The sequence below is a fragment of the Nocardioides sp. NPDC000445 genome (genome assembly GCF_040300245.1).
Classification (GTDB): domain Bacteria; phylum Actinomycetota; class Actinomycetes; order Propionibacteriales; family Nocardioidaceae; genus Nocardioides.
In genome coordinates, this window is the sequence record NZ_JBEPDH010000021.1 from 55,384 (window position 1) to 111,810 (window position 56,427).

54 protein-coding genes (2 of these 54 cut by a window edge) are annotated in these 56,427 nt (G+C 69.5%); 27 read left to right on the forward strand and 27 right to left on the reverse strand.

Annotated elements, in window-relative coordinates:
- From ABT304_RS24545 to ABT304_RS24570, 6 genes are all read right to left on the reverse strand, one after another.
- Positions 1-119: the 5' portion of a hypothetical protein gene (locus ABT304_RS24545; RefSeq protein ID WP_350719214.1), read on the reverse strand. 1,072 nt of this gene lie to the left of the window's left edge; 119 of the gene's 1,191 nt are visible here — the first part of the coding sequence; the start codon lies at positions 117-119; its stop codon lies beyond the left edge, outside the window.
- Between the two features lie 26 nt (positions 120-145).
- On the reverse strand, positions 146-478 hold the full coding sequence (locus ABT304_RS24550) for a flagellar protein FlgN (RefSeq protein ID WP_350719216.1): 333 nt from the start codon (positions 476-478) through the stop codon (positions 146-148).
- Between the two features lie 110 nt (positions 479-588).
- A complete protein-coding gene (locus tag ABT304_RS24555; RefSeq protein WP_008356172.1) occupies positions 589-876 on the reverse strand; it encodes a WXG100 family type VII secretion target in 288 nt (95 codons plus the stop codon).
- Positions 877-1,213: 337 nt separating this feature from the next.
- A complete protein-coding gene (locus ABT304_RS24560; RefSeq protein WP_008356172.1) occupies positions 1,214-1,501 on the reverse strand; it encodes a WXG100 family type VII secretion target in 288 nt (95 codons plus the stop codon).
- 125 nt (positions 1,502-1,626) lie between these two features.
- Positions 1,627-6,132 carry a type VII secretion EssC family protein gene (locus ABT304_RS24565; RefSeq protein WP_350719218.1) on the reverse strand — a complete coding sequence of 1,502 codons (4,506 nt, stop codon included), beginning with the start codon at positions 6,130-6,132 and terminating at the stop codon, positions 1,627-1,629.
- A gap of 64 nt (positions 6,133-6,196) precedes the next feature.
- Positions 6,197-7,582 carry an RDD family protein gene (locus ABT304_RS24570; RefSeq protein WP_350719219.1) on the reverse strand — a complete coding sequence of 462 codons (1,386 nt, stop codon included), beginning with the start codon at positions 7,580-7,582 and terminating at the stop codon, positions 6,197-6,199.
- A 114-nt stretch (positions 7,583-7,696) separates the two neighbouring features.
- Here ABT304_RS24570 and ABT304_RS24575 point away from each other — a divergent pair, with 114 nt between their 5' ends.
- Complete coding sequence (locus ABT304_RS24575) at positions 7,697-8,584, forward strand: spermidine synthase (protein WP_350719221.1); 888 nt, start codon at positions 7,697-7,699, stop codon at positions 8,582-8,584.
- 193 nt (positions 8,585-8,777) lie between these two features.
- On the forward strand, positions 8,778-8,948 hold the full coding sequence (locus ABT304_RS24580; RefSeq protein ID WP_201451161.1) for a hypothetical protein: 171 nt from the start codon (positions 8,778-8,780) through the stop codon (positions 8,946-8,948).
- An 86-nt stretch (positions 8,949-9,034) separates the two neighbouring features.
- On the opposite strand, the gene ABT304_RS24585 is transcribed toward ABT304_RS24580, so the two are convergent.
- The gene (locus ABT304_RS24585) at positions 9,035-10,528 is read right to left on the reverse strand and encodes an amidohydrolase (protein WP_350719223.1); all 1,494 of its coding nucleotides are present in this window, start codon (positions 10,526-10,528) and stop codon (positions 9,035-9,037) included.
- A 54-nt stretch (positions 10,529-10,582) separates the two neighbouring features.
- Positions 10,583-12,145 (reverse strand): helicase HerA-like domain-containing protein, encoded by a 1,563-nt coding sequence (locus ABT304_RS24590; RefSeq protein WP_350719225.1) that lies wholly within the window; start codon positions 12,143-12,145, stop codon positions 10,583-10,585.
- A 50-nt stretch (positions 12,146-12,195) separates the two neighbouring features.
- Here ABT304_RS24590 and ABT304_RS24595 point away from each other — a divergent pair, with 50 nt between their 5' ends.
- Complete coding sequence (locus ABT304_RS24595; RefSeq protein ID WP_045551249.1) at positions 12,196-12,489, forward strand: type II toxin-antitoxin system VapB family antitoxin; 294 nt, start codon at positions 12,196-12,198, stop codon at positions 12,487-12,489.
- A gap of 28 nt (positions 12,490-12,517) precedes the next feature.
- On the forward strand, positions 12,518-13,033 hold the full coding sequence (locus tag ABT304_RS24600; protein ID WP_350719227.1) for a LytR C-terminal domain-containing protein: 516 nt from the start codon (positions 12,518-12,520) through the stop codon (positions 13,031-13,033).
- 15 nt (positions 13,034-13,048) lie between these two features.
- Here ABT304_RS24600 and ABT304_RS24605 read toward each other — a convergent pair whose 3' ends face one another.
- A complete protein-coding gene (locus ABT304_RS24605; protein WP_350719229.1) occupies positions 13,049-14,539 on the reverse strand; it encodes a potassium/proton antiporter in 1,491 nt (496 codons plus the stop codon).
- 52 nt (positions 14,540-14,591) lie between these two features.
- On the opposite strand from ABT304_RS24605, the gene ABT304_RS24610 reads away from it, so the two are divergent.
- The 5 genes from ABT304_RS24610 to ABT304_RS24630 all read left to right on the forward strand — a co-directional run bounded on the left by ABT304_RS24610 (position 14,592) and on the right by ABT304_RS24630 (position 19,663).
- Positions 14,592-15,767, forward strand: a complete 1,176-nt coding sequence (locus ABT304_RS24610; RefSeq protein WP_350719230.1) for a pyridoxal phosphate-dependent aminotransferase — start codon at positions 14,592-14,594, stop codon at positions 15,765-15,767.
- A 94-nt stretch (positions 15,768-15,861) separates the two neighbouring features.
- Complete coding sequence (locus ABT304_RS24615; RefSeq protein ID WP_350719232.1) at positions 15,862-16,224, forward strand: hypothetical protein; 363 nt, start codon at positions 15,862-15,864, stop codon at positions 16,222-16,224.
- Positions 16,221-17,102 carry a hypothetical protein gene (locus ABT304_RS24620; RefSeq protein WP_350719234.1) on the forward strand — a complete coding sequence of 294 codons (882 nt, stop codon included), beginning with the start codon at positions 16,221-16,223 and terminating at the stop codon, positions 17,100-17,102. Before ABT304_RS24615 ends, ABT304_RS24620 begins: the two co-directional genes overlap by 4 nt.
- Positions 17,099-18,427 (forward strand): hypothetical protein, encoded by a 1,329-nt coding sequence (locus ABT304_RS24625; protein ID WP_350719236.1) that lies wholly within the window; start codon positions 17,099-17,101, stop codon positions 18,425-18,427. Before ABT304_RS24620 ends, ABT304_RS24625 begins: the two co-directional genes overlap by 4 nt.
- Before the next feature lie 132 nt (positions 18,428-18,559).
- Positions 18,560-19,663: a hypothetical protein gene (locus tag ABT304_RS24630; protein WP_350719238.1), complete on the forward strand. Its 1,104-nt coding sequence runs from the start codon at positions 18,560-18,562 to the stop codon at positions 19,661-19,663.
- Positions 19,664-19,758: 95 nt separating this feature from the next.
- On the opposite strand, the gene ABT304_RS24635 is transcribed toward ABT304_RS24630, so the two are convergent.
- Both ABT304_RS24635 and ABT304_RS24640 read right to left on the reverse strand, forming a co-directional pair.
- The gene (locus ABT304_RS24635; RefSeq protein ID WP_350719240.1) at positions 19,759-20,754 is read right to left on the reverse strand and encodes a MerR family transcriptional regulator; all 996 of its coding nucleotides are present in this window, start codon (positions 20,752-20,754) and stop codon (positions 19,759-19,761) included.
- A gap of 65 nt (positions 20,755-20,819) precedes the next feature.
- Positions 20,820-21,308 (reverse strand): MarR family winged helix-turn-helix transcriptional regulator, encoded by a 489-nt coding sequence (locus ABT304_RS24640; protein WP_160025830.1) that lies wholly within the window; start codon positions 21,306-21,308, stop codon positions 20,820-20,822.
- Between the two features lie 41 nt (positions 21,309-21,349).
- Here ABT304_RS24640 and ABT304_RS24645 point away from each other — a divergent pair, with 41 nt between their 5' ends.
- The 3 genes from ABT304_RS24645 (at position 21,350) to ABT304_RS24655 (ending at position 25,019) form a co-directional block, all read left to right on the forward strand.
- Positions 21,350-22,261 (forward strand): DMT family transporter, encoded by a 912-nt coding sequence (locus ABT304_RS24645; RefSeq protein WP_350719242.1) that lies wholly within the window; start codon positions 21,350-21,352, stop codon positions 22,259-22,261.
- A 10-nt stretch (positions 22,262-22,271) separates the two neighbouring features.
- Complete coding sequence (locus ABT304_RS24650; protein ID WP_350719243.1) at positions 22,272-23,780, forward strand: spermidine synthase; 1,509 nt, start codon at positions 22,272-22,274, stop codon at positions 23,778-23,780.
- 459 nt (positions 23,781-24,239) lie between these two features.
- Positions 24,240-25,019 carry a GntR family transcriptional regulator gene (locus ABT304_RS24655; protein ID WP_350719245.1) on the forward strand — a complete coding sequence of 260 codons (780 nt, stop codon included), beginning with the start codon at positions 24,240-24,242 and terminating at the stop codon, positions 25,017-25,019.
- Positions 25,020-25,031: 12 nt separating this feature from the next.
- On the opposite strand, the gene ABT304_RS24660 is transcribed toward ABT304_RS24655, so the two are convergent.
- Both ABT304_RS24660 and ABT304_RS24665 read right to left on the reverse strand, forming a co-directional pair.
- Positions 25,032-26,393, reverse strand: a complete 1,362-nt coding sequence (locus tag ABT304_RS24660) for a vWA domain-containing protein (protein WP_350719246.1) — start codon at positions 26,391-26,393, stop codon at positions 25,032-25,034.
- Complete coding sequence (locus ABT304_RS24665) at positions 26,390-27,268, reverse strand: AAA family ATPase (RefSeq protein WP_160025834.1); 879 nt, start codon at positions 27,266-27,268, stop codon at positions 26,390-26,392. Before ABT304_RS24665 ends, ABT304_RS24660 begins: the two co-directional genes overlap by 4 nt.
- Positions 27,269-27,380: 112 nt before the next feature.
- Here ABT304_RS24665 and ABT304_RS24670 point away from each other — a divergent pair, with 112 nt between their 5' ends.
- Complete coding sequence (locus tag ABT304_RS24670; protein WP_350719248.1) at positions 27,381-27,713, forward strand: hypothetical protein; 333 nt, start codon at positions 27,381-27,383, stop codon at positions 27,711-27,713.
- Positions 27,714-27,738: 25 nt separating this feature from the next.
- Here ABT304_RS24670 and ABT304_RS24675 read toward each other — a convergent pair whose 3' ends face one another.
- A complete protein-coding gene (locus ABT304_RS24675) occupies positions 27,739-28,440 on the reverse strand; it encodes a winged helix-turn-helix transcriptional regulator (protein WP_350719249.1) in 702 nt (233 codons plus the stop codon).
- 111 nt (positions 28,441-28,551) lie between these two features.
- Positions 28,552-29,229 carry a winged helix-turn-helix transcriptional regulator gene (locus tag ABT304_RS24680; protein ID WP_350719251.1) on the reverse strand — a complete coding sequence of 226 codons (678 nt, stop codon included), beginning with the start codon at positions 29,227-29,229 and terminating at the stop codon, positions 28,552-28,554.
- Positions 29,230-29,282: 53 nt separating this feature from the next.
- Between ABT304_RS24680 and ABT304_RS24685 the strand changes: the two genes are divergently transcribed.
- The 8 genes from ABT304_RS24685 to ABT304_RS24720 all read left to right on the forward strand — a co-directional run bounded on the left by ABT304_RS24685 (position 29,283) and on the right by ABT304_RS24720 (position 35,894).
- Positions 29,283-30,074, forward strand: a complete 792-nt coding sequence (locus ABT304_RS24685) for a DUF899 family protein (RefSeq protein WP_350719253.1) — start codon at positions 29,283-29,285, stop codon at positions 30,072-30,074.
- A gap of 10 nt (positions 30,075-30,084) precedes the next feature.
- A complete protein-coding gene (locus tag ABT304_RS24690; protein ID WP_350719255.1) occupies positions 30,085-30,495 on the forward strand; it encodes a VOC family protein in 411 nt (136 codons plus the stop codon).
- A 31-nt stretch (positions 30,496-30,526) separates the two neighbouring features.
- Positions 30,527-31,168, forward strand: coding sequence for a PadR family transcriptional regulator (locus tag ABT304_RS24695; protein WP_350719256.1), 642 nt, complete (start codon positions 30,527-30,529; stop codon positions 31,166-31,168).
- Positions 31,169-31,318: 150 nt separating this feature from the next.
- Positions 31,319-32,320, forward strand: coding sequence for an ATP-binding cassette domain-containing protein (locus ABT304_RS24700; RefSeq protein WP_160025840.1), 1,002 nt, complete (start codon positions 31,319-31,321; stop codon positions 32,318-32,320).
- The gene (locus tag ABT304_RS24705) at positions 32,320-33,102 is read left to right on the forward strand and encodes an ABC transporter permease (protein ID WP_350719258.1); all 783 of its coding nucleotides are present in this window, start codon (positions 32,320-32,322) and stop codon (positions 33,100-33,102) included. Before ABT304_RS24700 ends, ABT304_RS24705 begins: the two co-directional genes overlap by 1 nt.
- A gap of 91 nt (positions 33,103-33,193) precedes the next feature.
- Positions 33,194-33,916, forward strand: coding sequence for a response regulator transcription factor (locus tag ABT304_RS24710; protein ID WP_502890425.1), 723 nt, complete (start codon positions 33,194-33,196; stop codon positions 33,914-33,916).
- A complete protein-coding gene (locus ABT304_RS24715) occupies positions 33,913-35,346 on the forward strand; it encodes a sensor histidine kinase (protein ID WP_350719260.1) in 1,434 nt (477 codons plus the stop codon). The genes ABT304_RS24710 and ABT304_RS24715 overlap by 4 nt, the downstream gene beginning before the upstream one ends.
- An 11-nt stretch (positions 35,347-35,357) precedes the next feature.
- A complete protein-coding gene (locus tag ABT304_RS24720) occupies positions 35,358-35,894 on the forward strand; it encodes a hypothetical protein (RefSeq protein ID WP_350719262.1) in 537 nt (178 codons plus the stop codon).
- 91 nt (positions 35,895-35,985) lie between these two features.
- On the opposite strand, the gene zwf is transcribed toward ABT304_RS24720, so the two are convergent.
- The 4 genes from zwf to ABT304_RS24740 all read right to left on the reverse strand — a co-directional run bounded on the left by zwf (position 35,986) and on the right by ABT304_RS24740 (position 41,303).
- Positions 35,986-37,443 (reverse strand): glucose-6-phosphate dehydrogenase, encoded by a 1,458-nt coding sequence (zwf, locus tag ABT304_RS24725; RefSeq protein WP_350719264.1) that lies wholly within the window; start codon positions 37,441-37,443, stop codon positions 35,986-35,988.
- A gap of 88 nt (positions 37,444-37,531) precedes the next feature.
- Complete coding sequence (locus tag ABT304_RS24730) at positions 37,532-38,782, reverse strand: anthranilate synthase component I family protein (protein ID WP_350719266.1); 1,251 nt, start codon at positions 38,780-38,782, stop codon at positions 37,532-37,534.
- On the reverse strand, positions 38,779-39,366 hold the full coding sequence (locus tag ABT304_RS24735; protein ID WP_350719268.1) for an anthranilate synthase component II: 588 nt from the start codon (positions 39,364-39,366) through the stop codon (positions 38,779-38,781). Before ABT304_RS24735 ends, ABT304_RS24730 begins: the two co-directional genes overlap by 4 nt.
- On the reverse strand, positions 39,363-41,303 hold the full coding sequence (locus ABT304_RS24740) for an anthranilate synthase family protein (protein ID WP_350719270.1): 1,941 nt from the start codon (positions 41,301-41,303) through the stop codon (positions 39,363-39,365). The genes ABT304_RS24735 and ABT304_RS24740 overlap by 4 nt, the downstream gene beginning before the upstream one ends.
- Positions 41,304-41,396: 93 nt before the next feature.
- On the opposite strand from ABT304_RS24740, the gene ABT304_RS24745 reads away from it, so the two are divergent.
- Genes ABT304_RS24745 through ABT304_RS24755 form a run of 3 tightly spaced genes read left to right on the forward strand, consistent with a single transcriptional unit; the run spans position 41,397 to position 43,166 of the window.
- Positions 41,397-41,864 carry a sigma factor-like helix-turn-helix DNA-binding protein gene (locus ABT304_RS24745; RefSeq protein WP_350719272.1) on the forward strand — a complete coding sequence of 156 codons (468 nt, stop codon included), beginning with the start codon at positions 41,397-41,399 and terminating at the stop codon, positions 41,862-41,864.
- Positions 41,861-42,481 (forward strand): hypothetical protein, encoded by a 621-nt coding sequence (locus tag ABT304_RS24750; protein ID WP_350719274.1) that lies wholly within the window; start codon positions 41,861-41,863, stop codon positions 42,479-42,481. Before ABT304_RS24745 ends, ABT304_RS24750 begins: the two co-directional genes overlap by 4 nt.
- 40 nt (positions 42,482-42,521) lie before the next feature.
- A complete protein-coding gene (locus tag ABT304_RS24755; protein WP_350719276.1) occupies positions 42,522-43,166 on the forward strand; it encodes a hypothetical protein in 645 nt (214 codons plus the stop codon).
- Here ABT304_RS24755 and ABT304_RS24760 read toward each other — a convergent pair.
- Both ABT304_RS24760 and ABT304_RS24765 read right to left on the reverse strand, forming a co-directional pair.
- On the reverse strand, positions 43,163-45,352 hold the full coding sequence (locus tag ABT304_RS24760; RefSeq protein ID WP_350719278.1) for a HelD family protein: 2,190 nt from the start codon (positions 45,350-45,352) through the stop codon (positions 43,163-43,165). The genes ABT304_RS24755 and ABT304_RS24760 overlap by 4 nt on opposite strands.
- Positions 45,353-45,468: 116 nt before the next feature.
- Positions 45,469-46,236 carry an enoyl-CoA hydratase family protein gene (locus ABT304_RS24765; RefSeq protein WP_350719280.1) on the reverse strand — a complete coding sequence of 256 codons (768 nt, stop codon included), beginning with the start codon at positions 46,234-46,236 and terminating at the stop codon, positions 45,469-45,471.
- Positions 46,237-46,267: 31 nt separating this feature from the next.
- Here ABT304_RS24765 and ABT304_RS24770 point away from each other — a divergent pair, with 31 nt between their 5' ends.
- Positions 46,268-46,837 (forward strand): protein-L-isoaspartate O-methyltransferase family protein, encoded by a 570-nt coding sequence (locus ABT304_RS24770; protein ID WP_350719282.1) that lies wholly within the window; start codon positions 46,268-46,270, stop codon positions 46,835-46,837.
- On the opposite strand, the gene ABT304_RS24775 is transcribed toward ABT304_RS24770, so the two are convergent.
- A complete protein-coding gene (locus ABT304_RS24775; RefSeq protein ID WP_350719284.1) occupies positions 46,834-47,970 on the reverse strand; it encodes a YihY/virulence factor BrkB family protein in 1,137 nt (378 codons plus the stop codon). The genes ABT304_RS24770 and ABT304_RS24775 overlap by 4 nt on opposite strands.
- Positions 47,971-48,066: 96 nt before the next feature.
- Between ABT304_RS24775 and ABT304_RS24780 the strand changes: the two genes are divergently transcribed.
- Positions 48,067-48,630 (forward strand): RDD family protein, encoded by a 564-nt coding sequence (locus ABT304_RS24780; protein ID WP_350719286.1) that lies wholly within the window; start codon positions 48,067-48,069, stop codon positions 48,628-48,630.
- A gap of 33 nt (positions 48,631-48,663) precedes the next feature.
- A complete protein-coding gene (locus tag ABT304_RS24785) occupies positions 48,664-49,356 on the forward strand; it encodes an RDD family protein (protein WP_350719287.1) in 693 nt (230 codons plus the stop codon).
- Between the two features lie 64 nt (positions 49,357-49,420).
- Here the strand turns inward: ABT304_RS24785 and ABT304_RS24790 are convergent, their stop codons facing one another.
- The 5 genes in view from ABT304_RS24790 to ABT304_RS24810 are tightly spaced (at most 5 nt apart) and all read right to left on the reverse strand, a layout consistent with a single transcriptional unit that may run on beyond the window.
- Positions 49,421-50,605 (reverse strand): acyl-CoA dehydrogenase family protein, encoded by a 1,185-nt coding sequence (locus tag ABT304_RS24790; RefSeq protein WP_350719289.1) that lies wholly within the window; start codon positions 50,603-50,605, stop codon positions 49,421-49,423.
- Complete coding sequence (locus ABT304_RS24795; protein WP_350719290.1) at positions 50,602-52,491, reverse strand: acetyl/propionyl/methylcrotonyl-CoA carboxylase subunit alpha; 1,890 nt, start codon at positions 52,489-52,491, stop codon at positions 50,602-50,604. Before ABT304_RS24795 ends, ABT304_RS24790 begins: the two co-directional genes overlap by 4 nt.
- Before the next feature lie 5 nt (positions 52,492-52,496).
- Positions 52,497-54,065, reverse strand: a complete 1,569-nt coding sequence (locus ABT304_RS24800) for an acyl-CoA carboxylase subunit beta (RefSeq protein ID WP_350719292.1) — start codon at positions 54,063-54,065, stop codon at positions 52,497-52,499.
- Positions 54,062-55,195 carry an acyl-CoA dehydrogenase family protein gene (locus tag ABT304_RS24805; protein ID WP_350719293.1) on the reverse strand — a complete coding sequence of 378 codons (1,134 nt, stop codon included), beginning with the start codon at positions 55,193-55,195 and terminating at the stop codon, positions 54,062-54,064. Before ABT304_RS24805 ends, ABT304_RS24800 begins: the two co-directional genes overlap by 4 nt.
- Positions 55,192-56,427, reverse strand: partial view of an acyclic terpene utilization AtuA family protein gene (locus ABT304_RS24810; RefSeq protein WP_350719294.1) — the 3' portion only. It continues 498 nt past the right edge of the window; the window shows 1,236 of its 1,734 coding nt (coding positions 499-1,734); the start codon falls outside the window, past its right edge — the gene reads right to left on this strand; its stop codon occupies positions 55,192-55,194. The genes ABT304_RS24805 and ABT304_RS24810 overlap by 4 nt, the downstream gene beginning before the upstream one ends.

Genomic DNA, 56,427 nt, shown 5'->3' on the forward strand with positions numbered 1-56,427 from the left:
CTGCTGAGCATCATCTCGCCAAGTTCCTCGATCTTCTTCCCACGCTTGCTGATTGCACCGGGCTCACCATCGACCTTCTCGATGAAGCGTCCCTTGGGCGAACTTTCCATATAAGCCATTGAAGTCTCCTAGCCAGTCGTCCCGGTTAGCGCCCGGCCGGGGCCTTGGCGGCCTTCACCTCTGGCGCGGACAACTGGATCGCGGTGTCGCTGTCCCACTTTTCAACGTTCTCGATGACACCCTTGACGTGTTCCAAAACTTCGTCGAGGCTCTCTTTCAGCTCATCGCGCTTGTGGTTCCAGCGGTCCTCAAAGTCCTCCGCAGCCTCGCGCAACTCCGATCGCCCGTATGGATCACCAATGGCGTCCTCGAGGTCATCCGCGTTGTCCTCCGCATCCTCGAACTCCGAGGTGATCTCCTTGAGCGCGTCCTTAACCGCGTTGAGCTGAGCGAGGTCGATGTAGAAGTCGTCTGCCATACCGATATCCCTGCTTCTCCCTAGACGAAACAGTTGCTGCTGCTAGCACTGAATGACGCCTCCACGGTGGGTCCAGGCGACGCCGCGACCCACCGTGGAGATCTGCCAGATCAGCCGCCGGCGAGCTGCGAGTCCAGGTCCTGGATCGCCGTGGCCATGTCACGCAGAGCCTGCGCCATGTCCTCGACACCAGCAATGGCGTCCTTCAGACCGGTCGTCATCTCCGTGTAGCCGTCCTGGAACTTGCCCGACGCCTTCTCCGTCTTGAACCCGTCCTGAACGAGCTCGTCGACGTAGCCCTGGCACTCATCCAGAGCGGACTCGATCGTGTCCTTGCCCTGGTCGAGCTTGTCGGCGGTGCCGGTCATCTCGTCGTATGTTGCCCCGAAGTCACTCATCGATCATTGCCTTTCCCGCAATTTTCATTACACGACACCCGATTGCGGCGCCGTTCGTCACCTTCACTCACGCATCACATGGTCGTGAGCGTGAACCGACGAGCCGACACCGTCATCCCGAGCGTGGTGGTCCGAGATCCAGGCAATCAACGTCGTCGCGGTAGTCCTACCCGCTACGGCCGGTTCTAAACATCTCCGAAAGTAAAGTTTCAGCTCATCCCGGTTTAGGCGGTGGCAGCAGCACACCCGGCGGGAGTCGACACCGCAGCCCCTGACCGAGACGGGTAATGGTGGGCCGACAGAGATGCCGGCCCACCATATTGACCAACGCTGCGGCTCAGCCGCCGGCGAGCTGCGAGTCCAGGTCCTGGATGGCGGTCGCCATGTCACGCAGGGCCTGGGCCATGTCCTCGACACCAGCGATGGCGTCCTTGAGGCCGGTGGTCATCTCGGTGTAGCCGTCCTGGAACTTGCCCGACGCCTTCTCGGTCTTGAAGCCGTCCTGAACCAGCTCGTCCACGTAGCCCTGGCACTCGTCCAGCGCCGACTCGATCGTGTCCTTGCCCTGGTCGAGCTTGTCGGCGGTGCCGGTCATCTCGTCGTAGGTTGCGCCGAAGTCACTCATCGCTCATTACCTTTCCCGGGATTTCATGAGGTGACGCACGAGAGCACGCCGCCCGACACCGTAGGGCACCCTTCATGAGGTTGTGAAGGGTAAAAGCCGCTTCGTTGTCCGATTTATGCAGACGTTCATGCAGAACCCTCGGCGTCGCTCGCGAGAGGCATCTGCATGGTCACCGTGCGACCTGCCTGGACGAAGATTCCGCGGCCTGCGGGGAAGTCGGTGCGCTTGAGCTTGCCGAACGGAACCTTGAACAGCGTGTCGCCGTCGTAGGTGTCCGGCTTGAGCACGATTCCCTGGCGAGCGGCCTTCCACTCACCCATGACGCCCGAGCCGCCGCCGGCTCGAGTGACGTCGGCGTCGCCGACGAAGAGGTGGTCGGAGTTGTTGATCGCCTGCAGCAGGGCGCGCATCGGACGGTCGGCGGGACCGTCGGCCAGGTGGGTGATGTCCTCGGCGACGATCATGATGCGGCCGGGGAAGGACTCGTCGGCGACGATCTCGGCGAGCTCGGTGACGAGCGCCTTCTCGTCGTCGGGGCGGGTGGCGCTGCGTACCCAGGGACGGAAGTCGCCGAGCATGGCACGACGGCTGCCGAGGTGGAACAGCTTCACCTCGGGGTCGAAGCGTTCCATGGACTCGACGAGCGCCTTGAGTACGTTGGTCTTGCCCGACTGCGGCGGGCCGGTGACGATGAACGAGCCGATCGGGTCGAAGCCGCGCGGCGCCAGGGTGTCGTCGGCGATACCGAAGACGGGCTGACCGTTGACCTGCGCGGGAAGCGACCGGCTGGAGATCTTCGTCGGCAGGGCACCGATCTCGCCGACCTCGGGAACACCCAGGGCACGCAGCTGCGAGACCAGCTCGTCGAGAGCCTTGGTCTGCTCGGCGACGTTGGTCGTCCCACCGAGAACGGCGAGCTGCACCTCGGCCTTGTCGACGACGGCGCGGCCGGGCACCGACTGCTCGTTGAGTACGTCCTTGGGTGCTCCGACCAGGACGTACTGGCTCGGGTCGGAGAGCCGCATGACGACACGGCGCGGGATGTTCGCGAAGACGGCCGTCGGGACGGACCCGGACCGGTCGGCGGTGATCACCGCGTGGATGCCGAGCGGGCGGCCCTCGCCGAGGACCCGCATGAAGGACTGGTAGAACGGCGCCCGGCCGGCGGCGATCTCCCACTCCTTCTTGAACTCGGGGTAGTTGTCGATCAGGAGCAGGATGCGCGGCATCGACTGGTCGGCGATCTCACGGTATTCGGTGAGGTTGGCGGCCGCGGCCTTGGAGAACAGCTCCGAGCGGCGGTCCATCTCCCGCTCGAGCGTGCGCATCAGCCGCTGCAGACGCTCGGCGTCGTCGCCGTCGATGATCGAGCCGACGTGCGGGAGACGCTCGATCGCGCCCAGCGCGCCGGAGGCGAAGTCGAGGCCGTAGACCTGGACCCGGCCCAGCTCCGGACGGGCGCCGGCGGCGGTCGCGATCGTCTTCAGCAGGGTCGACTTACCCGACCCGGACGAGCCGAAGATGAGCAGCGAGCCGTCGCGGTCGGGAGCGAAGTAGATCGCGTTCTGCTGCTGGCGCTCCGGGAGGTCGGCAAGACCCAGCAGGATCTGTCCGTCACCCTCCAGCGGCAGGTCGCGCATGTCGACCACGGACGCCAGGTCATCGAGCCACGGCCGCCGCGGGGTCATCAGACCGGCGGTGGCAGAGGCCTTGATCAGGTTGGCCACGATCCGCTTCTGGTCGTTGGGGCCGAGGTCCTCGTCGTGCGAGTCGCTCTCCGGCGGGCGCTCCGGCTCCCACTCCGTGATCGAACCGAACTTGAGCTCGGCCACCTTCACGTCGGCGGTGACGACTTCGTCATTGCGCGTCCAGCCACCGGCGTACGCGGACTGGAACGGGGTCAGGCGACCCGGTCCGGTCTTCGCGATGCCACGGCCCGGAAGGGAAGGCGGGAAGGTCCCGGCGATCGGGTCGTCGACGACGTCCTTGGAGTCGGTCTCGTCGGCCATACGCAGCGCGACGCGGAGGTTGGTGTTGGCCCGCAGGTTGTCCTTGATGACACCCGCCGGGCGCTGGGTCGCCATGATCAGGTGGATACCCAGCGAACGACCTCGCTGGGCGATGTCGACGACGCCGTCGACGAACTCCGGCACCTCACCGGCCAGTGCCGCGAACTCGTCGATGACGAGCACCAGCGCGGGCGGGCACTCCGGGTCCTGTCGCTTCTCCAGCTCGAGGAGGTCCTTGGCCTTCTTCCGGTTGAACAGGTGCTCGCGGTAGTGCAGCTCGGCCTTGAGGCTGGTCAGCGCACGGCGTACGAGGTGCGGGCTCAGGTCGGTCACCAGACCGACGCAGTGCGGCAGCTCGATGCAGTCCGCGAAGGCCGAGCCGCCCTTGTAGTCGACGAAGAGGAACGTCACCCGGTCGGGCGAGTGGGCCGAGGCGATCCCGAGCACCCACGCCTGCAGGAACTCGGACTTACCGGCACCGGTGGTGCCGCCGACGAGGGCGTGCGGGCCCTGCGTACGCAGGTCCAGCGTCATCGCGTCCGAGGCTCCCTGGCCGATGATGGCGCGCAGGTTGCCCGCCTTCTTCAGCCGCGGCCGCGGCCGGTCGGAGCGGTCGATGATCGAGTTGTTCTGCCGCCAGCGCTCCACCACGGAGTGCGGGTCCTCGGCGACCTCGTTGCCGACCAGCGACAGGAAGCCGACCGAGTTGGGGAGGTCGGAGGAGTCGTGGACGACGGTGCTGGCGTCCACCACCGGCGCGAGCCGCTTGGCGAACATGTCCATGTAGGCGTTGGAGACACCCTCGACGGTGACGCCCTCGTAGAGGTCGCCGTTGCGGACGAGCCCTACGGTGGCGCGCTCCAAGCCGTTGCTCACGTCCAGGAAGCTGCGGCACACCGCCGGCAGGGCCTCGACGGTGGAGGACATGAAGACCGCGTGTACGCCGACATCGGCGCCGCGCTCGAGGACCTGGACCAGCCGGGCCCGGTCGACCGGAGCGTCGTTGGTGACGAAGACGATGATGGAGACCTGCACCCGCGCGTTGGTCTCCTCCCCGGCCCGGGCGACGTCGGTCCCGAACTGCATCGGGTTCCACTTCTCCGGGAACGGGCCGCGGTGCTCAGCGGTCCGGCCGGCGCGCATGATGTATTCCTCCAGCGCGCTGAGCAGGGCGTTGGCCGTCGGCGCGGAGTCGGCCAGCGGCATGTCCTTGAACCGGTTGGTCTCCGAGGTGGTGTGCGGCAGCCACTTGAGCCACTCGAACTCCTCGACCCAGTCCGGGTCGGCGAAGGCGACGGTGACGACCTCGTTGGGCGCGTGCAGACCGAAGAGCTGCACCGCGAGTCCGCGCATCGCGTCGGCGGCCGGGCCGGCCGGCCCGGCGACACCGACAGAGCCCACCGCGGGGAGCGACTCCAGCAGCGGTACGTCGTCGACGTACTTGTAGCGCTCCTTCAGACGGTCGATCCGCTCGATGAACTCGGGCAGACCATTCTGGGTGTCACGCTCCGCGATCGAGTTGCGCGACAGCGCGCGAGTGGTGCCGAGTCGTACGGCCAGGAAGTTCCAGTGCTCGGGACGCCGGGTCCACAGCCGCGGACCGAGCTGCATCGCCTGCTCGAAGACCTCGGCGACCGCCGGGACCTCCTCGTTGCGAGCGAGCTCCTCCTCCGGCTTGCTGCGATAGAAGACCTCTTCCAGCTTCTCGAACTGCCGCTCGAAGAGCTCGATCTCGTGGTCCTGCTTCGCGCCGGCCTGGCGGTGCTGGTTGATGTAGTTACCGACCGCCATCATCGGGGTCATCACGACCAGCAGCAGCGCGCGGGCACGGCCGGTCATCGCGTAGATCGAGAGCGCCATGATGATCGGTGCGATCAGCACGAACCACGGGAACAGCTTCTTCTGCATCTCCGTCGGCATCCACGGCGGCGGGTGCTCGGTGCCGGGATAGCGGACGTCGACCCGCGGGCTGCGGTTGAAGAGCAGGCCGCCACCGCGCTCGAGCACCGGGTCCTCGACGGCGGAGAGGAAGTCGGCCGAGAGCTGCATGACCAGCGTGGTGCCACCGATGACGACCGGCGTGTCCGGCGCCAGACGTACGCGGGAGACCTGGGTGCCGTCGACGACGACGCCGTTGGCCGAGTTGAGGTCGACGAGCTCGACCGAGCGGTCCACCTCGATGCGGGCGTGACGCTTGGAGACCATCGGGTCGGCGAGCACGATCTCGTTCTCGGGACCGCGGCCGATCGAGGCGTGGCCGGTGGTCAGCGGGAACGCCTGCCCCCGCACCGGACCGTCGATCGCCCGGAGCACACCGACGCTCTTGCGCCGGGAGCCGGTCTGCTCGTTGTCGGGGCCCAGGTTGACGACCGCGGCCGCGAACCCCGACCCGATCGGCGCATCGCCGATGGGTACGTCGGGCTCGAGCGGCTCCATCCGGTCGGCGGTCGGCGGGGCGACGGCCAGAGTCAAGATGTCCTGCTCACCGGCGATCACGGAGCGCGCCGGGTCCGCGTCGGCGATGTGCCGAGCGACGTCACCAGCGGTGGCCGTGGAGTCGGCGGTGACGATCACATCCGCAGGCGCGACACCCGGCCGGTGCAGAGTGAGCTTGACCTTCATCCTTCGATCCCCTCGTCAACGTGCCAAAAGTCAATGCAGCCAGATGCCGCAGGTGGGATGGCGGTCACCCGCGACGCACCAGGGCCGAGCGGTCGCCGAACCGGATCATCGCGCCGACCGGTGCCAGCACCGGCTCCCACGCGTTCAGTCGTCGGGTGGCACCCTCGTGGATCACCACGGTGCCGTTGGTCGAGCCGCGGTCGGTGACCTCGACGCCGTCCCCGCTGGGGCGCAGCGAGAGGTGGGTCTTCGAGACCGACACGTCGATGATCGAGACCGTACGCGCGCCCAGCGTGTTCTCCGTCAGAGCCGGGTCGCGGCCGACGAGCACCAGGCCGGTCACCGGGATCCGCTCGCCGGAGTCGACCTTGAGCATGATGCCCCGCTCTCGCGGCGGCTGACCGCCGGACGTCGGCGGAGGGGTCGGGTGCGGCGTCGGAGTCGGGGTCGCGTGCGGCGTCGGAGCCGGAGTCACGTGCGGCGTCGGAGCCGGAGTCGGGTGCGGCGTCGGAGTCGGAGCCGGAGCCGGAGTCGGGTACGGCGTGGGGGTCGGCGTCGGAGGCGGCGGGGGCACCGCCTGGCTCTGGTTGGGGGTCACCGCGCGCGAGGGCGGGATCGCCGGGGTGACCGGCTTCGGGGCCACGGGGCCCGACGGCGGGGTCGCGAGCGCGCCACCAGGAGAGGCGCCCGCCTCGTCGTGCCTCGGCTTCGGGCGGGAGACGCCGAGCACGCCGGCGCTGACCCGCCCCGAGGGCCGGTAGCTGCCGGAGTCGTCGTCGTTGGGTGTGGTGAGTGAAGGCAGCGACTTCCGCTGTGCGACGGGCGCGGCCGCGACCGTCTTGCGGGCGATGCGCATCCGCTTCTCGTCGTAGGGGTCGAGGCCCTCGCGTACGTCGACCATCCAGGTCTCGGCGACCTTGTCGTGCCAGCCGCGGCTCCGCTGCTCCTTGTCGAACAGCGGCGAGGCGAGGAAGACGATCGGCGCGATCGGGATGATCCCGGAGCCCCAGAGCACCAACGCGCGGAGGAAGGCGCGGCCGACGCCCGGCCGCTCGAGCGTCTTGACGTTGATCGAGCGGATTCCGGCGACGGACTTGCCCAGCGTGACCCCGCGACGGCCGTGGAAGACGATCTGGACGATGACGAAGATCAGGCTCAGCAGCACGGTGGCGCCGCCCGCGATCGCCGCCAGCATGAAGTCGGGGTGGCTCAGGAACCGGGCGAAGCCGAACTTGCCCTGGGCGAGCTTCAGCAGCAGCGGGAGCGTGAAGACTAGGTAGGGGACCTGCAGGAGCAGGTAGCAGACGATGTCGACGGCGGCCGCGACCGCACGACGGCCCAGCGGCGCGTCCTTCAGACCGAGCGAGGCGGCGTAGGCCGGATCCGGCTTTCCGTCGGCGGTGAGACCCTCGATCCGGTCGTCATTTTCGGCGACCTCCCATATCTCCACCGCAAGAACTCCCTCACGCCCGATGTCCGAGTATTTTTCGGCGCTGACCAACAACGCCAGAAGGCTACCGGAATGTCCCGGCTCGGGCGCGATGGTGTCTGGCAGGATCGACGTATGTCAACACCCTCCGGGCCATCCGGGAGCCTCGAGCGCATCGTCTTCTCGGACGGCAGCACCGCCGATCTCGTTCGCAAGGAGGACGGCTGGGCGATCCAGATCGACGGCGTCGCTCAGTCCCACCTCGGGGAGGACCCGGCGCAACCGCCGAAGCTCGCCTCGATCCGGTGGATGCTGGCTGCGCTCGGGGACCAGGCGCCCCGCAGCGTGGCCCACCTGGGTGGGGCGCTGCTCGCCCTCCCCCGTGCGGTCGCCCACCGATGGCCCGCGACCACGCAGACGGTCGTGGAGATCGAGCCCGCGCTGGTCGAGCTGACCAGGTCACGGTTCCCGCTTCCGCCGGGGATCACCATGGCGACCGCCGAGGCACGTTCATGGCTCGAGGCTCACCGGGGTTCGGAGCACGATGCCATCGTCATCGACATCTTCGTCGGCAACCGGATCCCGCCGGCGTTCACCTCGCTGGAGTGCATGACCGCGGCACGCGACGCGCTGCGCGAGGACGGTCGGCTCGTGCTGAACTCCGTCGCCGGCCCCGAGCTGCTCTTCACCCGTCGTGAGCTCGCGACATTGCGTACGGTCTTCGGGCATGTCGCGATGATCGTGCAGGGATCCGCGCTCGCGGGAGCGAGGTTCGGCAATGCCACCCTGATCGCCTCGGCGGCCCCGATCGACGGCGAGGCGATCCGCGCCGCGCTCGCCGGCGACCCGTCGAAGGGCGCGCTGGTGACCGACCTCGACCCGATCGTCGACGGCGCCGACCCGATCAGCGATGCCGACCAGCTCTGGTCCCCGGAGCCGAACCTTCCCGACGCGAGCGCCGCGCTGCGGCTCCTCGAGCAGGCCCGCCAGGCCGTCGACACGCTCAGATCCACCGCCGACTGAGGCTCCATCGCCTTTGTCTAGCGAGATTCGGCCCTATCGCTCGGCAGATACCGCGACAGGCATCGCCAGCCATTTCTTTTACCGAAACCGGCTTGTAACGTTCAAACAACCTGCTTGCGACGTGCGGGCGGGATGCTTGATGCGCAGGACAAACCACGATGCACACCATCTATCCGTTGTAGGGGGGACCTCGATGGAAACACTCACCGCCACCCAGCCTGAGGCCAACGGTGCTGCGAAGCAGCACAGCCTCAAGTTCCGTCACGCCAGTGCCCTGACGAAGCTCATGGACGAGCGCCAGGACCTGCGCGGTGTTCACGTGTTCGCCGACTTCGTCGACGACTCGGTGCGCTGGTCCGCGTGACCAGCAGCTGAACGGGGGATCCACGATCCCGTTGCGCAAGGCCCGGCCGACGACGGCCGGGCCTTCGCTCATTTCCGGGCGTTCGACTAGGAGCTGCGGTGGACGATCCGGCCGCCGACCGTGGTCAGCACGACCCCACCGTGAGCGATCGCGGCGAGATCTCCGACCGAGGCCCGGAGCGGGTCGATGTCGAGGACGGCCAGGTCGCCGCGTGATCCGGGAGCAACCGTGGGCTGACCGTCGACCGACGCCGCCAACGCCTCCTGGACGGTGAGCGCCTGCTCCGGGTGCCACGGCTCCTTGCCGTCCCGCGAGCGCCCGACGGCGGCCGCGATGGCCAGCCACGGATCGAGCGGCGCGACCGGAGCATCCGACCCGAGCGCGACCCGCACTCCTTCGTCGAGCATCCAGCGGGTCGCGAAGCAGCGGTCCTCCCGCCCCGGCCAGACGTCCTCGGTCATCTCGCGGTCGTCGAGGATGTGCGCCGGCTGCACCGATGCGGTGATCCCGAGCCGAGCCATCAGCGGCAGGTCATCGCGACGTACGAGCTGGGCGTGCTCGATGCTTCCGCGTGCCCCCGTCGTCGCGTACGCCGCCAGTGCCTCCGACACCGCCCGGTCACCGATCGCGTGCGTGGCCACCTCGAGACCGGCAGCGTGCGCCTTCCCCAGGAGTCCCTGCAGCTCGTCCAGTGACTGGTTCGGCGCTCCGCAGCTGTCCGGGTCGTCGGCGTACGGGTCGCAGCACCACGCGGTCCGCGTGCCCAGCGACCCGTCGCTGATGATCTTGAGCGGTCCCATCGTCAGCCGGTCCTCGCCGGGGAGCAGCCGGTCCCCCGTACGCAGCCCCTCGGCGATCGCCTCGTCGAGCTGGTCGGCGTACGTCGCGACCCGGATCCGCAGCAGGTCGCAGCCGGACGCCCACCGCGAGCGCCAGTCGTCGAGCCGGATGCCGACCTCGAAGTCGGTCATCCCGACCACCCCGAGCGCGGCGGTCCGGGCCAGCATCCGTCGGTAGGCGGCGGGCGTGCTCCCGTTGGACTCGAAGAGCTCCGCAACCCGCGGATAGGTCTCGAACCACTCCGTCTCCTCCACCATGTCCTCCCGGCGCGGCAGGTCCACGGCGTCGAGCGCAGCGGTGTTCAGCCAGGCGTGATGGAAGTCGTGGTTGACCAGGATCGCGGGGATGCCACCGGTGACCGAGTCGAGCTCGGAGACCGTGCCCCAGCGGTCCCAGGTGCCGGCCGAGTGGCCCATCCCGACGATCGCCTCACCCGGCCCGACCTCGCGCGCGGCAGCGGCGACCCGCGCCAGCGCCTCAGCGGGCGAACGGGTGCCGTGCAGGTCCAGCCTGCTGGCCTTCAGCGTCCACTGGCCGAGGTGGGTGTGGGCGTCCCACAGACCCGGCACGAGCCAGCGCCCACCGGCGTCGTACGCCTCGACACCCTCCGGTCGGGACAGGCCTTCTCCGACCGCCGACACGACACCGTCGGCGACGAGAACGTCAACCACCCCGGCAGGCACGGTCGCCTGGGGTGAGAGCGGAACGATACGTACGTTCCGAAGGAGAAGGTCGGGCATGAGCAGACGATAAGGAGTCTGCCCATGCTCGAGCCAATCAGATACCGAGGAGCCTCAGCGGCGCTTGAAGATTCCCCTGACGAGCTCCCTCGCGGCGGTGCGCGCGGCCTGCTTGAAGGCGGTCGACTTCACCACCGTCTCGATCATCGAGTCGTCGTCGTCACGCGACCGCGATCGGGACCCGGAGGACTTCTTCGAGGCGGTCTTCTGAGCCGTCTTCTGGGCGGCCTTCTCCTCCGCCTCGGCCGCGCGTGCGGCCGCTGCCGCGTCCGTCTTCGCCTTGACCTGGTCGACGGCCGACTCGACCTCGACGGACGCGGTGTACTTCGCCGCCAGGGGCGACGCCGCGACGGCGGCTTCCATCGCGGCGGCGTCCGCAGGAGCCATCAGCGACTCGGGGGCGCGCAGCCGCGTCCAGGCGACCGGCGTCGGTGCGCCGCGCTCGTTCATGACGGTCACGATCGCCTCGCCGATGCCGAGCGTCTGGATGACCGCGCCGAGGTCGTCGTAGGAGGAGGTCGGGTAGGTGTTGACGCTGGCCTTGAGGGCCTTGGCGTCGTTGGGCGTGGCGACCCGCAGCTGGTGCTGGATACGCGAGCCGAGCTGGCCGAGCACGTCGTCGGGGACGTCGGTCGGCTTCTGGGTTACGAAGAAGACCCCGACACCCTTGGAGCGGATCAGCCGGACGGTGTTGGTGATCTGGTCGAGGAACGCGTCGGAGGCGTCGTTGAAGAGCAGGTGCGCCTCGTCGAAGAAGAAGACCAGCTTCGGCTTGTCGACGTCACCGACCTCGGGCAGCGCCCGGAAGAGCTCGGCGAGCAGCCACATCAGGAAGGTCGAGAAGATCGCCGGCCGGTCCTGCAGGTTGGGCAGCTCCAACAGCGAGATGATCCCGGCGTCCCCGTCGTTGCGTACGAAATCCGTGACCGCGAAGGCCGGCTCACCGAAGAACTCGTCCGCGCCCTGGTCGGCGAAGGCGATGAGCGTACGCAGGATCACCCCTGTCGTCGCCGACGAGAGGCCGCCCAGGCCCTTGAGATCGGCCTTGCCCTCGTCGGAGACCAACCACTGCAGCACCGCCCGCAGGTCGTCGAGGCCGACCAGCTTCAGGCCGGCCTTCTCGGCGTAGTGGAAGACGAGACCGAGCGAGGACTCCTGGGTCTCGTTGAGATCGAGGACCTTGGAGAGGAGCGTCGGGCCGAAGGCGTCGACGGTGACCCGGACCGGGATGCCGGTGCCCTCACCGCCGAGCGCGAAGAACTCGACCGGGAACCCGCGCGCCTGCCACGCCTGCCCGACGGATGCCGCCCGTGCGGTCAGCTTCTCGCTGGACTCGCCCGGCACGGACAGACCGGAGAGGTCGCCCTTGATGTCGGCTGCGAACACCGGGACCCCGGCTGCGGAGAGCTGCTCGGCGAGCAGCTGCAGGGTCTTCGTCTTGCCCGTGCCGGTCGCCCCGGCGACCAGCCCATGCCGGTTCAGCATCCCCAGGGGAATGCGAATCGGCGTCTCCAACAACGTCTCAGCGTCCGCCATGAGGCCCCCGAGCTCGAGGGCGGAACCCTCGAATTGGTAGCCGGGCCCGACCGCTTCTGAGAGAGCAGCAGCATCCGTCATGACCAGGACTCTATGTTGGGATTTGGTCGGGGGGCGATACAGTCACGAGGGTGATCTTCAAGCGTGTCGGCGATTCTCGCCCCTACCCTGACCATGGTCTGACGACCAAGGGGTGGGCCGCGCTGCCTCCTCGGACGGTCCGCCTCGACGAGCTGGTGACCACGAAGGACACCCTCCAGCTGGTGGCTCTGCTCAACGAGGACTCGACGTTCTTCGGCGACCTCTTCGCCCATGTCGTGGAGTGGAACGGCGAGCTCTATCTCGAGGACGGGCTCCACCGGGCCCTCCGCGCGGCGCTCCAGCAGCGCAACGTCCTGCACGCCCGCGTGCACAGCCTCGGTTAGCGCGTTCCGAGCGGTTAGGCTCGGCGTCATGCTCGATTCGGCCCTCACGGGACTTCGTACGTTCATCATCCTCGCCGTCCTAGCGGCCGCGGTCGCTCTGGCCGGCGCCTGGGGATGGAAGGCGATGACCGCGCCCTTCCCGCAGAAGGTCGACGTCGGACCGTGCGTGGACGCGCCGGTCAAGAAGGGCTCCAAGGTCTACCCGTCGCAGGTGGTCGTGACCGTGCTCAACGCGAGCACGCGCGCCGGGCTCGCCACCCGGGCGATGACGGACCTCGTCGACGCGGGCTTCGTCAAGGGCTCCACCGGCAACGCGCCCAGCGGCACCAAGCTGAAGACCGTCGAGGTGTGGACGCCCGACAAGAACGCTCCTTCAGCCGCGCTCGTCGCGAGCTGGCTCGGTGACGCGAAGATCGTGGAGACCAAGTCGGACATCCCGGGCATCGTGGTCGTGACTGGCGAGAACTTCCCCAAGGTCACCGGCGGCGACAAGACCGTCACGGCCAAGGCGGACGCCACGATCTGCAGCCCTCCGGTCGAATAAGGCGTACGCCTCCGCTCAGCGCAGCCAGCCCGCGAGCCGGCCCTTCCGGCTGACCATCTCGAGGCGCCGCTCCGCGAGCTCACGCTGGTGGCGGGGTACGACGACCAGGACGACGTCACGGGCGCGGAGGACCGTGGTCTCCTCCGGAACCAGGGTCCGTCCGTCGCGGATCAGCAGCGACACCGACGACCCCGTGGGCAGCCGGAGCTCGCTGACCTCGACGCCGTGCAGGCGCGACTCGCGCGGGATCCGGAGTTGGATCAGGTCCGCCGCGATCTGCTCCAGCGGCGCGACATCGAGGTCGAGCGAGCGCGGGTCGTTGGGACGAGCGACCCCGAGCACGCGGGCGACCCACGGCAGTGTCGGACCGGTCAGCAGCGTGTAGACGACGACCATCACGAAGACCAGGTCGAAGAGGTCCTCGGCGCCGTCGACACCCGCGGCCAGGGGGATGGTGGTGAGCACGACCGGCACCGCGCCACGCAACCCCGCCCAGGAGACGAACACGGTCTCCCGCCACGTCATCCGGGAGACCACCGTGCTGACCAGCACGGATGTGGGCCGGGCGATGAAGGTCAGGATCAGGCCGGCGGCGAGCGCGAGGCCGATCGTCTGGAGGTCGATACGTCCCGGGGACAACAGCAGCCCGAGCATCACGAAGAGCCCGATCTGGGCCAGCCAGGCGACCCCCTCGGCGAAGGACCGGGTGGCGCCACGGTGGGGCAGGTCGGAGTTGCCGAGCAGGAGTGCGGCCACGTAGATCGCCGCGAAGCCGGACCCGTGCAGCCACGCCGCTCCGCCGTATGCCAGGAAGGCCAGCGTCATCACCGCCAGCGGATAGAGACCGGCGGAGGGCAGCGCGGCCCTCCGCATCAGCCACGCTCCACCGAAGCCGACGAGCAGGCCGACCACGATGCCCAGCAGCAGCTCGCCGACCACGATCCCGGCCACGACGACCGGATGGTGCTCAGCGATCGCCCCGCTGGCGATCAGCGTCACGATCACCACGGTGGGGGCGTCGTTCAGCCCCGACTCCGCCTCGAGGACACCGGTCAGCCTCTTGGGCAGCGGCACAACCCGCAGCACCGAGAACACCGCCGCCGCGTCGGTCGGCGAGGTCACCGCCCCCAGCAGGAACGCCAGCTGCCAGGAGAGCCCGAGCAGATAGTGCGCACCCACGGCGACGATCCCGATCGAGATCACCACCCCGACCGTGGCCAGCATCAGCCCGAGCCCGAAGGCGGGACGTACGTCCTTCCACGACGTCGTCAGACCACCTTCGGCCAGGATCAGCGCCAGCGCTCCGAAGCCGACGGCGTGCGCGAGCGCTGCGTCGTCGAACCGGATCCCGAGCACCGACTCACCGAGCAGGACGCCCATCAGCAGGTAGATCAGCAGCGACGGGAGCCCGGCCTTCGTCGACATCCGCACCGCGAGGATCGCCAGGAGCGTGACCAGCGAGCCGATCAGCACGAACAGGTCGAACTGGTGGACGTCGAAACTCATGTGTGCCGGGCCCCCCTCCGACCTCTGGATCTGCATCCTAGTGTTTGCTCCCATGGACCGTCTGACTGTCGCCCAACGCGCGAACGTGCCTCCTTTTCACGTGATGGACATGCTCGAGCGAGCGGCGCAGCGGCAGCGGACGTACGGCGATCTCATCTCGCTCACCTCGGGGCAGCCGTCCACAGGAGCGCCGCAGGCGGTCAGCGCCGAGGCGGTGCGGCTGCTGCAGAGCGGTGACCCGCTGGGCTATACGCCGGCGACGGGGATCCTCGAGCTGCGCCAGGCGATCGCGGGGCACCATCGGGCATGGCACGGGATCGACGTCTCCCCCGAGGACGTCGTCGTGACCACGGGCGCGAGCGGCGGCTTCCTGGCGTCGTTCCTGGCGGCGTTCGACACCGGGGACCGGGTGGCGATGGCCCGGCCGTCCTATCCCTGCTACCGCAATGTGCTCGCGGCACTCGGGTGCGAGGTCGTGGAGATCCCGACCGGTGCGGCCGAGCGCTTCCAGCCGACCGTCGAGCAGGTGCGGGAGCTGCACGAGCGCGTCGGCCTGAGGGGGCTCGTGGTGGCCAGTCCGGCCAACCCGACCGGCACGATGCTGCTGCCCGAGGAGCTGGCCGCGCTGGCTCGCTACTGCGAGGAGGCCGGGATCCAGCTGATCTCGGACGAGATCTACCACGGGCTGACCTACGGCGGTGACGGCAGCCGGGGCCGCAGCGCCTGGGAGACCTCGCGCGACGCGGTCGTGTTCGGCTCGTTCTCGAAGTACTTCTCGATGACCGGCTGGCGCATCGGCTGGCTGCTCGCGCCCGCCCACCTGCGGCGCGCGATCGACGTCCTGGTCGGCAACTTCACCATCTGCCCGCCGACCCTCGCCCAGCATGCCGCGGTGGCGGCGTTCACCCCGGACGCGTACGCCGAGCTCGACGGTCACGTCACCCGCTACGCGACCAACCGCGGGGTGCTCCTGGACGGCCTCCGTTCCCTCGGTGTCACCGAGATGGCCCCAGCCGACGGCGCCTTCTACGTCTACGCCGACGTCAGCCGCTGGACCGACGACACCATGGCCTGGTGCCACCAGATCCTCGACCGCACGGGCGTCGCGATGGCTCCCGGCGTCGACTTCGACCCGGTCGACGGACACCGCTTCGTACGTCTCTCCTTCGCCGGCTCCGCCGCCGAGATCGAGCAGGGCCTCGACCGCCTCTCCACCGTCCTGCGATAGGGCGTCGCGAGCGAATTTGAGAAAGTTCACGATTTTACGTTTAGAACCGCTCCAGCGGGGTAGGACCATCACAGAGACCTGTCCGAGGAGGGATATGTACGGCGACAGCGACGTGATCCGTCGTCGGGTGAGCAGTCTGCGAGAGCAGGCGGGCGACATCCGCGCGAGTGCCGACAAGCTGGTGGTGCAGGCTGAGGCGGTGCCTTGGCACGGTCGGGCTGCCGAGTCCCTTCGTGGGCGGATGAAGGAGCGTGCCACCGCGCTGCGGAGCTCGGCTGAGAAGCATGATCGGGCAGCCGACGCCCTGGCCAAGCACCTCCATCAGGTCGACCTGTTCAAGGAGCAGATCGCCGAGGCACAGGCACGCGCCGAGGCGCTGCTCGCCGAGGACAAGCTCGACGGATTCGAGGCCCCTGAGCCGGGCCACAAGGACTGGCTGGAGGTCACCTTCCGATGACCACGATCGACCTGGGCCCCGCTCCGGCGGCGCCGACAGAGCCGTGGGCGGGTGTGCCCCGCCGCGTCGGCCTGACCCTGCCCGAGCTGACCCATGCCTGCGAGACCATCGGGGCCCCGCTCCCGTTCGAGGTCGCGACGCACCGTGATGACGGTCTCGACGCCCGCTTGGGGCAGACCCGCTCGGCAGCCGAGGCCGAGGCCCTGGCCCGCGCCGTCGCCGGCTTCGGCGAGGGCAGCACCTCGCTACAGCGCCGCGATCTCCTCGACGCCGACGGGACCCTCGACGCCGGGATCGCCGGTGCGCTGGGGCTGCTGGCGACCCCGGAGGTGGTCATCGACCTCGATGTCGTCGTCGACGGCCTCCGTGGCCGTGCCTGGCACCGGCAGAAGGGTGAGGCAGCCGCCTCATTGGCCACCGTGGACGGGCTCGTCTTCGAGCTCTCCTGGTATCCCTCGGCGGCCTGGTCGACCGAGCTCGGCCGCACCGCGACGCTGCCGAGTGACACCGCCCTGCTGGCCTCGGCGGTGCCCGAGCAGCTGGAGGTCCCGTTCGCGACCGCAGACGCTGTCTTCGAGGCGCTGCGCACCGGGCGTGGCGACCTGGTGCCGGTGCTGACCGAGGGCGACGTCGTCGTCTCGCGGGCCCTCGAGGCGCTGTCCAACGAGGCCCACGGCCGGCTGCGCGCCATCGTCGCGACCACCGCCGACCCGGAGAACCCGCTGATCGGCACGGTCTCCTGGACGCTGGTCAACGACGGCTGGCGTTCGATGCGTACGGTGTCGCTCGATGGGGAGCTGACCCTGCTGATCACCAGTGTCGAGCCGTCCGAGCTCGCTGCAGACCTTGCCCCTGTTCTCGCGGAGGTGGCTCGATGAGTCCTTCGTCCAACGATCCGATCAACCGCCTGGGACCGCTCCCGGGTGGCGCCCCCGACTCGGTGCCGCCGCCCGCGGGCCCGGAGGACAAGTACGAGCAGATCCTCGGCCTGGCCGGCTCCATCGGCGATGCCGGCGCGCAGCTGCGCGAGTGGGCCGAGCTCGGGCATGCGATCCTGGCCGACGACGATGTCACCTCCTCCGCCGACCTCTCCGCGAAGACCTGGGAGCCGGCCGAGGAGGAGATCCGGGCCGCGACCTCCGAGAAGGGTGGCGTCCTCGGACTCGGCCAGGCGCTCGAGGCCGATGCGCTCTCGGTGCGGGCGACCGTACAGACCTACCGCTGGATCGACGAGCTCCAGGCCGCTGCCCGCAGCAAGCTGGGCGCCATCGCGGCCAACGCGCTCGACTACCTCGCCCCCGAGGTCGAGCTCGGTGGGTCGCTGCTGTCCGCCGGCCTGATCGAGACCGACGCGCTCGACCGTGAGGGCGTCACCGCCTATCTCGGCGAGCTCGCCCAGGGTCATCCCGAGCTGATGGACCACATCGCCACAGGCGGCGGTCTGCTCGAGTCGCTCGAGCTGCGCTCGCTGCTCACCGCCGACTTCCCGCGTGGGGACGACGCCGGGGCGGCCACCGCGGGCGCGCTGCGCGCCGCCGGGATCGACGCGTTCGCGACCGACGCCGGGCACGCACTGCGCGACATCGGCGGCGCGCTGGCCTCCACCGAGGAGGACACCGCGGCCAGCGACGTCACCGCCGCCACCCCGGCCAGCATCGAGGAGCTGATCCGCACCCTCGAGGCCACCGAGACCGGTGTCGCGGTCCAGAAGACGGCGCCCGGCCGCTACATCGCCTATCTGCCGGGTCCGTACGCCGGCAGCCGGCGCCTGCGGCTCGTCTCCGGTGACCTCTCCGACTACATCACCACCGCGTCGAGGACCATCGAGAAGGCGGTCGAGGCCGGCTCCCACGTGATGCTCGTCGGCGCCGCGGCCGGAGGCACCGCGGCGGCCGCGATCGCGGCGGCGGCCGGGGGTGCGTACGTCGTGGATCAGGTCGTCACCGTGGGTGCTCCTGGCGCGGCAGCGCCGCGGGTTCCGGAGACCACGCGGGTGCTGTCGCTGGAGGACCGCTCCGACCCGGTCGCGCTCCTCGGCGGTCTCATCAACGCGGGTGTCGGACACCGGTTCACGGTCGTCTACGACGGCACCACGGCGGAGGAGAGCCACTACATCGCCGGCGGGCGGGCTGCGGACAACGCCGCCCACGGCGAGCTCCGTGACGAGATCGGACGGATCCGCAGTCTGGGATACCTCGGCTGAGCTGTGGGCTTGCCTCGATGACGTGAATCGATACGGTGTAGGTCGCCCTCGGCACCATCCCCGACCACACCTGTCCTCGGACACGGCCAGTCGATCGCGGAGGGCACTCTGACGCCTACCTGATCGGTCCTTGTGAAGTCCATCGTCGTCCATGCCGGCCTCCCCAAGACGGGCACGTCCGCGGTCCAGGCGTTCTTCCATGCCAACACGGAGAAGCTCGCGAAGGCCGGCATCTTCTACCCACAGCACACCATCGACAGGAACGGCATCAGCGCCGGCAACGCCGGCTCCCTCATGGAGCGCTCGGGCCACCTCTTCGTGGCCTCGCCCCACGAGATCGCCAGGACGCTCGAACAGTTCGAGGCCAGCGGATGCCACACGCTGCTGCTCTCCTCCGAGGCGTTCCTCCCCGAGCTGCCCGGGATCGCCGAGCTGCTGCCGCCGCAGGCCCGGTTCGTCCTCTACGTCCGCGATCCCCTCGCCTTCCTGGAGTCCGACTACAACCAGCGGGTCAAGCGGCTCGGACACGTCGAGCCGTTCGTGGCCTCGCCGGAGGCGTACGGCGGCTGGTTGGGCCATCAGCACCTCTACAACGCGCTCGGCTCCGAGGCGGTGCGCTCCCGGCTCGTCCTCCGGCCCTACCTCCCCGAGCTCTTCGTCGGCGGCAACCTGCTCACCGACCTGCTCGACACCGCCGCCATCGACACCACCGAGCTCGGCGACCTGTCCTTGAGGCAGGTCAACCTCTCCTACTCGCTGCACGCGCTCGAGATCAAGCGTGCGCTCAACGTCCTCCCGCTCGGGCCACAGCTGCAGGAGCGGCTCGACGTGCACCTGCAGTCCTGCCCCCTCGGGCCGACGACCTACACCCTGGTGCCGCCCGCCGACCACGAGCGGCTCCGGAAGATCGCCGACGACGAGCTGCACGCTCTGGCGCTGAGGTACGACATCGACGCCCTCGAGCCCATGCGGGAGCTGCTGCGGGAGAAGCCGCCGAAGCCCTTCCACCCGCAACAGCTCACCGACGACGAGGTCGACGCCGTCGTACGCCACATCGCCACCGTCGGCAAGCGGCTCACCCGCCGGATCGCCCAGACGCTCGTCGAGCACCCCGAGATCGAGCTCGTCTACCCCTCCCTGCGCGACTCGTTCGCCGCCGCTGCCGCCGAGCTGGACGAGGCGCCGGCGGCGCGGCGGCGCTGGTGGTCCCGCTGGTTGAGCCGCCGGAGCCGCTAGGCGGAGGCATGTCGAAACCAACACGGTCGGATCCGCGCTCGATAGGACTGTGTTGGTTTCGACACGCTCGCTGGCGCTCGCGGCTCAACCAGCGGCTACGAGAGGTCGGCGACCACGATGGTGTGGTTGTCCGGCTCTCCGGCGGCTACGACAGCGGCGGCCACAGCGTCGGCGACCGCCTGCGGGCCGGCCTCGGCGGTGATCAGCGGAGTCAGGTCGTCCACGTAGGAGTGGACGCCGTCGGTGGTCAGCACCAGCCGGTCGCCGGGCAGCAGCTCGAGCGACATCTCGTCGGCGACGACGCCGGGAACCAAGGCGCGGTTGAGCAGCGCCCGGTGCTCGTGGGAGCGAGCCTCGTCGGCGGTCAGCTGGCCGGCCTCGACCATGGCGGCGACGACCGTGTGGTCGTGGGTCACCTGGCGTACGTCTCCGTCCCGCACCAGAAAGACCCGGGCATCGCCGATGTGGGTGATCCGCGCGGTCGAGCCGTGCAGATCGACGGCGGTCAGGGTGGTGCCCGACTTCGGCACCTCGGCGAACACCTCCTGGATGGCCGACCGCAGCCCGCCGGCGGCGTACGCCGTCAGGGCCGCCCCGGCGAGATCGTCGCGCTCACCAGTGCCGTCGGCGACGGCGAAAAGCTCGGGGGTGACCAGGACGGCGTCCTGTTGGCTCGACCGGCTTCCGGTCTCGCAGCTGACGCCGAACTCGACGTTCAGGGTCTCGGTTGAAGTAGTCATCTGACGTGCCTCGCTCCTCAATCGGTGGACGAGGACGGAGACCATTCTGCGACGCGTGGACGTGTCGGCCTCGACCTGGCGCCAGTAGGTCTCGACCTCGACCGCCGCGAGCGCGGCGGGCATGTCGACGACCTCCCGGATCCGAGCCAGCGGCATCCCGACCAGGCGCAGCGCGGCCACCAGACGTGCGCGTTCCACCTGGTCAGGCCCGTAGCGACGGTAGCCGGAGACCGCGTCGACCTCGGCAGGAAGCAGCAGACCGAGGTCGTCGTACAACCTCAGCGCCTTCGGCGTCAGCCCGGTCGCCCGGGCGAAGTCGCCGATGTTCACCAGCCCCTCCAGCCCGCTCATGCTCACCATCCTCCCCGGTGAAGGTCACCGGTGGAAGCAGATTGGTGCTTCCCCCTGGGGCAACCTCAAGCCCCGGTCTGCTCGGCCCACTTCTCGAGCAGCCGGGCGAGCGACCGCCGCTCGGCCGCGGTGAAGACGGCGAGCAGGCGGTGCTCGTTGGCGATGTGGTCGGTGAAGGCCGCGTCGATCAGCTCGCGCCCACGCTCGGTCAGCGCGACCCGGCGCCCGCGACCGTCCTCGTCCCGGCGGTCCCGGCTGACCCAGCCCTGAGCCAGGCAGCGGTCGACCCGCTTGGTGACCGCTCCAGAGGAGACCATCGTCTGCTCGCCGAGCTCCTTCGGAGTCAGGGCGTACGGAGCGCCTTGCCGTCGCAGCGTCGCCAGGACGTCGAACTCGCCCTCGCCCAGTCCGTGCTGGGCATAGACGCTGACCAGCTCGTCGGTGAGACGCAGTGCGAGGCGGTGAAGCCGGGCGATGACGGCCTGCGGGGTGACGTCGAGGTCGGGGCGCTCCCGCTCCCACTGCGCCATCACGGTCGAGACGTGGTCTGCCATGACAGTGGAATATATCTGACGAGGAAGACATTATTCCTTCCATGGAAAGTAGATTCGTGACGCTCGCGCTGACCGCGATCGCCCCGGTGGCATGGGGGTCGGGCTACTTCGTCACCGCCACGTTCCTGCCGCCGGACCGGCCGCTGTTCGGCGCCGTGGTCCGGGCCCTGCCCTTCGGCCTGCTGCTCCTGGCGCTCCGGCCGGGCCTGCTCCACGGCTCGTGGTGGTGGCGCACGGCAGCACTCGGACTGCTCAACTTCGGGGCGTTCTTCGCCCTCGTCTTCGTCGCCGCCTACCGGCTTCCCGGCGGCCTCGCCGCCACCCTGACCGCGGTCTCGCCGATCGTGGTGATGCTGCTGGCCTGGGCCTTCGCCGGGGAGCGGCCGCGGGCCGGATCGCTCGCGGCCGGCGTCGTCGGCGCCGTCGGCGTGGCCCTGCTGGTGCTCCGCGGCGGCGCGAGCCTCGACCTGATCGGCGTCCTCGCCGCCTTCGCCTCGGTCGCCGTCTTCTCCACCGGCTTCATCCTCGTCAAGGTCTGGCAGCCGCCGGTCGGACTGCTCACCTTCACCGCCTGGCAGCTCGTCCTGGGTGGCCTCGCGCTCGCCCCGGTGGCCCTCCTCGTCGAAGGCCCGCCCCCGCCGATCGACCTGCCGGCGGTCGGGGGCTACGCCTACATCGGCATCGCCGGCACCGTCGTCGCCTACGCGGTCTGGTTCCGCGGCGCCCGGCGCCTTCCCGCCGCCGCGGTGTCGCTGGTCGGCCTGCTCAACCCGGTCGCCGGGATCCTCATCGGACTCGCCTTCGCGGGCGAACACCTCACCCCGATCAGCGGGCTCGGGATGGCGTTGGTGCTCGGCGGCGTACTCCTCGGACAGCCCGCGATGCTCGACCGGATCAAGGTCCGACGCGGACCACAACCGACCTCGTGTGCAGACGTTGGAGCAGCCGGATAGGTTCACCTCCATGAAACTGCGTGCGCGTGCGCTTGAGCTTCTCGTCTTCACCGTCGGTGCCGGCACCTTGGGGTCTGAGATGGCGGCGGCTCGGCTGCTCGCTCCGTGGTTCGGCGACTCGACCATCGTGTGGGCCAACACGATCGCCACGGTGCTGGTGGCGCTCGCGATCGGCTACTCCGTCGGCGGCCGGATCGCCGACCGGAACCCGCACCCCTCCGGCCTGGCCAAGATCGTGCTCGTGGCCGCCGCCCTGCTGGCCGCTGTGCCGTTCATCGCCGACCCGTTCCTCCCGCTCGCCGTCAAGGCAGTCGACCAGCTCAGCATCGCGACCTTCGCCGGCTCGCTGGTCGGGGTCGGCGTGCTGCTCGCGATCCCGCTCTTCCTGCTCGGCATCGTCAGCCCGTACGCCGTCCGGCTGACCGTCGAAGCCGTCGAGGACGCCGGCCACGCTGCCGGGCGCCTCTACGCCATCTCGACAGTCGGCTCCCTGGTCGGCACCTTCGCCGCCTCGCTGCTGCTCATTCCTGTCGTCGGGACGCGGCGTACGTTCCTGATCTTCGCTCTCCTGATGGCGATCTGCGCGATCCCGCACCTGGTCAAGCGCCGGCTGCCGGCCGCGGTCGTGCCGGCGGTGATCCTCGCCCTGATCGCCCTGCCGACCGGTTCGATCAAGACGCTGACCAGCAACGGCGGCGAGGTGATCTGGGAGAAGGAGACGGAATACCAGTACGCCCGCGTGGTCGAGTACGACGACGGCAGCCGCTACCTCGAGCTCAACGAGGGCCACGCCGTGCACTCCGTCTACAACAAGGGCGAATGGCTCACCGGCGCCTACTGGGACGAGATGCTCTCGCTGTCGTACGCCGGCGCGGAGGCCCCGAAGTCGGTGGCGATCCTGGGCTCGGCCGCCGGGACGACCGCGCGCCAGTTCGGTCACTTCGCCCCCGAGACCCGGGTGGACGCCGTCGAGATCGACGAGGACATCACCGAGGTCGGCCAGAAGCTCTTCGACCTCGAGGACCAGCCGAACCTCCACCTCCACACCGCCGACGCCCGCCCGTGGCTGCAGAAGCAGACCCGGAAGTACGACGCGATCATGGTCGACGCCTACCACCAGCCCTACATCCCGTTCTACCTGACCACGAAGGAGTTCTTCGCGCTGGCGAAGTCCCACCTGAACCCGGGCGGGGTGCTCGTCGTGAACTCAGCCCACCCGGAGGGCTCGACAGCGCTGGAGAAGGTCCTCACCGCAACGCTGCGGACCTCGTTCGGCGAGGCCGTGTGGCGCTCGGACTCCGGCCCGACCAACACCCACCTGATCGCGACCGTCGATCCGGAAGCCGATCCGGCCGCCAACCTCGTCGCCACCGCCGAGTCGCAGCCCGCCGACCTCGCCGACACCCTCACCGACTCCGCCGCCCGGCTGGAGCCGGGCATCCGGGGCGGGACGGTCTACACCGATGACGTCGCGCCGGTCGAGTGGCTCACCGACCTCAGCCTGCTCGAGGTCGCCTGATCCGCTCGGGCGCTTCACCTCACCGATCGGCGTCTTGCGCAGGCACCCGACGCAGACCTGGTTGGGCGCGACCTTGCTGAGCCTGCGTGGCGGCAGCACGTGCCACGTCCCCAGCCGCCGGCCACACACGGTCATGACGTACCCGTTGCTCCTCTTGCCCGAGCGAAGGTGCCAGAAGCTCCCACGGTCGGTCCGGTAGACCAGCGGGTCCTTGGACAGGACCGGCGGCCTCTCGCTGGGCCCCATGCTGAGTCTGTCGTCTACGAACACGAATTCCCCCCAAGGAATGATGGTTCTCGTCGTTGAGTGCCTCGAGACGCCGGTGTCACAGCTGGGCCATGCCGCCCAACGCCCCGAGACGCGTTCGACCATATGTCCACTCATTGCAACGGGTCAAGGCGGAAAGGGTGGGGCTATGCGGCTATTCGGGATCTGTACGCCTCAGTAACGTGTTCTCCCATGAGTAACCCCCGTCCGCGCGGCCTGCCGAAATACCTCCACGTGGCCGACTATCTGCGGGCCCAGATCGATGACGGCACCTACCAGCCCGGCGAGCGTCTACCGACCGAGCCCGAGCTGATGGACACCTTCCCCTACGACCGCGCCACGATCCGGCGGGGTCTGGCGGTGCTGCGCAACGAAGGCCTGATCACCAGCGAGCAGGGCCGTGGCGTCTTCGTACGCGACGCCACCAAGACCCGCTACGACCTGATGAGCATGCTGATCACCGACCGGAGCCACCCGGCGAAGCCGGACGCGGCCTACAACCAGCCGCCGCGCGGCCCGGACGACGGCCTGGCGGTCGAGCACAGCTACGAGGTGACCGCGGCCGGTGAGAAGCTGGGAGCGGCCTTCGAGATCGATCCCCGGAGCGAGCTGCTCAGCACCACCTTCACCTTCTACATCAGCGGTGACGACACCGCCGAATACCGCACCACGGCCTACATCCCCTATCCGCTGGTCATCGACACCCCGCTGGCCACCCCGTCCGACGAGTGGCCGCAGCCGCCGATCAAGGACCTGCTGGCCACGGTCGGCGTGAAGGTCACCACGGTGGCGATGGACATCGAGTCGCGGATGCCGACGCCGCAGGAGACCTTCGACCTACAGATCCCCGACGGCACCCCGGTCCTCTCCGACCGGCGCCGGTTCCTCGCCGACGACCGGGTCGTGTGCGTGACCGACTCCGTCGGCGTCGCCGACCGGATCGTCTACGGGCTCGACCTCAAGCTGCAGTGAGCCGGCCCGGCCTCAGGCCAGGTCGTGGACGAACTCGGAGAGCTGGGTGAGGTTGCGGCACTCCCGCATCTCGATGATCGAGCCGTAGCGCGTGGCCTCAGAGTCACCGGTGTCCCACTGCGTACGGACCTCGGGGTTGAGCCAGTGGGCGTGCCTGCTCGCGTCGGCCATCGCGCGCAGCGAGTCGACGGCGAGGTCGGAGTAGTTGGACCGGGCGTCGCCGAGGATCAGCAACGACGACTTGGGGTTGAGCGCGTCGGCGTGCCGCTCCTGGAACAGGGAGAAGGCGCGGCCGTAGTTGGTGCGCCCCATCCGGGCCGCGTGCTCGGTCGCCTTCGTCAGCTCGGTCATCGTGTCGACCAGGTCGGCGCCGGGCTTGAAGTAGGACGTGACCTCGTGGATCTCGTCGACGAAGGTGAACGCGCGCACCTTCCCGAACTGCTCGCGCAGCGCGAAGACGAGCATCAGCGTGAAGGTAGCGAAGTTGGACACCGACCCGGACACGTCGCACAGGATCACCAGCTCGGTGCGGTGCGGCCGCTTGGGCCGGAAGCGTAGGTCGACGGGGACCCCGCCGGTGGACATCGAGGACCGGAGCGTACGCCGCAGGTCCACCGCTCCTCGCCGGTGCGCGTGATGCTCCTGGGTGAGCCGCGTCGCCAGCCGGCGCGCCAGCGGGTAGATCTCGCGTCGGAGCGCCTCCAGGTCGGCCCGGCGCGCGTGCAGGAAGTCGAGCTTCTCGATGGTGGGGCGTACGGCGATCTTGGCGATCTGCTCGGGGCCCTTCTCCTCCGCGATCCGGCGGCGGGCGTCGGCCTCGACGAGCCCGCTGAACCGGTCCACGCGCCGGGTCCCGACGCGTGCCGCCTCCTCCTCGGTCCAGCCGCCCTGCTGGAGTCCCTCGATGAGCCGCGAGGTGAGCTCGTCGGTGGAGAGGCGGCGCAGCGCGGTGTAGGACGACCACGAGCTCAGCCCGGGCCCACGACCGGGCATCGCGCCGAAGCGCGCCACCGCCTCGGCGGCCAGCTGCCGGAGCATCTCGACGTCGTCGGCCTCCAGCGCCTCGCTCAACCGCGAGGTGAACTCGGAGAGCGCCTCGGGCCCGTCCTTCGCCACCCCGGCGGCCTCGGCCTCAGCGTCCATCCCCGAGCCGACCATCCGCGGGAAATAGAGCTCGAAGAGCCCGTCGAAGGTGGCTCGCTGGTTGGCGCGCTTGACCAGGGTCGCGGCGTACGCCTCCTTGACCTGCTGACGGTCGTTCCAGCCGATCAGGCCGAGGGCCGTGACCGCGTCGAGGCCTTCGGAGAGCGACACCGGCAGCCCGGCTCCCCGAAGCGCTTCGAGGAACTCGATGTGCCGGTCGAGGAGGGTCACCTCTTCAACCGCAGCTCTCGGACCGCACGGTCGACGTCGGAGGAGTGCTTGAGGACGACGCCGAGGGTGTCGGAGACGGCCTTGTCGGAGAGGTCGGTGATCTCCAGCGCGATCAGGGTGCGCGCCCAGTCGACCGACTCCGCGATCGAAGGCGACTTCTTGAGCTCCAGCTCGCGCAGCCGGCCGACCACGGAGACGAGCTGACGCGCCACCTTGCCGTCGAGCCCGGGCACCTGGGAGAGCACGATCTCGCGCTCCCGGTCGGCGTCGGGGTAGTCGAGGTGGAGGTAGAGGCAGCGTCGCTTGAGTGCCTCGGAGAGCTCGCGGGTGGCGTTGGAGGTGAGCACGACCAGCGGACGGCGGGTCGAGGCCATCGTGCCGAGCTCGGGGATGGTCACCTGGAAGTCGGAGAGCACCTCGAGCAGCAGCCCCTCGACCTCGACGTCGGTCTTGTCGACCTCGTCGATGAGCAGCACCGTCGGCTCCTCACGGCGGATCGCGGTCAGCAGCGGCCGGGTCAGCAGGAACTCTTCGGAGAAGATGTCGTCGTGGGTCTCCTCCCACGCCTGGCCGTCGTTGGCGGCCTGGATGCGGAGCAGCTGCTTCTTGTAGTTCCACTCGTACAGCGCCCGGGCCTCGTCCAGGCCCTCGTAGCACTGCAGCCTGACCAGCTCGGCCCCGGTCGCGCGGGTGATCGCCTTGGCCAGCTCGGTCTTGCCCACACCGGCCGGTCCTTCGACGAGCACGGGCTTCTCCAGCGCCCCCGCGAGGTAGGTCGTCAGCGCGGTCGAGTCGTCCGCGAGGTAGCCGACGTCTCCCATACGGGTGACGGCCTCGGCGGGCGAGGAGAACCAGGAAGACGTACGCGAAGGCATGACGCGACACTAGCGACTCTGGTCCTGGTCTGCTCCCGGTGTCCGGGTGGGACATTCGTCATAGTGCCCGGTGCAGCCGTCACCGTCGGCCCCATCCGTCGTTGTGAAGGACGTGCACTCGGACACTCCGCGACATCTGACGCTGGTCGTCGTCGCCATGAAGGTATGCGCGCTTACCGCGCTGGCGGCCTTCTGTCTGGTTGCCGTCACCACGCCGTCCGAGCCCCGGTCGCTGGCGAAGCGGGAGCAGCCCGAGCTCGCCGCGATGCTCGAGCAGCACCACTGCGTGGCTCCTCCGACGATCGCGCCCTGGCGGCGGCAGAGCGCCATCATCCGCTCCCCGCTCGGCGAGCTGAAGCACGTCCCGCTCGACGTCGGCCAGCGGATCGAGCAGGGCAAGGCCCGAGGCGAGCTGATCGCCTTCTGCGCCGACCCCGCCTCCTAGCGGAGGCGGAGCCGAGCGACGTACGTCAGCTGGCCTCGGCGAGCGTGCTCGCGAACAGCCCGAGCACGCGGTCGAGCGCGACCCGGTCACCCTCGACCTTCAGCCCGGCCTCGGCGATCGCGGCGTCCACGGGGAAGCCCATGAACACGACGCCGGTCCAGGCCGTCGAGTCGCCCGCGATGGTCACGTCGGCATCCTCGAGCGTGCCCTCGGCGAGGTCGAACTGGTTGCCCTTCCACACGAGCCGGAACTGCTGCGGGTCGGCGTCGGGACGGCGGGCGTCGGTCAGCTCCCAGGCGACGCTGATCGGCTCGGGGGTCGTCGCGCTGCCGGCGGGCACCATGGTGCGCATCGCCACCATCACGCCGCTGGGCGTCATCCCGGCGGACATGACCGGGAAGCGGGTCGAGCCGTGGGCCCAGCGTCCGAGCGCCCCGAGGATCGTCTCGAGCTCGCGGCCCCATGGGGTGAGGGCGTAGGCCGTCGTCTTGGTGATGTAGCCGAGCTCGGTCTCGACCACCACGCCGGCGTGCTCGAGGAACTGCAGGCGGTCCTTGAGCTCGTCGGTGCTGACCCCGATCACGGAGGACTCCAGATCACGTGCCGTACGCGGTCCGAACATCAGCTCGCGCACCACGATCAGGCTCCACCGGTCGCCGATCAGGTCCAGTGCGTGCGCGGCCGCGCACGCGTCTCCCAGGTCCCCGTACGTCAGGTTCAGGGTCACGTCGATCCTCTCCGAGTCATTTCGAACCCATCGAGCGTAGTGAGCCCGAACTACGGGTCGTCAGTGCCAGAGGTCCCGGCGTGCCGGCGAAATGCTGAACCCGACGGGGCGCTACCCGATCGTGGCGTACGCAGCAGCCACCCGCTCCACCGCTCGCTGGTCGCCTGTGACGGCCAACGAGCCGACCGGACTCCCGGCGAAGACGACGTCCGCCCAGGCCGACGAGTCGCCGGAGACGGTCGTCGCGGGCGCTTCGTCCGCACCTTCGATCAACTCGAAACGGTCCTCGTCCCAGTGCAGCCGGTAGCGGCGTACGCCCGCGGCGGGACGCCGCTCGTCGTGCAGCTCGATCGCGATCCGGACGGGGCCGTCGCCCCAGTCGGCCATCGTCGCGTAGGGGGCCATGGTGCGCATCGCCACGATCACCCCGTCGGGGGTCATGCTCCCCTCCGCCACCGGGAAGCCGGGCGAGCGCTGCGCCCAGTGACCGAGCGACCGCATCACGTCCTCGAGCCCCTGCCCCCACTCGGTGAGCCGGTAGACGCGGGTCCGTCCGAGGTCGTCGAGCTGGGCCTGCTCGACGACCCCGCTGTCCCGCAGCGCCTTCAGCCTGGAGGTGAGCACAGCGGGCGTGATCCCGACGACGGCCGAGGCCAGGTCGGCGAACCGGCGCGGACCGAGCATCAGCTCGCGGGCGATCACCATGCTCCACCGGTCACCGATGACGTCCATGGCGTGCGCGGTCGCGCAGGCATCACCCAGGTCGGCGTACGTCTGCTTCTTCGGCATCGATCCTCCAAACTCTCTTCACAAGAGTATCAACTATGTTTAACGTAGTCACCATGACCACGACCCCACTGCCACCCGTCGTCGACCGGACGACCTATCTGCACGAGCGCGACGCGCTCCTCGACCGCGAGAAGGAGCACACCCGCGCAGGCGATGCCCTCGCCGCGGCCCGTCGACGGCTCCCGATGACCGAGGTCGACGCGGCCGCACCGCTCGTCGGCAGCGCCGGGCGGGTGAGCCTGCTGGATGCCTTCGAGGGGCGTACGCAGCTCTTCGCGAGCTACCACATGTGGCACACCGGCCATGCCGCCGCCGACCAGTGCGAGGGGTGCACGTTCTTCAGCGGCGGCGTGAGCGAGCTCGGCTACCTGCACTCGCGCGGGGTGACGTACGCGGTCTTCTGCCAGGGGCCCTACCCGGAGAGCTCGCGCTACCGGGACTTCATGGGGTGGGAGATGCCGTGGTACTCCGTGCCCGAGGAGTCGTGGGACGTCCTCGACGCCCGCGGGTTCTTCGGCGGCAAGGTCTGCTATCTGCGCGACGGCGACCGGGTCTTCGAGACGTACCGCACCACCGGACGTGGCGTGGAGCCGATGTCGCCGTCGTACGGGATCCTGGACATGACCGCCTACGGACGACAGGAGACCTGGGAGGACTCACCCGACGGCTGGCCGCGGCGCACGGGCATCGACGGCAGCCAGTTCCGCAGCGAGGAGTCGCCGACGACCAACCACCGCGCCGGCGTGAGCGGTCGCCCGACGGCGCAGTGGTCGCGGCTCGCCGCCGGACGCGACGACGATCTCGGATCCGACACCGCCCCCGCCGCCGACCACTGCTGCCACTGAGGAGCTCCGGATGCGTACGACGATCGCCCTGCCCACCCGCGACCGCTCGCGGTCCCATGTCTTCCTCCGCGACGGCCTCGGCCTCGAGACCCCCGGCGAGCTCGCCGACGACGGGGTCCCCGAACCGCTTCGCGCGACCCTGTCGGACTCCTGCGAGGTGATGATGATCCCCACCGGCGGGTTCAAATGGGTCACCGGCCAGCTCGCGGACGAGCCGATGGACGCGGCGAGCCTCCCGGAGGGCCCGAGGCAGTGCCTGGTCACCATCGAGCTCGGCTCGCGCGGCGATGTCGACGCGCGCTATGCGGCCGCCACGGCTCTCGGCCGCGGCATGATCGAGCCGGAGTCGGCGCCGTGGGGTGAATACCGTGCGGTCGTCGCGGACCCGGACGGGCACCTGTGGCAGCTGACGTCCCGCTGAGGTCCGGTCGTGCCGCCCCTAGAATCTCCCCATGGCCGGAGACGACACACGGATGCTGCTGCTGGGAGCAGTGGCGCTGTTCGAGCCCGTCAACGGCTACCAGATCCGGCGCGAGCTGATGTCGTGGCAGGTCGACCTGTGGGCCAACATCAACCCGGGCTCGATCTACCACGCGCTCAGCTCGCTGACCGAGAAGGGCCATCTGACCAGGCACGATCTGGTCGACAACGGGCGTACGGTCGCGGTCTACGAGATCAGCGCCAGCGGCCGGGCCGAGCTGGAGCGCTTGATCACCCGCTCGCTGCAGGTCGTCGACGTCTACAACGGCGTCTCCTTCTACGCCGCGTTCTCGCTGGCGCCTCTGCTGGAGCGCCCCGCCGTCATCCAGCAGCTGAGCGTCCGCCTGCAGGCCCTGGAGCGCACCGACAAGGAGCTCGACGCCGCGATCCGGGCCAACACCCACGTCGCGCCGCCCCACACCGGTGCCGCGCTGCGCCTCCAACTCGACAAGCTCCGCTCCGAGCGGGCGTGGCTGGTGGAGCTCCTGGACGACGTACGCAGCGGCAAGCTCGCCTTCGCCGGCGAGGCTCCCGGCTGGACACCGGCCGAGGACGACCCGGGCTGGCAGATGGACGCCGACCGGAAGCGCTACCGGGAGATGCTGCGCGGCTGAGCCGACGCGGGTCTCGCTCGAATCGGTTTGACATCTCGGGATCAAAACTGAACACTCACGATATTCAAGTTTGAACACCCGAGCAAAATCGGGTGATTGTCGTCGGTCGTCCGTGCTTGTCTGGGACTTGCACGCACAAGGGAGTGACACATGATTCACGCACGCGGCCTGAGGCACACCTTCGCCTCCGGCCATGGCAAGCAGAAGAAAGAAGTCGTCGCGGTCGACGGAGTCGACCTCGACGTCGAAGAGGGCGAGGTGGTCGGCTTCCTGGGCCCGAACGGCGCCGGCAAGACCACCACCCTGCGCATCCTCACCACCCTCCTCAAGCCCACGGCAGGCACCGCCACGGTGGCGGGCTTCGACGTGGCCAAGCAGTCCGTCGACGTCCGGCGGAGCATCGGCTACTGCTCCCAGGTCGGGTCGACCTTCTCGGGTGCGTACGCCGGCGACGAGGTCGTCGACCACGGGATGCTCTACGGGATGTCCAAGAAGGACGCGGTCGCCCACGGGCAGGCGCTCTTCGAGAGGCTTCAGCTCGAAGGGCTGTGGCGCCGCAAGCCCCGCAACATGTCCGGCGGGCAGAAGCGCCGCCTCGACATCGCGATGGCGCTGATCCACGCCCCCAAGCTGGTCTTCCTCGACGAGCCGACCACCGGCCTCGACCCGCAGGCGCGGGCCAACCTGTGGGACCACATCGCCTCGCTGCGTACGGACCACGGGGCCACGGTCTTCCTGACCACCCACTACCTCGACGAGGCCGACACCCTCGCCGACCGGGTCATGGTCATCGACCAGGGCCGCATCGTCGCCAACGACACCCCGGAGAACCTCAAGGCCGCCGTCTCCGGCGACCTGGTCTCCCTGGAGGTCGCCACCGACGAGCAGGTGGCGATCGCCCGCGACAAGCTCAGCTCGATCTCGGAGACCATCGAGGTCGACGAGCGACTGGTCAGCGGCCGGGTGCCGCGGGCCGGGAAGGCCGTCCCCGGCCTGCTGCGCGACCTGGAGTCCAACGGCGTCTCTCTCGAGTCGATCGAGGTCGCCCGCCCCACCCTGGACGACGTCTTCCTGACGCTGACCGGACGATCGCTGCGCGATGCCGACGCAGGCGCCCCCGAGGGCGACGAAGAGAACCAGGAGGCCAAGTGATGACCGAGTTCCAGCAGCCCGTACTCAAGTCCGGCTTCTTCCGGGAGTCGATGGTCGTCTTCAACCGCCAACTGCGGATGAACCTCCGCAACCCGGCCTGGGTGCTGATCGGCGTGATGCAGCCCATCCTCTACCTGGTGCTCTTCGGCCCGCTGCTCGAGCCTCTCATCGAGGAGCTCGGCGGCAACGCCTACAACTGGTTCGTCCCCGGCATGCTCGTCCAGCTCGGCATCTTCGGTGCCATGTTCGCCGGCTTCTCGCTGATCGGCGAGTGGCGCGAGGGCGTCATCGAGGCGGAGCGGGTCACCCCGGCCTCGCGCGGCGCGCTGCTGTTCGGCCGCCTCTACCGCGACCTGCTGCAGATCCTGGTGCAGGCGATCATCCTGGTCGCTCTCGGCCTGGTGATGGGCATGGACTTCAGGCCGGTGGGGATCCTCGTCGGGATCGCGATCACCGTCATGATCGGTGGTGCCGGAGCCGCCGCCTCCAACGCGTTCGCGCTACTCGTGAAGAGCGAGGACGTGATGGCGCCGGTGACCAACATGCTGCTGATGCCGATCCTGCTGCTCTCGGGCATCTTCCTGCCGATGAGCTTCGGTGCCCAGTGGCTCGAGGCGCTGGCCGACGTCATCCCGACCAAGCACGTCGTCGACGCGGTGCGAGCCTCGTTCTTCGGTGACCTCGGGATGGCCGACATCGGCTGGGGCCTCGGCTGGACCGTCGCCCTGTTCGGTCTCGCGGTCTGGTGGGGCATCTCCACGTTCCGCAAGGAGAACGCCTGACTTCTCCGGTGTTCCCTGCACCCCGGCCGATCTAGCGGAAACACCAGCGTCCTCTCAGCGGTGACTCAGCGAGGGGTGGCAAGGTAGGAGTGTGAACAGCCCTGCCACCCCGAGCGAGAGCACCGGCGACAAGCCGCACGTGCTGGTCGTCGACGACGACAAGGCCGTGCGTGAGTCGCTGCGCCGGTCGTTGGAGTTCAACGGCTACGTGGTCGCCCTGGCCGGCGACGGCGCCGAGGCGCTGGCCGGCATCGCCAACCACGACCCCGACGTGGTCGTGATGGACGTGATGATGCCCCGCCTCGACGGCATCGAGGCCACCAAGGCGCTCCGCGCCGCCGGCAACGACGTACCGATCCTGGTGCTGACCGCCCGCGACGCCGTCGGCGACCGGGTCGACGGCCTGGACGCCGGGGCCGACGACTACCTCACCAAGCCGTTCGCGCTCGAGGAGCTGCTGGCCCGGCTGCGCGCGCTGCTGCGCCGGGCGGCCCCGGTCGGCGAGGACGACGAGGAGACGCTGCACTTCGCCGACCTGACCATGAACACCACCACCCGCGAGGTGACCCGGGGTGAGCGTGCCATCGAGCTCACCCGCACCGAGTTCACGCTCCTGGAGATGTTCCTGCGCCGGCCCCGCCGCGTACTCGATCGGTCCTTCATCCTCGAAGAGGTGTGGGGCTACGACTTCCCGACGACCGCCAACTCTCTCGAGGTCTACGTCGGCTATCTGCGGCGCAAGACCGAGGCCGAGGGCGAGGCCCGGCTGATCCACACCGTCCGCGGCATCGGCTACGTCCTGAAGGAGCCGTGAGCAGCGCCGTGACCACGCCGGCAACCAGCTCGCGCTACCGCGGCTCTCTGGCGGGCCGGGTCACCATGCTGACGACCCTCGCGGTCGCCGGCTCGATCGCGCTGATCGCGATCGGGCTCTACTTCGTCGTACGCATCCAGCTGCAGGCCAACATGGACGAGTCGCTGCTGAAGCGGGCGCACGCCGCTGCATCGAATCCGCAGTACATTCACGATGCCCGGGATGGCAGCTACTTCCCGGTCTTCGCTCTGAACGCTGGCGACATCGCGCTCATGTCGGTCAGTCAGAACGGTGACTACTGGAATCCTCAGAAGCGGGCCGATGATGACTTCCCGATTCCTGGCGCACCGGAGGCATTAGTAGCCCAGGGAAAGACGTCTTACGCCGTGCGCACCATCACCACCGACAAAGGCGAGGTGTTCCGCGCAGCCACGGTGCCGGTCTCGGGCACGGACGAGGCGCTGATGCTGGCGCAGTCGCTGGAGCCACAGCAGGCGATGTACAAACGGCTCGGGCTCGTAGTGCTCTTCTTCGGCGCGGCCGGCGTCGTTGCCGCGGCGTTCGCCGGTTGGGTGGTGGCGGCAGGCGGGCTGCGGCCGGTGAGGCGGCTGACCGCCTCGGTCGACCGGATCGCGACCACCGAGGACCTCACCCCGCTCCCGGTCGAGGGCGACGACGAGATCGCCCGGCTGGCCACGTCGTTCAACCGGATGCTGTCCGCCGTCTCCGCCTCCCGGGATCGGCAGCGACAGCTGGTGGCGGACGCCTCGCACGAGCTGCGTACGCCGCTGACCTCGCTCCGCACCAACGTCGAGCTCCTCACCCAGGCCGACGCCTCGATCTCCGGCGAGCAGCGGGCCGAGCTGCTCGGCGACATCCGCGCCCAGATCGAGGAGCTCACCAACCTGATCGGAGACCTCGTCGAGCTGGCCCGCGATGCGCCGGCCGAGCCGACGCTGGAGACCGTGGACCTCTCCGAGGTGGCGGACCGGGCGCTCTCCCGGGTGCGTCTGCGCGCGCCGTCGGTGACCTTCACCGAGGAGATGACGCCGTGGTGGGTCATGGGCGACGCCAGCTCGTTGGAGCGCGCGGTCACCAACCTGCTCGACAATGCCGCCAAATGGTCGCCGGAGTCGGGCACGGTCCACATATCGCTCCGCGACGGCGTGCTCAACGTCGACGACGAGGGCCCAGGCATCGCCGAGGACGACATCCCGTACGTCTTCGACCGGTTCTACCGCTCCACCGAGGCCCGCTCGATGCCTGGGTCGGGGCTCGGCCTCGCCATCGTCCGGCAGGTCGCCGAGCGTACCGGCGGGTCGGTCTCCGCGGCCCGCTCGCCGCACGGTGGCGCACGGATGACCATGCGCCTGCCCGGCTCGACCTCTCCCCGGCCGACCGAACCGCCCACGGCGGTGCTGAACAATTGAGGGTTGAAGCATTGAGATACGCCGTCCTGGCGCCCAGTCTGGTGGCGCTGCTCTCCGTCGCTGCCTGCGGAGCCGAGGAGTCCGCCGATCCGTCGGCCTCCGCCTCCGCATCATCTCCGGAGCATGCCTCCAAGGAGACGTTCAACCCGTGCGACGGGCTCGACATCTCCCCCGTGGAGAAGGCTCTCGGCGCCCAGCTCCGCGTCGAGAAGGGCACCTCGAAAGCACCCCGCTGCGCGTTGCTTCCCGAGGAGTCGGGCGGGACTGCGTACGAACTGAACTACCTGCCCTTCAAGGGCACCCTCGCGGACGCGTGGAAGACCATGGACGTGAAGTCAGGGGAGGTCAGCGAGCCCGCGATCAAGGGGGCTGAGGACGCCCGGCTGGTCAAGCAGCAGGGCGTCAGCTCGTACGCCGTCACTGGCTTCGTCCAGAACGGCACCCTGATCCAGAGCTTCAACTCCGTCGACCTGGAGCCGTACGACGGCGACGCCATGGACCGCGCCGCCCAGGCCCTCCTCGAGCAGCTCAGCGCGAACGCCCCATAACCGAGACGTCACGCGCGTCGGTCGACACGTCACGCGCGCCGGTCGACACGTCACGTTCGTGCCGACTCGGCCGACCGGAGTGACTTCTCGCCTAGTGCTTCTTCGTCTCGCGCCAGGAGCGCTCGAAGGGGAGCCGCCAGGCGTGCGGAGCGATCAGCTGGTGGATCGAGTTGGGTCCCCAGGAGCCGGGGGCGTAGAGGCGTACGGGCGGAGGGTTGTCGAGGAGCGGCTGGGAGATCTCCCAGAGCGTCTCGATGCCCTCGGCGGTGGTGAAGAGGGTGTGGTCGCCACGCATGGCGTCGTGGATGAGGCGTTCGTACGCCTCGAGGACGCCGGTCGAGGAGCTCGTCTCCTGGGTGGCGAACTGCATGGAGAGCTTCTCCAGCTTCATGCCGGGCCCGGGGCGCTTGCCGTAGAACGACAGCGACATCTTCGACTGGTCGGCGAGGTCGAAGGTGAGGTGGTCGGGACCCTGGGTGCCGGCGCCGGAGTTGGCCGGGAACATCGTCAGCGGCGGCTCCTTGAACGCGATCGAGATGATCCGCGCGCCCTCGGCCAGCTTCTTGCCGGTGCGCAGGAAGAACGGAACGCCCGCCCAGCGCCAGTTGTCGATGATCACCTTCATCGCGATGAAGGTCTCGGTGTCGGAGTCGTCGGCGACCTCGTTCTTGCCGCGGTAGCCGGAGTATTGACCACGGACCACGTTGCGCGGGTCCAGCGGCCGGATCGAGCGGAAGACCTTGTTCTTCTCCTCGCCGATCGGGTCGGGGGCGAGCGAGGTCGGCGGCTCCATCGCCATGAACGCCAGCACCTGCATCAGGTGGGTGACGACCATGTCGCGGTAGGCACCGGTGCTCTCGTAGAACGCGGTGCGTCCCTCCAGGCCCAGCGTCTCGGGGATGTCGATCTGGACGTGGTCGATGAAGTTGCGGTTCCAGATCGGCTCGAAGAGTCCGTTGGCGAAGCGGAAGGCCAGGATGTTCTGCGCGGCCTCCTTGCCGAGGAAGTGGTCGATCCGGAAGATCTGCTCCTCGGCGAAGACCTCGTGGATCTTCGCGTTGAGCTCCTTGGCCGACTCGAGGTCGGTGCCGAAGGGCTTCTCCATGATGATCCGGGCTCGCTCGACGAGGTCGGCCTCCTCGAGCTGACGGATCACGTCCTGAGCGGCCTTGGGCGGAACGCTGAGGTAGTGGAGGCGGCGCACGTCGCTGCCGAGCCCCTGGAGCTTCTTCTCGGCGAGCTTCACCGCGTCGGCGAGCGCGTGCGGGCCCTCCTTGGTCGAGACGTAGGAGAGCATCCCCCCGAACGCCGCCCAGCGCTCGTCGGTGATGTCGCCCTTGCCGAACTCCTCGCACGCCTCGCGAGCGAACTCGATGAACTGCTCGTCGGACAGGTCCTCCAGCGATGTGCCGACGATCTGGGCGTCCGTCATCAGCCCGGCCTCGTTGAGTCTGAGCAGGCCAGGCAGCAGTTTGCGGCGCGCCAGGTCACCCGTCGCACCGAAGAGCACGATCACATGTGGCAGGGCTTTGTCATCGATGGTCGCCATGATGAGTCCACGGTAGTCCCCGTTTTATGAACGATCCAATAGACAACGGCCGCCGTCTCAACGTGTCGCCGTCTTTTCACCTGTTTGATCATCTGCCGAGGGAAGCGCGGACCCGATCGGCCTTCAACCGCGCCTCGGCGGCCTCCTCGGCGACGTCGGATCTGACCGTGATCCCGCCGCCCGTGCCGATCTGCCAGGTGTGGGTGTCGTGGGTCGTCAGGGTCCGGATGACGACGCCCAGATCGGCAGGTCCGTCGCCGGAGATCCAGCCGAAAGCACCGGCGTACGCCGCCCTCGGCCCACCCAGCTCGCGCTCGGCGCGCTCGATGACCTCCATCGTGCGCAGCTTGGGCGCACCGGTCATCGACCCGGCGGGGAAGAGCCTGCGCAGCGCCTCGATCGTGGTGATCCCTTCCCTGAGCCGGCCCCTGACGGTGGTGACGAGCTGGTGCACGCTCTCGTAGGACTCCACCTGCATCAGGCCGGGCACCTCCACCGTCCCCGGCTCGCAGACCATCGCCAGGTCGTTGCGGAGCAGGTCGGTGATCATCAGGTTCTCGCTGCGGAGCTTGGGATCGGTACGCAGCAGCTCCGCGTTGGCGGCGTCCTCCGCGGCGTTCACGCCCCTCGGGGTCGTGCCCTTGATCGGCCTCGTCTCGATCACGCGGTCGGCGTCGATCAGGGCGTACCGCTCCGGGCTCGAGCTCAGCAGCCACGATCGATGGTTGGCGATGTCGTGCTGGAGAAACCCGGCGTACGGCGCGGGGTTGATGCTCCTCAGCCGCAGGTAGGTCTCCACCGGGTCGGCCTCGGCGTGGACCGTGGTCCGGTAGGTCAGGTTGGCCTCGTAGGTGTCGCCGGCCCGGAGGGCCTCCTGGACCTGGTCGAAGGCGTCGGCGTAGGCGGCATCTCGGGGTAGTCCGGGAGCGAACTGCCTATTACTCGCCGGTAAATGGGCAGTTCGCTCCCGGACTACCCCGTCATGGTCGAACATCCGCACATGGGACGGGCGCATCCAGACGGCGTCGGGTACGTCCGCCGACGGGGTCGCCGGGAGGTCCGCGCGGCAGGCGTAGCCGAAGTAGCCGAACCACTGCTCCCCCGCGCCGATCTCCCGCTCCAGGACGTGCCAGATGTCGTCCCCGACGACCTCGGAGCGCCCGCCGGTGTGGCGCAGCACCTCGCGGCGAGCGGCGGAGTAGGTCAGCGAGACGTCGTCGTCCTCGAGCCAGCCGATCAAGGACCGCGTGCCGGACCACTCGCGCGCGCCACCACCATCGAGCCAGACGCAGCGCGGGTGCGCGGCGGCGACCTCGGCGAAGAGGTCCTCGACGCTCACCGTGGCCCCGGTCGGCCCAGGCTCTGCTGGTTCAAGAAGTTCGCGACCATCGCCGCGCCGTGCTGGGAGAGCACCGACTCCGGGTGGAACTGGACGCCCTCCAGCGGCAGATCCCTGTGCCGTACGCCCATCACGACCCCGTCCTCGGAACGGGCCGTCACCTCCAGGACGTCGGGGACCGAGACGGCCGCCAGGGAGTGGTAGCGGACCGCCTCGAGCGGCGACGGGATGCCCGCGAAGACCCCGCGACCGTCATGAGTCACCCGGGCCACCTCGCCGTGAGCGGGCTCGATCCGGTCGACGACGCCGCCGTAGGCGGTCACCAGCCCCTGCATCCCCAGGCAGACGCCGAGGACGGGCCGCCCCGCGTCCAGGAGTACGTCCCGCCCGACCGCGAAGTCCGCCGGATCGGCCGGGTGGCCGGGCCCGGGTGAGAGGACCACGTGGGTGTAGCCGGCGAGGTCGCCGAACTTCACCTCGTCGTGCTCCACGACATCCGGAAGGGCCCCGGTGACCTGCGCGACCATGTGGACGAGGCTCCACACGTAGGAGTCGTGGTGGTCGACCACGACGACTCTGGTCATTGGGCGAGCAGATCGCTGACGACGTCGTGGATGAGGTCGTAGCCGCGCTCGGTGAGGACCGACTCCGCGTGGAACTGGATGCCGGCGTAGTGCGGACCGGAGATCGCATGGATGTCACCCGTCTCCGGATCGGCGTCGACCGACACTCCTGCGGGCAGCTCCGTCGACCCCACCCGTCCGACGAACGTGTTGTAGAAGCCGACCCGCTCGCGACGCGGCCGCCCGCCGAACCCGAGACCGACGCGCGTCTGGGTGCCCTGGAAGACGATGTCCTTGTAGTGCAACCCGATCCCGAGCTGGTGGCACAGCGCCTGGTGGCCGAGGCAGACCGCCAGGAACGGCTGCTCGGTCTCGAGCAGCGATGCCACGGCGGCACGCAACTTGGCCATCTTCGGATCAGTGCCATCGCGCGGGTCGCCCGGCCCGGGCCCGACGATGACGAGATCGGCACCCGCGAAGGCGCCGTCCTCGTAGTCCTCGTGCCGCACGACCGACGAGGTCATGCCGAGCACCCGCAGGACGTGGCGCAGCATGCGTACGAAATCGTCCTCGCCATCGAGGATCACCGCGTGCTTGCCGGCGAGGTGAGCCGAGGGCTCCTCGTCGCCCTGGTCGGTGAGCCAGAACGACGACAGCCGGCGGTTGCGGGCGGCCAGGGTCAGCAGCAGGTCCTCGTCGTTGACCAGCTCGGAGACGTCCTGGGCGAGCGCGGGCGCCGCCGGCACCAGCCCGAAGGCCGACAGGATCCCGCCGGCCTTGGCGTGCGTCTCGGCGACCTCGTACGTCGGGTCGGAGTCGCGCACCAGCGTCGCGCCGGCGCTCACCTTGAGCTCACCGGAGAGCGACACGTCCGCGGTGCGGATCACGATCGGCGAATCGACCGTCGGGGCACCGGACTCGTCACGGCCGAGCAGCGCGAGGGCGGCGCCGTAGTAGCCACGGCCCTCCGGCTCGTACTTCTTGATCAGCCGGCACGCGTTCTCCACCGGCGAGCCGGTGACGGTGGCGGCGTACATCGTGTCGCGCAGGATCTCGCGCGGGTCGCGGGCCGAGCGACCCGCCAGCAGATACTCGGTGTGGATCAGCCGCGACATCGGCTTCAGGAACGGCCCGAGCACCTGGCCGCCCTGGTCGCAGATGTCGCACATCATCTTGAGCTCCTCGTCGACCACCATGAAGAGCTCGTAGACCTCCTTCTGATCCGTCAGGAAGTCGGTCAGCTGCCCCTTGAGGTCGTGGGCGATCTTCTCCGGGCTGCCCTCGAGGTCGCGCGGCAGCCGGAAGGTGCCGGAGATCGGGTTCATCCGGACGTCGCCACCGTGGACGCTGACGTGCCGCTCGGGCGAGGCGCCGATGAGGTAGCGGTCGCCGGTGAAGAAGCAGTAGGTCCAGTACGCCCCGCGCTCGCGCTCCAGAAGACGACGCAGCACGGTCAGCGCGCGGTCGTGGTTCCAGTCGTCGAGCTGGGCGCGGTAGTGGCGGCCGATCACGAAGTTGGCGCCCTCGCCCTGGCCGATCTCGTCCTCGATGACGGTCTTGACCAGGTCGGCATAGGTGTCGTCGTCCACGTCGAACCCACCGCGGTCGGTGAACTCGACGGGCACGTCCGGGAGCGCCTCGATGACCTCCGCGACGGAGAACTCCCACTCGCGCTCCACGTCGACGACCACCAGCGGGGTGCCGTCGTCGTGGGCCTCGAAGCCCCGCTCGCTCACCTGCCGGAACGGCACCGCGAGCAGCCGGTCTGCCACCTTCCCCGGTTCCGGGGTGCCCTCCTCGAGGGGTACGTCGAGCAGCGACTCGACCACGGACCGCGTGCCTGCCAGCATGCCGACCGTGTCGCGGTCACCCGCTCGCGACGAGCGCCGGATGATCGCCCACGCCTCGTGCCCCGTGATCTCCTCGATCGCGGTCTTGGCAGGCGTCTGGGTCGTCATGGGATGAGCCTAATCCGCGCGCTGACGCGTGACCCATTCGATTCGGATGGTGGGCCGTGCAACCCCGCGGTGCTCCGAATCCGTTGACAGTGCGTGAGACGTTCCCAAGACGCCGAATTCGAGGCCTTCGTACGCCGCCACCGAGCGCCGCTCGTCGGCACTGCACGGCTGCTGACCGCCGGCGACGCCCACCTGGCCGAAGATCTGGTCCAGTCGACCCTGGTCAAGGTCTATCTGGCCTGGGGGCGAGCGTCCCAGCACCCCGCTGCGTACGCTCGCCGGACCCTGGTCAACTGCCTGACCGACCACCGCAGGCGCCCGTTCTTCCGGCGGGAGCAGGGCGCGGTCACGCTCCCCGAGGCACCGGTCGAGGATCCGGCGATGGTCGATCCCGAGCTGCGCGCGGCCGTCGTGCTCCGCCATGTCCACGACCTCTCGGTCGAGGAGGTCGCCGACGCGCTCAGCTGCTCGACCGGAACCGTGAAGTCCCAGACCGCACGCGGCCTGGACAAGCTCCGGGCGCTGCTCACCCCCACCCAACTGACAGGAGACTCCCGATGAACGACGTGATCGACCGCCTCGCCCGCCTGACCCCGTCCCCGTCCGCCGCGGCGACCGAGGACGCCACCGCCGACCTGCGCCGCGGCCACCGGGCGCTCTCCCGGCGCCGTATCAAGCGCGCCGCGCTCGGCGGCGCCGCGCTGACCCTCGCGGTCGGTGGCGCCTTCAGCGGGATCGCGCTGACCTCCGGCGACGAGGTCGCACCGATCTCCCAGGCCGCCGACAACGTACGCCTGGTAGACTACGACGGCGCCCAGATGCCCGGTTACACCGTGGCGAAGGTGCCCGAGGGGTTCGTGCTGCAGGGATCCGACCAGTACGTCCTCGCCGTCGCTCGCCCCGACGACAAGTCCTCCATCAGCGACTTCCGGGACAAGATCGTGGTGACCCTCGAGTCGCCCTCGTCGCCCGCCGAGGGCGCCACCGACACCACCGTCGACGGCCAGCCCGCCACCCTCGTCACCACCCCCGACGGCGCGACGATGCTCAAGTACGCCTACCGCGACTTCACCGTCGTGATCCAGATGTGGAACACCATCCACCTCTCCGACAAGCAACTCGTCGAGTTCGCCGAGGGCGTCGAGGTCACCGCCGACGCCAAACCCTCCGTCGGCTGACCCTCCTCACGACGCCCACCCACGCGGCTAGGCTGCGCGGGTGGGCGTCAACGATCTGAGCAACGACGAGTTCGAGCGCCTCTACGGGCCCTGGGCATCGCACACCCCGGTCGACGTGGCCGCTCTCTTCGAGGGCTATCCCGGCACCTGGTGGATCGCGGGTGGGTGGGCGATCGAGGCATTCACCGGCGTACGTCGTGAACACGAGGACACCGACACCTGTGTACTCCGCAGCGAGCTCGCCGTGCTGCGCAAGCATCTGGCGGGGCGCTTCGACGTGTGGGCGGCCGGCACCGCTGCGCTGCGTCCGCTACTTCCGGACGACGATCCCGGCGGCGCCGCGGACGATCTCCTCTGGGAGACCGAGGGTCAGGTCTGGACGCGGCGGAGCGCTCAGGATCCCTGGGAGTACGACCTGCTGCTCAACCCCGGCACCGCCGATGAGTGGGTCTACCGGCGTGAGGAGTCGATCCGGATGCCGATGTCCGAGGCGGTCTGGGAGCGCGACGGGATCCGCTATCTCCAGCCCGAGATCCAGCTCCTCTACAAGGCCCTAGGGCTCCGCTCGAAGGACCAGCTCGACTTCGACAACACCGTGCCGCTGCTCGACGACCCCCGGCGTCGCTGGCTGCGGCGGGCGCTCGAGCAGACCCTTCCAGACCACCCCTGGATCGCCGCCCTTTAGGAGACGGTGGTCAGCAGCTGGGTCGCGCGGGTGAGGACGACGTAGAGCGTGGCGCGGCCGGTGGCCGACTCGCGTTCGATCTCGTCGGGGCTGACCACGACGATGCCGTCGAACTCCAGGCCCTTGGTGTCCAGGCCGGTGAGGACGACGATGCGGTCCTCGCCGGAGGGCACCGAGGTCGGGTCCGCGGCAGAGGCAGCAGCCGAAGGAGCGTCGGCCGCGAACTCCGACCAGGACGCGAGCCACGAGTTGACCTCGGAGCGGCGCGCGACCGGGACCACGATGCCGACGGTGCCGCCGACCTGCGACGCGATCTCGGCGACCGCCTCCCGGGTGGCCTTCTCCAGGTCGACCGAGTGCTCGATGACCCGCGGCTCGACGCCGGTGGAGCGGACCGCGGTCGGCAGGTCGGCGTTGAGGCCGACCCGCTCGGCGTAGGCCGCGGCGAAGTCGTAGATCTCGGCCGAGTTGCGGTAGTTCGTGGACAGGTGGAACGCGTGGACCGGCTTGCCCTCGAGCGCCTTGGCACGGGCGGCCTCGGCCTCCTCCGCCACCGGCCACGAGGACTGGGCGGGGTCGCCGACGATGGTCCACGAGGCCGTACGTCCCCGGCGACCGACCATCCGCCACTGCATCGGGGTCAGGTCCTGGGCCTCGTCGATGAGGATGTGGGCGAACGGGTCGTCGTCGATCCGGTACGTCGGCGGGCGCCAACCACGGCCCGAGGCGAACTCGCGGTCGGAGGCGGTCATCAGCTCGGCGATGTCGATGCCGCTCTGGTCGGCGTCGCGCTCGTCGGCGACCTGCTCGGGGATGTCGCCGATCGCGTAGCGGAGCTCATCGAGCAGCGGGATGTCCTCGATGGCCAGGTCGGCATCGGTCAGGCCGCGTCCGGCCCACGACTTGAGGAGCAGCTGCTGCTCGTCGTGCGTCAGGATTCCCTCGGAGACGCGGGCGAGGAACTCCGGCTCGCGGAGCCAGCCGAGCACCTCGCGCGCCTCCAGCGCCGGCCACCAGGCGGCCGCGAACTCGAGGAAGGCGGGGTTGTCGAGCATCTCGTCGTTGAAGACCTCGCGACCACGCTCGCGGCCGCGCTCGCCGCGTACCTGCCGCCAGAGGATGTCGAGAAGCATCTGAGGTACGCGACGCAGCTGCTGGTTGCGCCGGCCCTGGCTCATCAGCTGACGCCGCAGCTCACCGAGCCGCTTGCCGTCCAGGCGCAGCGAGTCGTCGCGGTAGAAGACCTTGAACTCGCGCGGGGAGCCCGGCGCCTGCTGACGTGAGGCGCGACGCAGCACCTCGGCCATCCGGACCGAGCCCTTCACGTCGGCGACGGCGGGGTCGTTGTGCCACGTCGCGCGTACGCCGTCCACGACCTCACCCAGGGAGCGCAGCGCCACCGCGGTCTCACCGAGGCTCGGCAGGACGCGTTCGATGTAGCGCATGAAGACGCCCGACGGCCCGACGATGAGCACGCCGCCGGACTCGTAGCGGCGACGCTCGGTGTAGAGCAGGTAGGCGGCCCGGTGGAGAGCCACCACGGTCTTGCCCACGCCCGGACCGCCAGAGATGGTCGTGACGCCCTTGCCCGGCGCGCGGATGGCCTTGTCCTGCTCGGCCTGGATGGTCGCCACGATGGAGTGCATCGTGCGGTCGCGGGCACGGCTGAGCTGGGCGATGAGCGCGCCCTCGCCGACGATCGGCAGGTCGGCACCGGAGCGCTCCAGCGCCTCGGCGTCGAGCAGCTCGTCCTCGACACCGATCACGCTCTGCCCCTCGGAGCGGAGCACCCGCCTCCGGATCACCGACCGCGGCTCGACCGCCGTGGCCTGGTAGAACACCGCAGCCGCCGGCGCCCGCCAGTCGATCAGCAGCGAGTCACGCTGCGCGTCGCGCAGACCGATCCGGCCGACGTAGCGCGGCTCGGCGTCGACCGACGGGTCGAGGTCGAGGCGACCGAAGACCAGCCCCTCGTGAGCGGCATCGAGCTGCGCGATGCGTCGCGCCGCCTGGAAGGCGAACGCGTCGCGCTCGACCAGACCACCTTCATGGCCCAGACGTCCACGGTCGCGGCCCTCGGCGGCCAGCTCCTGCGCAGCGCGCGCCGACTCTCCCAGCTGGAGGTAGACACGATCTACGAACCCCTGCTCCTGAGCGATCTCGCGCTCAGCCAGCTTGTCGTTCAACTGGATGTTCCCCCGTCACAAAGATCCACACCCGCCGTGCGCCCCCCATGGCGCACGGCAAGGAGATAACTCTACCCCCGACGTGGTGTTATGCGAGCACGGGTGCCACCAGTCGGCTACCGCTTGCGGGACAGGAACGCGGTCATCGCCTCGCGGGCCTCGTCGGAGCCGAAGAGGCGGGCGGAGAGGGCGGCCATCTCCTCGCCGCCGGCGTCGATGTGCTCGACCAGGCCTCGGACCATGAGGCGCTTGGTCTCGCGCAGTCCCTGGGGGGAGCCCTCGAGCAAAGAGGATGTGATGGCGGCGACCTCGTCGTCGAGCGAGGCGGCGGGGACGGCGGCGGTCAGGATGCCGATGCGGGCCGCCTCGGCGGCGTCGAACTTGTCGCCGGTGAGGAAGTAGCGGGAGGCGGCGCGGGCGTCGATCCGGGGCAGGATCGAGAGGGAGATCGCGGCGGGGGCCAGGCCGAGCCGGACCTCGGTGAGCGCGAACGAGACGGTGTCGGCGGCGATCGCGATGTCGGCGGCGGCAACGAGCCCGAGACCCCCGGCGCGCACCGGTCCCTGGACCTTCGCCACGACGGGCTTGGTCAGGGCGACGATGGTGCGCTGGAGACGTACGATCCCGCGGGTGCCCTCCTCCATCGGCACCGTCGCGGCCTCGGAGAGGTCGGCGCCGGAGCAGAAGACGGTGCCCGTGGCCTGGAGCACGACCGCCTTGACGGAGGTGTCCTTGTCGGCCGCGTGCAGCGCCTCGAACAGCTCGGTGACCAGCTGGCGGGAGAGCGCGTTGCGGTTGGCCGGCGAGTCGAGGGTGATGGTGGCGACACCCTCGGCGACGTCGAGGCGGACGAGCTCAGCGTTGGTTTCAGGCGACTCAGTCATGGGGCAGACCTTACGGTGCTTGACTGGAGGTGTGGACCGGGTCCTCGATGCGTTCTCCGCCATCCCCCGGGAGGGCTTCCTCCCTCCCGAGGAGCGCAGCTTCGCGACGTTCGACCAGCCGCTTCCGATCGGCCACGGACAGACCAACTCGCAGCCGCGGACGGTGGCCGACATGCTCCGTCTTCTCGAGGTCGCACCGGGTGACAAGGTGCTCGACGTCGGCTCCGGGTCGGGCTGGACCACCGCGCTGCTCGCCCACCTGACCGGCCCGGAGGGCAGCGTCATCGGGGTCGAGCTGGAGCCCTCGCTGGTCCGGTTCGGGCGCCGGAACCTGGCCGCGACCGACCAGCCGTGGGCCCGCATCGAGAAGGCGAAGGCCGGGGTCCTCGGGTGGCCTCGGCAGGCTGCGTACGATCGCATCCTCGTCTCCGCCGAGGCCGAGGCCCTGCCGCGCGAGCTGATGGACCAGCTCGCCTCGCCCGGGCGGATGGTGGTCCCGGTCGCCGGGCTGATGATGCTGGTGGAGCGGAACGAGACGGGCGTGGCGCGACTCAGCAGCCACGGCTGGTATCGCTTCGTGCCGCTGCGGAGGAAGCCCTAAGAGCTCGTACGCCGCTCCGGCTCGCCCTCGTCGGGATGCGGCACCGCGCGCAGCTGGCCCGGCGGCACCGGGGGCGGTGGCTTGGTCGGCGGCAGCGGCCGGCTGAACTCGTCGTGGCGACGGATCCGCCTCGCGGTCTTGCGGAGCCAGGAGGGGTCCATGACGATCTCGTGGGTGTCGCCGTCGGGACCGTCGAACGTGACCGCGACCGTCTCGAAGCCCTTGTGACGCTGCATCAGGGCGTAGCTCGCGTAGGCGCGGCGGTCGGCCTCGGTCAGCTCGACGTCGTCGGTGAAGAGAGTCAGCAGCGCGCGCGGCCACAGGTGGCGGGCGTAGACCACGTTGACCTCGATCGAGATCACCACCATCAGCGCCGCGATGTAGAGGAAGGCGACGAGACCGAGGACCAGCGCGAAGGTCTGGTTCATGCCACGGGTGGCGGCGAGCACGTGCTGGACGAACTCCGCACCGAAGTACTGCAGCACCTGCCACAGCATCGCGAACGTGAGGGCTCCCGGGAGAGCGTGGGCGAGGGCGTGGTCGCGCGTGGTGGCCATCCGGAAGACGACGCAGAGCATGCCGGTGACGATCACGATGGTGCCGAGGATCACCAGCCAGTAGCCGACGTCGACCGCCTTGAACCCGAGGAAGTCGGTGCGGCTCAGCACCAGCGACAGCGCGGTCACCGAGAGGATGGCCAGACCGCCGGCGGCGAGCATGAGCAGCGACCGCACCCTCAGCAGGATCGGGTTGGGGCGGCTGTTGCGCGGCACGGACCAGGCTGTGTTGACCGCGTTCTGCAACGAGAGGCCCAGGCCGAGCGCACCGTAGAGGGCGGTGAGACCACCGATGACGATCGCGCTGGACGAGCCGGTGAGCTCCTTGCGGCCCAGCTGGTCACCGATGATCGGGAACTGCGCCAGCGCCGTGTCGAGCACCGCCTCCTGCAGGCTCGGGTTGCCCTCCAGCACGAAGCCGAGGATCGAGGAGGCCAGCAGCAGGATCGGGAAGACGGCCACGAAGGCGTAGTAGGTGATGATCGCGGCGAGGTTGTTGCCCTGGTCGTCCCAGAACTTGTACAGGACGGCCAGCGGGAACGCGACCGGCGGAAACCGGCGCTGAGCCCGATCCATTGCCGTCGCCGCTCCAGCCATAAGGGTCAGGCTAACCCCTGTGTGACCCGATAGATTGAACGTCGGTCAGGTCAGCAGGCCAGCACACTCGAGGAGATGACCCACCAGATGTCGAACTTCGGCCCGCCGCCCGGGCCACCGCCAGGCGCACCTCAGGGCCCCACCCATGGACCGGGCGAGCAGCCCCAGGCCCCGCCGTGGGCACAGCAGTCGTACGTCCCCGCCGGCCCGCCGCTGGCGACCTGGGGTCGCCGCGCCGGCGGCGCGCTGATCGACGCGGCGCTGCTGGTGCCGTTCTATCTGGTCGCCGGTGTGGGAGGGGGGTTGTCTCAGGAGTCCGGCTTCTTCGTCACCATCTTCGGCCTGCTGGTCACCCTGGTCGGCTGGCTGGGGTTCATCGGCTTCGCCGTCTGGAATCACGTCCTCAAGCAGGGCCGCACCGGCCGCACCATCGGCAAGAGCGTCGTCGGGATCAAGCTGGTCCGCACCGAGTCACAGGCGACGACCGGCGTCCCGATGGCGCTGGGGCGGCAGTTGCTCCACGTCCTTGACGCGTTCTGCTTCATCGGCTACCTGTGGCCGCTGTGGGACGACAAGCGGCAGACCTTCGCCGACAAGATCGTCGGCACGCTGGCTGTGGTGGAGCCGCGTGTGCGCTGACTTTTACGTTGAGTTGTGGCCATACTCTGGCCCATGTCTAACTACGGCCCGCCTCCTGGCGCCCCGCAGGACCCCTCCGGCCAGCCCCTGCCGCCGACTCCGCCGCCCGCACCGGCCTACGGTCAGCCCAGCGCTCCGCCGCCTCCGCCCGCGCCGGGCTACGGCGCCGCTCCGGCCGCTCCCGGCTACGGCGCCGCCCCGGCCGGGTACGGCTATGGAGCCCCGACCCCGCCGTACGCCTCCTGGGGCGCACGCGCGGGTGCCTTCATCATCGACGGACTCGTCGGCGCGGTGGCCATGATCCCGTTCTGGATCGGCTACGGCCTGCTCATCGGCGGAGCCGCCTCCGGTGGTGTCTCGGAGTATGACCCGAACACCGGCATGTACACCCCCGCCGGCGAGCCCAACGGGGCCATGATGGCCATCGGCGGGCTGCTCATGTTCATCGGCTTCCTCGTGTCCCTTGCCTTCCTGTTCTGGAACTACGGCCTGAAGCAGGGCAAGACGGGCTACTCGATCGGCAAGGGCGTCCTCGGGATCAAGGTCGTCAAGGAGGCCGACGGCCAGGTCCTCGGCACCTGGTTCTCGATCGGGCGCTTCTTCGTCCACTACCTCGACCAGCTCGCCTGCTACATCGGCTACCTGTGGCCGTTGTGGGACGACAAGCGGCAGACCTTCGCCGACAAGATCCTCAGCACGATCGTCGTCATCGAGCCGAAGAAGTAGAGCCAGACGTACGCATCAGGGCCGGTCGCTCACGCGACCGGCCCTGTTCTCATTTTCGCCGTGATCAGTAGGACTTCGGGAGCCCCAGGGTGTGCATGGCGATGTAGTTGAGGATCATCTCCCGGCTGACCGGGGCGATCCGCCCCAGGCGGGCGGCGACGAGCTGGTTGGCCAGGCCGTACTCGACCGTCAGGCCGTTGCCGCCGTGGGTGTGGACCGCGGCATCGGTGGCGTTGCAGGCGACCTCGCCGGCGGCGTACTTGGCCATGTTGGCGTACTCCCCGGCACCGGCGTCGTCGCCGGCGTCGTAGAGCGCGGCGGCCTTCTGCCACAGCAGGCGGGCCTGCTCCAGCTCGATCTTGACCTTCGCGAGCGGGTGCGCGATGCCCTGGTGGGAGCCGATCGGGGCGTCCTTCCAGACCGACCTCGACCCCGCGTACTCGACCGCCTTGGCGAGCGCGTAACGCGCCATCCCGCAGGAGAGGGCGGCGCCCATGATCCGCTCGGGGTTGAGGCCCGCGAAGAGCTGCCAGATGCCGCCGTCCTCGTCGCCGACGAGCGCGTCGGCGGGAAGACGTACGTCGTCGATGAAGAGCGTGAACTGCTTCTCCGGCGCCTCCCAGGCCATCGGGATGACCTGCTTGGTGAAGCCCTCGGAGTCGGTCGGGACCACGAAGAGGGCGGGCTTGAGCTTGCCGGTCTTGGCGTCCTCCGTCCGCGCGACGATGAGGACCGAGTCGGCCTCGTCGACACCGGAGATGAAGGTCTTCTGACCGTTGAGCACCCAGCTGTCGCCGTCGCGCTTCGCCGTCGTCGTGATCTTGTGGGAGTTGGAGCCGGCGTCGGCCTCGGTGATCCCGAAGGCCATCAGATGCGAGCCGTCGGCGATCGCCGGCAGCCAGCGCTTCTTCTGCTCGTCGGTGCCGCAGCGGCCGATGATGCTGCCGCAGATCGCCGGGCTGACGACCATCATCAGCAGCGGAGCGCCGGCGGTCGCAGCCTCCTCGAGCACGGCGGCCAGGTCGCTCATGCCACCCCCGCCACCGCCGTACTCCTCGGCGATGTTGACGCCGAGGAACCCGTTGCGGCCCATCTCGAGCCACATCTCGGTCATCTTGCCGCCCTCGCGGGCCTGCTTGGCGACGAAGTCGTGGCCGTACTTGCCGGCCAGCTTCGCCACCGCCTCCCGCAGCGCGGTCCGCTCCTCGGGCTCGCCGAACGGATTGGGCACAGTTGCAGTGGTGGTCATGCTGTCTCCTCTACGACGGCCAGCACCTCACCGGCGGCGACCTGGGTTCCTGGTTTGACGTTGATCTGAGCGAGTACGCCGTCGGTGGGCGCGGTCACCGTGTGCTGCATCTTCATCGCCTCCAGAACCAGCAGCGGCTGGCCCTCGGTGACGTCGCTGCCGGTCTCGGCGAGCACGCTGATGACCGATCCCGGCATCGGCGCCAGCAGGCTTCCGGGCTGGGTCTGGGTCGCGGGGTCGGTGAACCTCGGACGCTTCCGCAGCGCGGTGTGGCCGAACGAGGAGTCGACGTCGATCCGGTCCCCGGCGACGGCGATCTCGTACGCCGTGCGCAGCCCGTCCCGCTCCAGCACAACCCGGCTCTGACCCGCATCGATGACCTCGAAGCCGTCGATGCGATAGCCATCGCGGGTGCCGTACCACTCCACGACGAGGCCAGCCTCGGAGTCATCCTCGAAGACCGTCCGCTGCGGCTGGCTCGTGACGTTGCGCCAGGCGACCGGGAGCCCTGGGCGGCGGGTCGCCTCGGCCAGCGCGACCGCTGCCGCGACCGCGGCACCGGGGTCTTCCGTGCGTGGAAGGAATTTTTCTTCCGCGAGAAGAGAGGTGCTGACCTCACCGGACCGGAACGCCTCCAACCCGAGGATCCCGATCAGCTGCTCCCGGTTGGTCACCAGGCCATGGATCTTGGCCGTACGCAGCACCCCGACGAGCCGCCGGATCGCCGCGTCGCGCGTGGGGGCGTGCACGATCACCTTCGCCAGCATCGCGTCGTAGAAGGTGCTGACCTCCGAACCCGACGTGTAGCCGGCATCGACGCGCGCATCCCCCGGAAACTCGAGCGTCGTCAAGGTCCCCGACTGCGGCTGATAGTCGGCTGCCGGATCCTCGGCGTAGAGCCGTACCTCCACCGCATGCCCAGTCACATCGGTGGTCGAGCTTGTCGAGACCCCCGAAACTCCCTCGGCCACCGCGATCTGCAGCTCCACCAGATCTACCCCATGAACCAGCTCGGTCACCGGGTGCTCGACCTGCAGGCGCGTGTTCATCTCCAGGAACCAGAACCGCTCCGAGGCGGCGTCGTAGAGGAACTCGACGGTCCCGGCGCCGCGGTAGTCGATCGCCGCGGCGGCGTTCCGGGCGGCCTCGTGGAGCGCCGACCGGACGGTGTCCGGGAGCAGCGGAGCCGGCGACTCCTCGACGACCTTCTGGTGGCGACGCTGCACCGAGCAGTCGCGCTCGCCGAAGACCGCCACATTGCCGGCTCCGTCGCCGACGACCTGGACCTCGACGTGGCGGCCGGCCTCGACGTACGGCTCGACGAAGACGGTCCCGTCCCCGAAGGCGGACGCGGCCTCGGCCTCGGCCTTGGCGATCTCGGCACCGAGAGCCTCGAGCGAGCGGACGATCCGCATCCCGCGGCCACCCCCGCCGGCGGAGGCCTTGACCAGCAGCGGCAGGTCGGACTCGACCGGCGAGGCCGGCGCCTCCAGCACCGGGACCCCGGCGGCGGCCATGATCTTCTTGGCCTCGATCTTGGAGCCCATCTGCTCGATCGACTCGGGCGCCGGCCCGATCCAGACCAGACCGGCCGCCTCGACGGCGCGGGCGAAGTCGGCGTTCTCCGACAGGAACCCGTAGCCCGGGTGGATCGCGTCGGCGCCGGCCACCTTGGCCGCCTCGATGACGAGGTCGGCGCGGAGGTAGGTCTCGGCCGGGGCGTTGCCCGGGAGGCGTACGGCATGATCCGCCTCCGCCACGAACGGCAGGTCCGCGTCGGCGTCGGAGTGCACCGCGACGGTCTCGATGCCGAGCTTGCGGGCGGTGCGGAAGACACGCGAGGCGATCTCGGCGCGATTGGCGACGAGGATTCGACTGATGGTCATGGCAATCACATCCTGAAGACGCCGAAGTTCATGGCGCCTTCGATCGGTCGGGTGGCGATGGCAGAGAGACAGAGGCCGAGGACGGTGCGGGTGTCGCGCGGGTCGATGACCCCGTCGTCGTAGCCGAGGCCGGAGAGGAACATCGGCAGCGACTGCTCCTCGACCATCCCCTCGACCATCTCCTTGACGCCCTTGAACCCGTCGGCGTCGAAGACCTCGCCCTTCTTCTCGGCCGACTCGCGGGCGACGATCTCCATCACGCCGGCGAGCTGGGCCGGCCCCATGACCGCGGACTTGGCAGAGGGCCACGTGAACAGGAAGCGGGGGTCGTACGCGCGGCCGTTCATGCCGTAGTTGCCCGCGCCGTAGCTCGCACCCATGATCACGGTCAGGTGCGGGACGGTGGAGTTGGAGACCGCGTTGATCATCAGGGCGCCGTGCTTGATGATGCCGCCCTGCTCGTACTCCGTGCCGACCATGTAGCCGGTCGTGTTGTGCAGGAACAGCAGCGGGGTGTCCTTCTGGTTGGCGAGCTGGATGAACTGCGCCGCCTTCTGGGCCTCCTCGCTCATCAGTACGCCGCGGGCGTTGGCGAGGATGCCGATCTCGTAGCCGTGCAGCCGCGCCCAGCCGACGCAGAGGCTCGGTCCGTAGAGGGGCTTGAACTCGTCGAACGCGACCTCGTTGTCAGGACCGGTCCCGTCGACGATCCGCAGGATCGCCTCGCGCGGGTCGAAGGGCTCCTTGAGGTCGGTCGGGATCAGGTCGAGCAGGCCGTCGGGGTCGAGCTCGGGCTCGTAGCTCGCCTTCGGCTGCGGACCGCGTTTGCGCCAGTTGAGCCGGGCCACGACGCGTCGCGCCTGCCGGATGGCGTCGTGCTCGTCGACGGCGAGGAAGTCGGAGGAGCCGGAGATGCGCGAGTGCATCTCGGCGCCGCCCAGCGACTCGTCGTCGGTGTCCTCGCCGGTGGCCATCTTGACCAGCGGCGGGCCGGCCAGGAAGACCTTCGCGCCCTCCTTGACCATGATCACGTAGTCGCTCATGCCGGGGACGTACGCACCACCGGCCGTGGAGTTGCCGAAGACCACCGAGATGGTCGGCTGCTTGCGGGCGGAGGCTCGCGTCAGGTCGCGGAACCCCTTGCCGCCGGGGATGAAGATGTCCTTCTGGGTCGGCAGGTCGGCACCGCCGGACTCGGTCAGGTTGATCGTCGGGAGACCGTTCTTCTCCGCGATCTCCGCGGCCCGGAAGGAGCGCTTGAGGGAGTAGGGGTTGAGCGCCCCGCCCTTCACCGTCGGGTCGTTGGCGACGATCATGCACTCGACGCCCTCGACCACACCGATACCGGTGATGATCGAGCCACCGACCGGGAAGTCGCTGCCCCAGCCGATCAGCGGCTGGGTCTCCAGGAACGGGCTGCCCTCGTCCAGCAGCAGCTCGATCCGCTCGCGGGCGAGCAGCTTGCCGCGCGCCTTGTGGCGGGCGACGTACTTCTCGCCGCCTCCTGCCGCCGCCTTCGCGTGCTCGGCGTCGAGGGCCTCGATCTTCTCGAGGAGGGCTTCTCTGTTGCTCATCGATCCAGTCCCAACAGCTTGGCGGCCAGGTCCGTCATCACTTCGGTGGCTCCTCCTCCGATCGGCAGGATCCGGGCGTCGCGGTAGTGCCGCTCGACCTCGGTCCCGTGCATGTATCCCGTCCCGCCGTGGAGCTGGACGGCCTGGTCGACGACCCAGGTGCAGGCCTCGACCGCTGTCTGCTTGGCCAGCGCCGCCTCGGCGATCGTGGCCTGGGTGGACCCTTCGCGGTCGTAGCGCGCGACCACGGCGTGGGTGTAGGCCTTGGCCACCTCGACCTGCCGGTGCATCTCGACCAGCTTGTGACGTACGACCTGACGCTTGATCAGGGGCTCACCGAAGGTCTCGCGCCGGCGGCAGAAGTCGGCGGTGAGCGCCAGGCAGCGGGCGGCAGTGCCGTAGCCCTGCACGGCCAGCGCGATCCGCTCGGTCACGAACGCCTCGGCGATGTAGATGAACCCGGCGTTCTCGTCACCGACGAGGTTGGCGGCGGGGACGCGTACGTCCTCGAAGGCGAGCTCCGCGGTGTCGGAGCAGTGCCAGCCCATCTTGGCCAGCTTGCGAGTGACCGTGAAGCCGGGGGTGTCCTTGTCGATCACGAGCAGGCTGATGCCGCCGGCGCCCTTCCCGCCCGTGCGGACGGCGGTGGTGACGAAGTCGGCACGTACGCCGCTGGTGATGAACGTCTTGGCGCCGTTGACCACGAACTCGTCGCCGTCGCGTACCGCGGTGGTGCGCAGATGGGAGACGTCGGAGCCACCGTCGGGCTCGGTGATGGCGAGGCTGCCGATCTTCTCACCGGCCAGCGTGGGCTTGACGTAGGTGTCGATGAGGTGGGGCGAGCCGTGCTTGGCGATGTGCGGCAGCGCGATCCCGTGGGTGAACAGGCCCGCGAGCAGGCCGGACGAGGCGCCCTCGGACATCATCCCCTCGGTCACCGCGACGGTGTCGGCCAGTCCGCCGCCCTCGCCGCCGGCCTCCTCCGGGAATCCGATCCCGAGCAGGCCCTGCTTGGCGGCAGCCTTGTGGACCTCCCGCGGGATCTCCTGGTTGTCCTCCCAGACCTGCAGGTCGGGGAAGACCTCGCGGCGCGCGAACTCGGCGCCCAGCTCGAAAAGGTCGTTGCTCACTGAAGTCCTTCCCGGACGAAGTCGGTCGGCATGTCGACAAATCGGCTCCGCGCCCATTCGCCCAGACCCTTCGCCTGCGGGTCGAACCGCGTCGAGGCGGCAACGCCCTCCCCGAGCAGGTCGTGGATGACGATGTTCACGCCGCGCAGGTGCGGCAGCGGGGTGATGTCGATGGCGAGCTCTTCGGCCTCGGGGATCAGCTTCCGCACCCACTCCGGGTTCACGGTGTCCAGCAGCCACTCGACGGCAGCGTCCGGCTTCCCTTGCGGAACCCAGAGCCCGAGGTTGGCATCGCCACCCTTGTCGCCGGATCGCGCATAGACCAGCTCCCCCAGCGCCCGCCGAGACGTCGCCCCGGTCGGCCGAGGCGTCGCTCCCGTCGGCCGAGTGGTCACCTCGGCCGACGCGCGTGACGTCTCGGCCGACGTACGTGACGCCTCGGCGTAGGCCAAGGGGGCCGGGACCTCGTAGGTCGAACCGTCGGGAAGGTGGACGGTCTCCGGGGCGCGGTCGCGCCGGACGTACGCAGCCTTGTAGATCCCGAACGGAGACGGCCGTCCCGGGGGCACGGTGACGTGGAAGCCCGGGTAGGAGGCGAGCGCCAGCTCGATGGCCGGAGCCGTGAGGGCACGTCCGACGGCGTCGGCGTCCGCGGCCCGCGCGTTGAGCCGCAGGATGCAGGCGGCTCCCTCCTCGGTCGGAGAGTCGGGGGCCGGGACGCGGTAGGTCGACCAGGTGTAGTCGGGCCCGATCGGCAGCTCGGCGTCGAGCTGGTCACGCAGCCAGGCGGCCTTGGCGTCGATGTCGGGTCCGGTCAGCACGAACTCGGCCGAGTTGCGGTAGCCCCCGAGCGAGTTGACCGCGACCTTGAGGGTCGCCGGCGGCGGGGTGCCGGTCACGCCCGTGATCGCGACCCGGTCGATCCCGACCTCCTCCAGACGGATCGAGGTCAGGTCGGTCGTCACGTCGGGACCGAGGTAGAGCGGACCCTGGATCTCGTAGAGCAGCTGGGCGGTGACCGTGTCGACCGTGACCGTACCGCCGGTCTCGTCCTGCTTGGTGATGATCGAGGAGCCGTCGACCGCGATCTCGGCGACCGGGAAGCCCAACGGACGCGCCCGAGCCTGCGGCGACATGGTCAGGAACCCGGAGAAGTTGCCGCCGGTGGCCTGGGTGCCGCACTCGATCACGTGCCCGGCGACCACGGCGCCGGCGAGCTCGTCGTAGGAGTC

Bases quoted from the DNA above. Each gene is read 5' to 3' on its own strand.
- ABT304_RS24560 (WP_008356172.1), bottom strand. From the start codon at position 1,501: ATGAGTGACTTCGGCGCAACCTACGACGAGATGACCGGCACCGCCGAC.
- ABT304_RS24635 (WP_350719240.1), bottom strand. From the start codon at position 20,754: ATGAGCGGGCTGGAGGGGCTGGTGAACATCGGCGACTTCGCCCGGGCG.
- ABT304_RS24665 (WP_160025834.1), bottom strand. From the start codon at position 27,268: ATGCCTTCGCGTACGTCTTCCTGGTTCTCCTCGCCCGCCGAGGCCGTC.
- ABT304_RS24705 (WP_350719258.1), top strand. From the start codon at position 32,320: ATGACCGAGTTCCAGCAGCCCGTACTCAAGTCCGGCTTCTTCCGGGAG.
- ABT304_RS24790 (WP_350719289.1), bottom strand. From the start codon at position 50,605: ATGACCACCACTGCAACTGTGCCCAATCCGTTCGGCGAGCCCGAGGAG.
- ABT304_RS24610 (WP_350719230.1), top strand. From the start codon at position 14,592: ATGGACCGTCTGACTGTCGCCCAACGCGCGAACGTGCCTCCTTTTCAC.
- ABT304_RS24585 (WP_350719223.1), bottom strand. From the start codon at position 10,528: ATGCCCGACCTTCTCCTTCGGAACGTACGTATCGTTCCGCTCTCACCC.
- ABT304_RS24690 (WP_350719255.1), top strand. From the start codon at position 30,085: ATGCGTACGACGATCGCCCTGCCCACCCGCGACCGCTCGCGGTCCCAT.
- ABT304_RS24650 (WP_350719243.1), top strand. From the start codon at position 22,272: ATGAAACTGCGTGCGCGTGCGCTTGAGCTTCTCGTCTTCACCGTCGGT.
- ABT304_RS24620 (WP_350719234.1), top strand. From the start codon at position 16,221: ATGACCACGATCGACCTGGGCCCCGCTCCGGCGGCGCCGACAGAGCCG.
- ABT304_RS24795 (WP_350719290.1), bottom strand. From the start codon at position 52,491: ATGACCATCAGTCGAATCCTCGTCGCCAATCGCGCCGAGATCGCCTCG.
- ABT304_RS24625 (WP_350719236.1), top strand. From the start codon at position 17,099: ATGAGTCCTTCGTCCAACGATCCGATCAACCGCCTGGGACCGCTCCCG.
- ABT304_RS24735 (WP_350719268.1), bottom strand. From the start codon at position 39,366: ATGACCAGAGTCGTCGTGGTCGACCACCACGACTCCTACGTGTGGAGC.
- ABT304_RS24600 (WP_350719227.1), top strand. From the start codon at position 12,518: ATGCTCGATTCGGCCCTCACGGGACTTCGTACGTTCATCATCCTCGCC.
- ABT304_RS24750 (WP_350719274.1), top strand. From the start codon at position 41,861: ATGAACGACGTGATCGACCGCCTCGCCCGCCTGACCCCGTCCCCGTCC.
- ABT304_RS24680 (WP_350719251.1), bottom strand. From the start codon at position 29,229: ATGCCGAAGAAGCAGACGTACGCCGACCTGGGTGATGCCTGCGCGACC.
- ABT304_RS24615 (WP_350719232.1), top strand. From the start codon at position 15,862: ATGTACGGCGACAGCGACGTGATCCGTCGTCGGGTGAGCAGTCTGCGA.
- ABT304_RS24605 (WP_350719229.1), bottom strand. From the start codon at position 14,539: ATGAGTTTCGACGTCCACCAGTTCGACCTGTTCGTGCTGATCGGCTCG.
- ABT304_RS24800 (WP_350719292.1), bottom strand. From the start codon at position 54,065: ATGAGCAACAGAGAAGCCCTCCTCGAGAAGATCGAGGCCCTCGACGCC.
- zwf (WP_350719264.1), bottom strand. From the start codon at position 37,443: ATGGCGACCATCGATGACAAAGCCCTGCCACATGTGATCGTGCTCTTC.
- ABT304_RS24580 (WP_201451161.1), top strand. From the start codon at position 8,778: ATGGAAACACTCACCGCCACCCAGCCTGAGGCCAACGGTGCTGCGAAG.
- ABT304_RS24575 (WP_350719221.1), top strand. From the start codon at position 7,697: ATGTCAACACCCTCCGGGCCATCCGGGAGCCTCGAGCGCATCGTCTTC.
- ABT304_RS24550 (WP_350719216.1), bottom strand. From the start codon at position 478: ATGGCAGACGACTTCTACATCGACCTCGCTCAGCTCAACGCGGTTAAG.
- ABT304_RS24645 (WP_350719242.1), top strand. From the start codon at position 21,350: ATGGAAAGTAGATTCGTGACGCTCGCGCTGACCGCGATCGCCCCGGTG.
- ABT304_RS24780 (WP_350719286.1), top strand. From the start codon at position 48,067: ATGACCCACCAGATGTCGAACTTCGGCCCGCCGCCCGGGCCACCGCCA.
- ABT304_RS24740 (WP_350719270.1), bottom strand. From the start codon at position 41,303: ATGACGACCCAGACGCCTGCCAAGACCGCGATCGAGGAGATCACGGGG.
- ABT304_RS24655 (WP_350719245.1), top strand. From the start codon at position 24,240: ATGAGTAACCCCCGTCCGCGCGGCCTGCCGAAATACCTCCACGTGGCC.
- ABT304_RS24765 (WP_350719280.1), bottom strand. From the start codon at position 46,236: ATGACTGAGTCGCCTGAAACCAACGCTGAGCTCGTCCGCCTCGACGTC.
- ABT304_RS24590 (WP_350719225.1), bottom strand. From the start codon at position 12,145: ATGACGGATGCTGCTGCTCTCTCAGAAGCGGTCGGGCCCGGCTACCAA.
- ABT304_RS24555 (WP_008356172.1), bottom strand. From the start codon at position 876: ATGAGTGACTTCGGGGCAACATACGACGAGATGACCGGCACCGCCGAC.
- ABT304_RS24775 (WP_350719284.1), bottom strand. From the start codon at position 47,970: ATGGATCGGGCTCAGCGCCGGTTTCCGCCGGTCGCGTTCCCGCTGGCC.
- ABT304_RS24640 (WP_160025830.1), bottom strand. From the start codon at position 21,308: ATGGCAGACCACGTCTCGACCGTGATGGCGCAGTGGGAGCGGGAGCGC.
- ABT304_RS24700 (WP_160025840.1), top strand. From the start codon at position 31,319: ATGATTCACGCACGCGGCCTGAGGCACACCTTCGCCTCCGGCCATGGC.
- ABT304_RS24565 (WP_350719218.1), bottom strand. From the start codon at position 6,132: ATGAAGGTCAAGCTCACTCTGCACCGGCCGGGTGTCGCGCCTGCGGAT.
- ABT304_RS24785 (WP_350719287.1), top strand. From the start codon at position 48,664: ATGTCTAACTACGGCCCGCCTCCTGGCGCCCCGCAGGACCCCTCCGGC.
- ABT304_RS24685 (WP_350719253.1), top strand. From the start codon at position 29,283: ATGACCACGACCCCACTGCCACCCGTCGTCGACCGGACGACCTATCTG.
- ABT304_RS24695 (WP_350719256.1), top strand. From the start codon at position 30,527: ATGGCCGGAGACGACACACGGATGCTGCTGCTGGGAGCAGTGGCGCTG.